The organism is Thermostichus sp. MS-CIW-41, from assembly GCF_054058915.1.
Window position 1 is genome coordinate 1 of record NZ_JBSSBO010000021.1, and the last position, 47,626, is coordinate 47,626.

50 protein-coding genes, 3 pseudogenes and 1 riboswitch are annotated in these 47,626 nt (G+C 58.2%); of the genes and pseudogenes, 27 read left to right on the forward strand and 26 right to left on the reverse strand.

The genetic code is table 11. The features are described from left to right. The 5 genes and pseudogenes from ACVWXE_RS07840 to ACVWXE_RS07860 form a co-directional block, all read left to right on the forward strand. Positions 1 to 339 (forward strand): zinc ribbon domain-containing protein (locus ACVWXE_RS07840; RefSeq protein ID WP_457490007.1); only part of this gene is annotated, 339 nt, incomplete at its 5' end. 167 nt (positions 340 to 506) lie between these two features. Next, positions 507 to 1,040 (forward strand): hypothetical protein, encoded by a 534-nt coding sequence (locus ACVWXE_RS07845; RefSeq protein ID WP_457490008.1) that lies wholly within the window; start codon positions 507 to 509, stop codon positions 1,038 to 1,040. A gap of 41 nt (positions 1,041 to 1,081) precedes the next feature. After that, complete coding sequence (locus ACVWXE_RS07850; RefSeq protein ID WP_457490009.1) at positions 1,082 to 1,906, forward strand: pseudouridine synthase; 825 nt, start codon at positions 1,082 to 1,084, stop codon at positions 1,904 to 1,906. Positions 1,907 to 1,974: 68 nt separating this feature from the next. Continuing rightward, a pseudogene (locus ACVWXE_RS07855) lies at positions 1,975 to 2,184 on the forward strand (helix-turn-helix domain-containing protein); the annotation flags it as partial. Then, positions 2,182 to 2,844, forward strand: coding sequence for a DUF4115 domain-containing protein (locus ACVWXE_RS07860; protein ID WP_457490025.1), 663 nt, complete (start codon positions 2,182 to 2,184; stop codon positions 2,842 to 2,844). The pseudogene ACVWXE_RS07855 and the gene ACVWXE_RS07860, both read left to right, overlap by 3 nt. Before the next feature lie 13 nt (positions 2,845 to 2,857). Here the strand turns inward: ACVWXE_RS07860 and ACVWXE_RS07865 are convergent, their stop codons facing one another. The 5 genes from ACVWXE_RS07865 to ACVWXE_RS07885 form a co-directional block, all read right to left on the reverse strand. Further along, positions 2,858 to 3,550 carry a phosphoribosylanthranilate isomerase gene (locus ACVWXE_RS07865; RefSeq protein ID WP_457444245.1) on the reverse strand — a complete coding sequence of 231 codons (693 nt, stop codon included), beginning with the start codon at positions 3,548 to 3,550 and terminating at the stop codon, positions 2,858 to 2,860. A 71-nt stretch (positions 3,551 to 3,621) separates the two neighbouring features. After that, positions 3,622 to 4,692: an LOG family protein gene (locus tag ACVWXE_RS07870; protein ID WP_457490010.1), complete on the reverse strand. Its 1,071-nt coding sequence runs from the start codon at positions 4,690 to 4,692 to the stop codon at positions 3,622 to 3,624. Positions 4,693 to 4,806: 114 nt separating this feature from the next. Then, positions 4,807 to 5,148, reverse strand: a complete 342-nt coding sequence (gene trxA / locus ACVWXE_RS07875) for a thioredoxin (protein WP_011431863.1) — start codon at positions 5,146 to 5,148, stop codon at positions 4,807 to 4,809. Positions 5,149 to 5,534: 386 nt separating this feature from the next. Continuing rightward, entirely contained in the window at positions 5,535 to 6,278 is a 744-nt protein-coding gene (locus ACVWXE_RS07880) for an NUDIX hydrolase (protein WP_414417307.1), read from the reverse strand. A gap of 428 nt (positions 6,279 to 6,706) precedes the next feature. After that, the gene (locus ACVWXE_RS07885) at positions 6,707 to 7,930 is read right to left on the reverse strand and encodes an ABC transporter ATP-binding protein (protein ID WP_457393250.1); all 1,224 of its coding nucleotides are present in this window, start codon (positions 7,928 to 7,930) and stop codon (positions 6,707 to 6,709) included. Positions 7,931 to 8,171: 241 nt separating this feature from the next. Between ACVWXE_RS07885 and ACVWXE_RS07890 the strand changes: the two genes are divergently transcribed. The 4 genes and pseudogenes from ACVWXE_RS07890 (at position 8,172) to apcD (ending at position 11,993) form a co-directional block, all read left to right on the forward strand. Continuing rightward, a complete protein-coding gene (locus ACVWXE_RS07890; protein ID WP_457490011.1) occupies positions 8,172 to 8,903 on the forward strand; it encodes an SDR family oxidoreductase in 732 nt (243 codons plus the stop codon). 251 nt (positions 8,904 to 9,154) lie between these two features. Beyond that, positions 9,155 to 9,724, forward strand: a pseudogene (gene folE, locus ACVWXE_RS07895) (GTP cyclohydrolase I FolE); the annotation flags it as partial. A 266-nt stretch (positions 9,725 to 9,990) separates the two neighbouring features. Next, on the forward strand, positions 9,991 to 11,316 hold the full coding sequence (locus ACVWXE_RS07900; RefSeq protein WP_457490026.1) for a type IV pilus twitching motility protein PilT: 1,326 nt from the start codon (positions 9,991 to 9,993) through the stop codon (positions 11,314 to 11,316). A gap of 191 nt (positions 11,317 to 11,507) precedes the next feature. Then, the gene (apcD, locus tag ACVWXE_RS07905; RefSeq protein ID WP_011431857.1) at positions 11,508 to 11,993 is read left to right on the forward strand and encodes an allophycocyanin subunit alpha-B; all 486 of its coding nucleotides are present in this window, start codon (positions 11,508 to 11,510) and stop codon (positions 11,991 to 11,993) included. Between the two features lie 4 nt (positions 11,994 to 11,997). Here the strand turns inward: apcD and ACVWXE_RS07910 are convergent, their stop codons facing one another. Beyond that, entirely contained in the window at positions 11,998 to 12,681 is a 684-nt protein-coding gene (locus ACVWXE_RS07910) for a HEAT repeat domain-containing protein (RefSeq protein ID WP_414329553.1), read from the reverse strand. A gap of 92 nt (positions 12,682 to 12,773) precedes the next feature. Between ACVWXE_RS07910 and rpsO the strand changes: the two genes are divergently transcribed. From rpsO to ACVWXE_RS07935, 5 genes are all read left to right on the forward strand, one after another. Next, positions 12,774 to 13,049: a 30S ribosomal protein S15 gene (gene rpsO / locus ACVWXE_RS07915; protein WP_011431855.1), complete on the forward strand. Its 276-nt coding sequence runs from the start codon at positions 12,774 to 12,776 to the stop codon at positions 13,047 to 13,049. 36 nt (positions 13,050 to 13,085) lie between these two features. Continuing rightward, positions 13,086 to 13,523 carry a photosystem II biosynthesis protein gene (locus ACVWXE_RS07920; protein WP_414427588.1) on the forward strand — a complete coding sequence of 146 codons (438 nt, stop codon included), beginning with the start codon at positions 13,086 to 13,088 and terminating at the stop codon, positions 13,521 to 13,523. Positions 13,524 to 13,619: 96 nt separating this feature from the next. Then, positions 13,620 to 14,813: a nickel pincer cofactor biosynthesis protein LarC gene (larC, locus tag ACVWXE_RS07925; protein ID WP_457490012.1), complete on the forward strand. Its 1,194-nt coding sequence runs from the start codon at positions 13,620 to 13,622 to the stop codon at positions 14,811 to 14,813. An 82-nt stretch (positions 14,814 to 14,895) separates the two neighbouring features. Continuing rightward, on the forward strand, positions 14,896 to 16,923 hold the full coding sequence (locus ACVWXE_RS07930; protein ID WP_457490013.1) for an ABC transporter ATP-binding protein/permease: 2,028 nt from the start codon (positions 14,896 to 14,898) through the stop codon (positions 16,921 to 16,923). A gap of 153 nt (positions 16,924 to 17,076) precedes the next feature. Continuing rightward, positions 17,077 to 18,858, forward strand: coding sequence for an NADPH-dependent assimilatory sulfite reductase hemoprotein subunit (locus ACVWXE_RS07935; protein WP_457490014.1), 1,782 nt, complete (start codon positions 17,077 to 17,079; stop codon positions 18,856 to 18,858). 9 nt (positions 18,859 to 18,867) lie between these two features. On the opposite strand, the gene ACVWXE_RS07940 is transcribed toward ACVWXE_RS07935, so the two are convergent. Beyond that, complete coding sequence (locus ACVWXE_RS07940) at positions 18,868 to 19,938, reverse strand: 2Fe-2S iron-sulfur cluster-binding protein (RefSeq protein WP_457490015.1); 1,071 nt, start codon at positions 19,936 to 19,938, stop codon at positions 18,868 to 18,870. A gap of 134 nt (positions 19,939 to 20,072) precedes the next feature. On the opposite strand from ACVWXE_RS07940, the gene ACVWXE_RS07945 reads away from it, so the two are divergent. Continuing rightward, positions 20,073 to 20,897 carry a tetratricopeptide repeat protein gene (locus ACVWXE_RS07945; protein WP_414416701.1) on the forward strand — a complete coding sequence of 275 codons (825 nt, stop codon included), beginning with the start codon at positions 20,073 to 20,075 and terminating at the stop codon, positions 20,895 to 20,897. Positions 20,898 to 20,976: 79 nt separating this feature from the next. Here the strand turns inward: ACVWXE_RS07945 and ACVWXE_RS07950 are convergent, their stop codons facing one another. After that, positions 20,977 to 21,324, reverse strand: a complete 348-nt coding sequence (locus ACVWXE_RS07950) for an STAS domain-containing protein (RefSeq protein ID WP_011431848.1) — start codon at positions 21,322 to 21,324, stop codon at positions 20,977 to 20,979. Between the two features lie 153 nt (positions 21,325 to 21,477). Here ACVWXE_RS07950 and ACVWXE_RS07955 point away from each other — a divergent pair, with 153 nt between their 5' ends. Continuing rightward, the gene (locus ACVWXE_RS07955) at positions 21,478 to 22,659 is read left to right on the forward strand and encodes a glycosyltransferase family 2 protein (RefSeq protein WP_457490016.1); all 1,182 of its coding nucleotides are present in this window, start codon (positions 21,478 to 21,480) and stop codon (positions 22,657 to 22,659) included. 8 nt (positions 22,660 to 22,667) lie between these two features. Here the strand turns inward: ACVWXE_RS07955 and ACVWXE_RS07960 are convergent, their stop codons facing one another. Then, entirely contained in the window at positions 22,668 to 23,462 is a 795-nt protein-coding gene (locus ACVWXE_RS07960; protein WP_457410629.1) for a Uma2 family endonuclease, read from the reverse strand. Positions 23,463 to 23,669: 207 nt separating this feature from the next. Here ACVWXE_RS07960 and ACVWXE_RS07965 point away from each other — a divergent pair, with 207 nt between their 5' ends. Next, positions 23,670 to 24,362 carry a response regulator transcription factor gene (locus ACVWXE_RS07965; protein ID WP_457490017.1) on the forward strand — a complete coding sequence of 231 codons (693 nt, stop codon included), beginning with the start codon at positions 23,670 to 23,672 and terminating at the stop codon, positions 24,360 to 24,362. Positions 24,363 to 24,425: 63 nt separating this feature from the next. On the opposite strand, the gene ACVWXE_RS07970 is transcribed toward ACVWXE_RS07965, so the two are convergent. After that, positions 24,426 to 24,575 carry a hypothetical protein gene (locus ACVWXE_RS07970; protein WP_187147255.1) on the reverse strand — a complete coding sequence of 50 codons (150 nt, stop codon included), beginning with the start codon at positions 24,573 to 24,575 and terminating at the stop codon, positions 24,426 to 24,428. A gap of 710 nt (positions 24,576 to 25,285) precedes the next feature. Between ACVWXE_RS07970 and ACVWXE_RS07975 the strand changes: the two genes are divergently transcribed. Together ACVWXE_RS07975 and ACVWXE_RS07980 are read left to right on the forward strand one after the other, a co-directional pair. Further along, positions 25,286 to 26,191, forward strand: a complete 906-nt coding sequence (locus ACVWXE_RS07975; RefSeq protein ID WP_457490018.1) for an E3 ubiquitin ligase family protein — start codon at positions 25,286 to 25,288, stop codon at positions 26,189 to 26,191. A 36-nt stretch (positions 26,192 to 26,227) separates the two neighbouring features. Continuing rightward, positions 26,228 to 26,411: pseudogene (locus tag ACVWXE_RS07980) on the forward strand (hypothetical protein); the annotation flags it as partial. A gap of 180 nt (positions 26,412 to 26,591) precedes the next feature. Here the strand turns inward: ACVWXE_RS07980 and ACVWXE_RS07985 are convergent. After that, positions 26,592 to 27,146: a DUF4079 domain-containing protein gene (locus ACVWXE_RS07985; protein WP_011431843.1), complete on the reverse strand. Its 555-nt coding sequence runs from the start codon at positions 27,144 to 27,146 to the stop codon at positions 26,592 to 26,594. Positions 27,147 to 27,385: 239 nt separating this feature from the next. Between ACVWXE_RS07985 and ACVWXE_RS07990 the strand changes: the two genes are divergently transcribed. Together ACVWXE_RS07990 and ACVWXE_RS07995 are read left to right on the forward strand one after the other, a co-directional pair. Then, positions 27,386 to 27,877: a phycobilisome linker polypeptide gene (locus tag ACVWXE_RS07990; protein ID WP_457490019.1), complete on the forward strand. Its 492-nt coding sequence runs from the start codon at positions 27,386 to 27,388 to the stop codon at positions 27,875 to 27,877. A gap of 266 nt (positions 27,878 to 28,143) precedes the next feature. Beyond that, positions 28,144 to 30,498: a polysaccharide deacetylase family protein gene (locus tag ACVWXE_RS07995; protein WP_457490020.1), complete on the forward strand. Its 2,355-nt coding sequence runs from the start codon at positions 28,144 to 28,146 to the stop codon at positions 30,496 to 30,498. 40 nt (positions 30,499 to 30,538) lie between these two features. On the opposite strand, the gene ACVWXE_RS08000 is transcribed toward ACVWXE_RS07995, so the two are convergent. The 10 genes from ACVWXE_RS08000 to ACVWXE_RS08045 are packed head-to-tail and all read right to left on the reverse strand — an operon-like array spanning position 30,539 to position 38,540. Continuing rightward, positions 30,539 to 31,678 carry an alpha-D-ribose 1-methylphosphonate 5-triphosphate diphosphatase gene (locus ACVWXE_RS08000; RefSeq protein WP_457490021.1) on the reverse strand — a complete coding sequence of 380 codons (1,140 nt, stop codon included), beginning with the start codon at positions 31,676 to 31,678 and terminating at the stop codon, positions 30,539 to 30,541. Beyond that, entirely contained in the window at positions 31,659 to 32,354 is a 696-nt protein-coding gene (locus ACVWXE_RS08005) for an ATP-binding cassette domain-containing protein (protein WP_011431839.1), read from the reverse strand. Before ACVWXE_RS08005 ends, ACVWXE_RS08000 begins: the two co-directional genes overlap by 20 nt. 10 nt (positions 32,355 to 32,364) lie before the next feature. Continuing rightward, entirely contained in the window at positions 32,365 to 33,132 is a 768-nt protein-coding gene (locus tag ACVWXE_RS08010) for an ATP-binding cassette domain-containing protein (protein WP_414342141.1), read from the reverse strand. Next, on the reverse strand, positions 33,125 to 33,991 hold the full coding sequence (locus ACVWXE_RS08015; protein ID WP_457490022.1) for an alpha-D-ribose 1-methylphosphonate 5-phosphate C-P-lyase PhnJ: 867 nt from the start codon (positions 33,989 to 33,991) through the stop codon (positions 33,125 to 33,127). The genes ACVWXE_RS08010 and ACVWXE_RS08015 overlap by 8 nt, the downstream gene beginning before the upstream one ends. Continuing rightward, positions 33,975 to 35,027, reverse strand: coding sequence for a carbon-phosphorus lyase complex subunit PhnI (locus ACVWXE_RS08020; protein ID WP_011431836.1), 1,053 nt, complete (start codon positions 35,025 to 35,027; stop codon positions 33,975 to 33,977). The genes ACVWXE_RS08015 and ACVWXE_RS08020 overlap by 17 nt, the downstream gene beginning before the upstream one ends. Next, positions 35,012 to 35,581, reverse strand: coding sequence for a phosphonate C-P lyase system protein PhnH (phnH, locus tag ACVWXE_RS08025; RefSeq protein WP_457490023.1), 570 nt, complete (start codon positions 35,579 to 35,581; stop codon positions 35,012 to 35,014). Before phnH ends, ACVWXE_RS08020 begins: the two co-directional genes overlap by 16 nt. 8 nt (positions 35,582 to 35,589) lie before the next feature. Then, positions 35,590 to 36,009: a phosphonate C-P lyase system protein PhnG gene (phnG, locus tag ACVWXE_RS08030; protein ID WP_011431834.1), complete on the reverse strand. Its 420-nt coding sequence runs from the start codon at positions 36,007 to 36,009 to the stop codon at positions 35,590 to 35,592. Between the two features lie 9 nt (positions 36,010 to 36,018). Then, positions 36,019 to 36,837, reverse strand: coding sequence for a phosphonate ABC transporter, permease protein PhnE (gene phnE, locus ACVWXE_RS08035; RefSeq protein ID WP_457490024.1), 819 nt, complete (start codon positions 36,835 to 36,837; stop codon positions 36,019 to 36,021). Then, positions 36,806 to 37,702, reverse strand: coding sequence for a phosphonate ABC transporter substrate-binding protein (gene phnD, locus ACVWXE_RS08040; protein WP_457440721.1), 897 nt, complete (start codon positions 37,700 to 37,702; stop codon positions 36,806 to 36,808). Before phnD ends, phnE begins: the two co-directional genes overlap by 32 nt. Before the next feature lie 46 nt (positions 37,703 to 37,748). Beyond that, complete coding sequence (locus ACVWXE_RS08045; RefSeq protein WP_011431831.1) at positions 37,749 to 38,540, reverse strand: phosphonate ABC transporter ATP-binding protein; 792 nt, start codon at positions 38,538 to 38,540, stop codon at positions 37,749 to 37,751. A 278-nt stretch (positions 38,541 to 38,818) separates the two neighbouring features. On the opposite strand from ACVWXE_RS08045, the gene hisIE reads away from it, so the two are divergent. From hisIE to ACVWXE_RS08075, 6 genes are all read left to right on the forward strand, one after another. Further along, positions 38,819 to 39,451: a bifunctional phosphoribosyl-AMP cyclohydrolase/phosphoribosyl-ATP diphosphatase HisIE gene (gene hisIE, locus ACVWXE_RS08050; RefSeq protein WP_457384686.1), complete on the forward strand. Its 633-nt coding sequence runs from the start codon at positions 38,819 to 38,821 to the stop codon at positions 39,449 to 39,451. After that, positions 39,411 to 40,085 (forward strand): DUF1997 domain-containing protein, encoded by a 675-nt coding sequence (locus ACVWXE_RS08055; protein WP_457384685.1) that lies wholly within the window; start codon positions 39,411 to 39,413, stop codon positions 40,083 to 40,085. The genes hisIE and ACVWXE_RS08055 overlap by 41 nt, the downstream gene beginning before the upstream one ends. A gap of 46 nt (positions 40,086 to 40,131) precedes the next feature. Continuing rightward, a riboswitch (Fluoride riboswitch) is annotated at positions 40,132 to 40,237 on the forward strand. A gap of 145 nt (positions 40,238 to 40,382) precedes the next feature. Further along, positions 40,383 to 42,032 carry a cation:proton antiporter domain-containing protein gene (locus ACVWXE_RS08060; protein ID WP_457384684.1) on the forward strand — a complete coding sequence of 550 codons (1,650 nt, stop codon included), beginning with the start codon at positions 40,383 to 40,385 and terminating at the stop codon, positions 42,030 to 42,032. Positions 42,033 to 42,084: 52 nt separating this feature from the next. Next, complete coding sequence (gene crcB / locus ACVWXE_RS08065) at positions 42,085 to 42,516, forward strand: fluoride efflux transporter CrcB (RefSeq protein WP_457384683.1); 432 nt, start codon at positions 42,085 to 42,087, stop codon at positions 42,514 to 42,516. Positions 42,517 to 42,825: 309 nt separating this feature from the next. After that, entirely contained in the window at positions 42,826 to 43,170 is a 345-nt protein-coding gene (locus ACVWXE_RS08070; RefSeq protein ID WP_011431825.1) for a DUF190 domain-containing protein, read from the forward strand. Positions 43,171 to 43,212: 42 nt separating this feature from the next. After that, positions 43,213 to 44,379: an MFS transporter gene (locus tag ACVWXE_RS08075; protein ID WP_457384682.1), complete on the forward strand. Its 1,167-nt coding sequence runs from the start codon at positions 43,213 to 43,215 to the stop codon at positions 44,377 to 44,379. Here ACVWXE_RS08075 and ACVWXE_RS08080 read toward each other — a convergent pair. From ACVWXE_RS08080 to ACVWXE_RS08100, 5 genes are all read right to left on the reverse strand, one after another. Then, complete coding sequence (locus ACVWXE_RS08080; protein ID WP_414398746.1) at positions 44,336 to 45,412, reverse strand: EAL domain-containing protein; 1,077 nt, start codon at positions 45,410 to 45,412, stop codon at positions 44,336 to 44,338. The two genes, ACVWXE_RS08075 and ACVWXE_RS08080, sit on opposite strands and share 44 nt — an antisense overlap. An 81-nt stretch (positions 45,413 to 45,493) precedes the next feature. Then, the gene (gene gloB / locus ACVWXE_RS08085) at positions 45,494 to 46,252 is read right to left on the reverse strand and encodes a hydroxyacylglutathione hydrolase (RefSeq protein WP_414351175.1); all 759 of its coding nucleotides are present in this window, start codon (positions 46,250 to 46,252) and stop codon (positions 45,494 to 45,496) included. A gap of 7 nt (positions 46,253 to 46,259) precedes the next feature. After that, entirely contained in the window at positions 46,260 to 46,523 is a 264-nt protein-coding gene (locus ACVWXE_RS08090) for a DUF3143 domain-containing protein (RefSeq protein ID WP_011431822.1), read from the reverse strand. A 127-nt stretch (positions 46,524 to 46,650) separates the two neighbouring features. Then, entirely contained in the window at positions 46,651 to 47,067 is a 417-nt protein-coding gene (locus tag ACVWXE_RS08095) for a J domain-containing protein (RefSeq protein ID WP_414342162.1), read from the reverse strand. A 111-nt stretch (positions 47,068 to 47,178) separates the two neighbouring features. Then, positions 47,179 to 47,358, reverse strand: coding sequence for a 50S ribosomal protein L32 (locus ACVWXE_RS08100; RefSeq protein ID WP_011431820.1), 180 nt, complete (start codon positions 47,356 to 47,358; stop codon positions 47,179 to 47,181). Positions 47,359 to 47,626 lie beyond the last annotated feature (268 nt).

Consider the following 47,626-nt stretch of genomic DNA (forward strand, 5'->3'; position numbering starts at 1 on the left):
AAGTTTGGTAGCAAGACGGCAAGGGCGATACTCACCTGGGCGCACTATCGGTTCAAGCAGTTCCTGAAGTTTCAAGCCAAAAAGAAAAACGTGGTCGTCGTGGAAGTATCGGAAGCGTACACCAGCAAAACCTGTGCCAAGTGCGGGCACATCCACACTAAGTTGGGTGGCGCAAAGGTGTTTAGATGCCCCAAGTGCAACCATAGGCTACCACGAGATTGGCAAGGCGCTCTGGGTGTTATGCTCAGAGCTTTGCGGGATACCGCCTTTCTGTTCGGAAATGGACAGAATGCTATCGCTTCACCGTTGAGCAGTAATGCTCAGCAGTGTTCAGCGTAAATGTATCAGCTATACAGCCCTTCCCCCGATCGTCTATCCGTACAGGACTCCATGTCTGCGGCACACTTGCGCAAACCAGAGCGCTCTGCTCCAAAGGGCAGCGGCGTTGTTGTGGTCAACCTGCGAAAGGGCTGTAAGGTTGCTGTCCATGCCTTTCCTGCCTTTTCATGGATGTTCAAAGCCCACTGCAACCGGATCCCTCTCTAGGGGGTGCTACTCCACTCCAAGCTCTGCAGGCCCTAAACCAGAGTGTTGCCGAAGCTTTGGTTTCCTGCTTGAAAGGGCAACCCCAACAGGCCACTCAGCACCTTTTGCTGGCTCTGCCGCAGCTCATGGCGGCTCTGGGGGCCTTGAGGCAAAAATCTTCCCTTCGCGTGAGCGGGCCGGAGGCCTTGGCCGAGCCTGCAGGTTGCCCTTCAGAAGCCAAGCCCAAGCGCATCATGCACATCGAAGGCAATCGCGTGGAAGTGTGGGTGGATAACCAAATTCGCAGCAGTTGGAGCATTTGGTCGGTGGGAGATCTCAAGGAAGTCTGTCGGCTGGCAGAAGAGTTCGACTGTGGCCTCAGCTATTCTCTAGGAGGAAACTCAGAGTCTCAGTCGCAGATGCTGCTGTTGCCCTCCAATTCTGCTGATTTGTCCGACCGGCTCTCCAACCCCGTTCACGTAAGCGGGCCGGAGGCCCCAGGCTCTGCCGCCTAGCACCCCCAGCTTCGGTTGCTGCTTTTGCTGTTCAAATCCCCATGGCAGAACCCCAACGGCTACAGAAGCTCTTGGCTCAGCAGGGATTGGCCTCGCGTCGCCAGGTGGAAGCCTGGATCCTGGCCGGGCGCGTTCGGGTCAATGGGAAGGTGGTCACTGAGCTGGGCTCCAAAGCCGACCCAGAGCGGGATCGCATCGAGGTGAATGGGCAAGTGATCCCTTTGGCCAAGGATCCGGCGCGCCATGTTTTGCTCCTGCACAAGCCGGTGGGGGTTTTGTCAACCTGTGCAGATCCTTGGGGACGCAAGACGGTGTTGGATCTGCTCCCCCCATCTTGGAAACGGCAAACCCGCCTCTACCCGGTGGGCCGGCTGGATGCGGACAGCAGTGGCGCTTTGCTGCTCACCAATGATGGCGACTTGACCTTGAAGCTGACCCATCCGCGCTATCATCTGCCCAAAACCTACCGGGTACAGGTACAAGGGCATCCGAGTCAGGCCACTCTGCAACATTGGCGAGACGGAGTAGACTTAGAGGGGTACACCACTCTGCCGGCGGAGGTGGAGTTTTGTCCTGCCCCGGATTTCCGGCAAAGGGAGCATCCCAATTGCTCCTGGCTGAGGGTGGTGTTGTTTGAGGGACGCAACCGGCAAATTCGGCGGGTGGCGGAGCGTCTTGGGCATCCGGTGCTCAGCTTACATCGGGAAGCCATTGGCCCACTGGGCTTGGGCAACCTGAAAGCAGGCCAGTTCCGCCAGTTGGATCCCCATGAGCTCCAAGCTTTGCTGGCCCCTCTCACCGGGCACAGCAGCTCATCCTCGCTTGGGAAGCGCCCTCTAAGGCCTCCGGCCCGCTCACGCGATTAGCTCGTCAGAGCCTCTAACTGAGTGCAAACTCTCACAGTAGCCTCCTTTCTTCCGCAGGTGGCCAAATGATGCAAGAGCCAGCACACTCTTTAGAAGCCCTGGGATCCCTGTTGCGGCAAACACGGGAGGCACGGGGACTGACGTTGACAGAAGTAGCTAACGATACCTTCATTCGCTGCCAATATCTGCAGGCGCTGGAGGAAGCTGACTTGAGCCGGTTACCGGAGCCGGTGTATGTGCAAGGGTTTCTCAAGCGCTATGCCGACTATTTGGGGTTGGATGGCGAAACCCTCTCTCGGCGTGCTTCTCCGCTTTTATCGGCCAAAACCCCCCGCGCGCCAGCTCCTCTTGCTGTTGTCGGCCAGCAACCTGCCTTTGCCCTGCGTCCTCTCCACCTTTGGGCCGCTTATGTGGTGCTGATTGTGCTGACGGTGGGGGGATTGTCGGCTCTTTTGGAAGGCACAGGCAATCCCTTTGGGCGTTGGCTGGTGAGCCTGTCAACGGTCAGTCGGGAGGGATCCGGCCAGCAACCGCCTGCTGCCAACTCCCCGGATCCCACTCTGTCGGCAGCTCAGCCCACGGCCCGCCAACTGTTTCCCACCCTCGACCAATGGACGCGCATTCAGGGCGTCTTCCCCGAGGTCTTGGAAGCTCACTCAGGGGGGGCGGGGCGCAAGCCGGTGCGTCTGGATATTCGCGTTGTGGAGCGCCCTTCCTGGTTGCGGGTCATCGCCGATGGGCAAACGGTCTTCGAGGCCACCTTACAGCCAGGGGCCGAGTTGAATTGGGAAGCAGAGCAATCGATTGTGTTGCGTACCGGCAATGCAGGCGGCGTGCTGGTGACCTTCAACGACCGGGAGCTTGGAGTGATGGGGCAGTTTGGGGAAGTGAAAGAGCTGATGTTCGAACCGGGGTCGGATATTCGGTCGCTGCAGTAGGGATCCAAAATTATCATCCCGTTGCGCTTGGCATTATCGGCGGCAGCGCAGGAGCAATCTCCCACCCCTGGGAGCGGAGCTGCTGCAGCAGGTGTCGGACTTTGTCTATGTCTTTATCGCCGGGGTGGCGTTCCACACCACTGGAGAGGTCGATGCCGCTTGGCTGAAGGTGGCTGAGTGCCTGCAGAACATTGTCCGGGTTCAGACCACCGGCCAGTAGCCAAGGCAAGGGCAGAGCCCGCTCACGCGAAAGGCGAGCAAGTTCTGGCCAATTCAGGGTTCGCCCCGTTCCCCCCGCCTGTTGGGGGTGATAGGCATCCAAAAGCAGCACCTCCACACAGTCTCGGTAGAGATGGGCTACTTCCAGATCCGCCGGCTGGCGAATGCGCAGGGCTTTGATGCGGCGGATCCCGGGAAGCCATTTCCCCAATTGCTGACAATCCTGCGGGGATTCTTGGCCATGCAACTGGACAGCCGTGAGGCCCACCGTTTCCACCCAGGCGGCGATGGCGCGGGGATCCTGATCCAGGAAGACCCCTACTTTTTCCACGTGGTCGGGCAGGGATCCCACCCAACGAGCCATTTCCGAGAGGGGCAAATAGCGGGGGGTATTGGGCACCGCGATGAACCCAAGGGCACTCACCCCCAGCGCGGCGATGGCCTCCGCCTGATCCTGACGGGTGATGCCGCAGATTTTGACAAACAACCGGCCCATTGGGAGCACCACCAAAACAATTGGCTGCTGGTTCTTGGATGGTTCTGAGAGCGCTGATACATCTACTTTTGTTCAGGGCGCATTTGCAGAGGATCCGGCTGTTCCGGGTGAAGCTTGTTGATCCGGCGCACCATTTGCCATAGCCGTCCAAAGTTGCGCTGGTTGAAGTGCATCACCAGCCGTGGCAGATGGGCAATATCTTCCTCGGCTTCCTCCGGCAAAGCCCCAGTTTGCTCGATCCGGCCCGAATCGAGAATATCGGCAAACTCTTCGTTTAAGATGTCTAGGGCTTCCGGTGAGAGTCTGGTGTTCAAGCGCAAAACCAGGAGCTCCCGCACGTAGCGATTGCTGTGAAAGACGCGATAAAAATCGACAATCTGCTGACAGGCATCTTCCACGTCGTCGGTTAGGGTGTAGAGGAAGAGATCTTCTGGGCTGATCAGGCCGCGACCGAGCAGGTGCTCCCGCACGTATTCGTCCCATTCTTTCCAGTAGCAGCCACCCGTTCTGTCCACCAGCACCAAGGGCATGAGCTTGGTTTTTCCGGTTTGCATCAGGGTTAGGCATTCAAAGGCTTCATCCTGAGTGCCGAAACCGCCGGGAAAAAGCACCAGCGCGTCGGTTTCTTTAACAAAAAAGAGCTTGCGGGAAAAGAAATACTTGAAGTTGATGACCCGATCGCTGGCAGCAATAACGGGATTGGCCATTTGCTCAAAGGGAAGCTGGATATTGAGCCCAAAAGAGTTTTCCAGCCCTGCCCCTCGGTTGCCGGCTTCCATAATGCCGCCGCCGCCCCCCGTCATCACCATGAATCCCCGTTGACTGATGCAGTAGGCGAACAACTGGGCCTGGCGATATTCGGGACTTTCTGGCCCTAGCCGTGCCGACCCGAAAACGGTGATCTTGCGTTGATGAGCGTAGTTTTGGAAGGCGGCAAACCCCTGCTCCAGATCCTCAAGAGTAGCCGCCAAGATCTTGGCATCTAAACGGCTCAGCTCCAGGGATCCCATGCGCTGCAGCGACTGCACAATACGCAGCCAGGCCGTCCGGTTGGGGTGATGCTCCAACTGCTTTAGGCGGGTCTCAGCGTTGGAAAAAACTTCTTGCAGAAGGGAAGAAACGGAATCGGTCAAGCTGGGATCCTAAAGTTCTCTGGAATTACTTTAATCAGTTCTCGGCACAAAATGGCAGCTGGGTTCTAATCCAGAACCCAAAAGTTACATTCTGAAACACCCAAGGCATAGCCCTCAGGCTTCGGCAGGTGTGTCGAAGTGCTTTTCCAGGATCGTGGTCAGAGTTGCCTTGGGTACGGCGCCGACCACCACATCCACCTTCTGGCCGCCCTTGAACAACATCAGGGTGGGAATGCTGCGAATACCGTACTGGCTGGCAGTTTGAGGGTTCTCGTCGGTGTTGATTTTTACAACCTTAACTTTGCCAACATACTGCTCAGCTATCTCCTGAACCACAGGAGCCACCATCCGACAGGGGCCACACCAAGGTGCCCAAAAATCAACCAGAACTGGAATATCGCTGCGCAGCACCTCTGCCTCAAAGGTGGCATCAGCGATATCTATTGCTGCAGACATGCCTGGATAACTCCTGAAACAATACCTATCATGGTTTCTAATCTTAGCACAGCTCTCTGGCTGCTGCTGACCGAAAACTCGGCGTCGCAGGCCCCGGCATTCATGCCTGGGGATAAGTCACCGTCTCATGACAGGACGGGAGACTCGCTCCACCCGCTTATGGAAGGGTGCAGCGTTAAAGGTGAAGTAGAAGTATCTGGGGTGTTTTGGCATCTCAGTAGTTGAGGAGATGGCGTCCCCCACGAGGATATAGGCCCTCGTGTAGCCCATTGCAACGAAGCGCGAGGAGCGTGGAGCGATGGAAAAAATCCCCCGGCTTTAGCCGTGGGGAGAACGTTAACGATCTGGCTGGACTGGCCGGATTAGCATTGGTGAGCTGGGATCCCTTAGACAAATACCATTGGCTTATGACGGATTTTCTCGAAAGCAGCCGCATCAAAACGGTAGAGGGTTGCCGGTCTGCCTGTGCCTTGGGAACTTTTCTGGCCGGTATCTTGCAAGATACCCAGTTTCAGTAGGCGGGCGCGAAAATTGGAGTAGTCGGAGAACCCCTCGCCCAAAACGGTGCCGTAGAGCTGATAGACCTCCCCTAGCGTGAAGGTGGCGGGCAAAATGTCAAAGGCAATCGGGCTGTACTCCAACTTGGCGCAGAGGCGACGGCGGGCATAGCGGCAAATCTCTTCGTGGTCAAAGGCTAGAGAGGGAATTTGGTCGGCGGGATACCAGGCAATGCCCTCCACTCCGTCTGCCAGCAATTCAGCATCCTGGAACCGCACCAGGGCAAAGTAGCTGACCGACAGGTAGCGCACTCCATAGCCATCCTCGGCCTCGCGGGGATCCCGCTCCGGCCCCCCAAAGGTGTAGAGCTGCTCCAGATAGAGGTTTTTAACACGAATTTTCTCGGCCAAGATGCGGTAGGCCGCTGCTTCTAGGGATTCTGAGCGCCGCACCAGTGTTCCTGGCAGGGCCCAGCAACCGCGGAAGGGATCCTCCCGCCGCCGCACCAGCAGCACCAGGAGGCGATTCTGCTCGGTGTCGATGGAGAAAATGACCGCATCCACGCCCACCCGGAACTCCGCCAAGGCGATCCGGTTCTCCGATGGGCCTGCCACGATGCGGGATCCCTGCATAGCTTGGCACTGAATCCTGATACATTCACGCTGAACTCTCCTGAACATGGTTCAGGAAAGAAGCGATCGCATCCTGCCTATCTCTGAGCAGGAAGGCGGTATCCCGCAAAGCCCTGAGGAATACCCCCCGAGCGCTTTCCCCTTCACTTCCCGGCAACCGTTGCGGTGGACTCAAGGATCAGGGGGAAACTTGGTCTACTATATCCCTCTCAATGACTTTTGCCAAACCGCCTAAAGCTCAGTAAATTCAGCAAAGTTCAGGGTTTTGGGGGTTAGAGGCATGCTCCACCAACAGCCTACCCAGTTTGTCCCTCCAGAGGGAGCTACCAGCCTGGACCACCGTCTTGCCAGTCTAAGCCCTATCTGGGGCGAAGGCTTTCGTGTCGCGGGGAAGATGGGTTGCTAAAGGTGTGCAAAAGAACCCCGACTCAGGCAACACTTTTACTTTTTGCGCGATTTGGCTCTTTTTCAGCCACGGAGGACCCCTCAGCGAGGGGGAACAGCCGACCTTGCCCAACAGCAATGTGAACCCGCGCGCCCACAGGCAGGGCTTCCCGGGCTAGGGCGTGCAATTCTTTGCCGGCTGCTGTGATCAGGGAATAGCGGTACTCTCGCCCCAAAAACTGTCGATCCCGAATGACAATGCCGCCCTGAGGATCAGGATGCAAATGCAACTCCTCCTGTCGAACCATCAACTCTGCGCAGCGCAAGCTGGGGTCGGGCTGATCCCTCAAAGCCTGGAATGGGATGTGCAGCAGCTCTTCAGCCTGCCAACCAAACTCCCGCCGCTCACAGCGCAGAAAGTTGGCCTGGGTAATAAACTCTGCCACGAAGCGAGTAGCCGGCTCCCGGTAAACCTCCTCCGGGGATCCCCATTGCTCAATACGGCCTTCCCGCATCACCGCCACCCAGTCGGAAAGGCAGAGAGCCTCCTCTTGGTCGTGGGTGACAAAAATGGCCGAGGTCTGGGTTTGCTTGAGGATTTTGCGGATTTCTTCCCGCAGGTAGTAGCGCACCTGAACATCCAAATTGCTCAGCGGCTCATCCAACAGGATCAAGCTAGGCCTGGGGGCCAAAGCCCGCGCCAAAGCCACCCGCTGCTGCTGCCCGCCCGAAAGCTCGTGGGGATAACGATGGGTGTAGTCTTCCAGGCCCACCAACCGCAACACCTCGTAAGCGCGTTCCCGCGCCTGTTGGGCAGCGCCTCGCAACTCAGCTCGCAACTCAGTTGAGGAGGAGCGATTGCCACCCCCTGCCGCCGACGCAAACGGGGTAGTGGGTCGGAGGCCAAACATCACATTGGCCAACACGTTCAAGTGGGGAAACAGGGCAAAATCCTGAAACACCAGCCCCACTCCCCGTCGCTCCGGTGGGATCCACTGCCCCTCCCCAGCCACAACCTGCCCCCCCAGCAGGATCCGCCCGCTATCCGGCTGCTCAAATCCGGCAATGGTGCGCAATAAGGTGGTTTTCCCACAACCTGATGGGCCCACAATGCTGAGGATGTCTCCTTGGGGCAGGCGAAACTCGACTTCCCGCAAAACCAACTGCCGCTGGCCGGGAAACCCCTTGCTGATGCCCTCAAGCTGAAGGATGTAGGAGGGATCCTCCCGCGCGGCAGTGGGGCTTGGAGAAAACAAAGACTCAGCCATGACGGTTGTTGTTGCAAAAGATTTTCACCATTTTTACCACACTACCATACTCCCAGACCCCACCTAGCCGGATCGAGGTTCAACAGCCAGCGGACGGATCTTGAGCAGGACAGGCTGAGGTCTCTGCGCCCTACCCTGATTCCAAGGGAAGCGATGGAAAATCAGTGTTACACTTAGTTAAGGAAGTTTCTCAGGTTGGGTGGCGCTTGCTTGTGTGGCGCACGCCAGAGGCTTGTTGTAAATGAGTTTTGAGACAAAGTTTCCCGAACGTGCTCTGATTACAGGGGCCAGTCGAGGGATCGGCAGAGCGGTAGCCCTAGCCCTAGCCCGACAAGGGATAGCGGTGGCTCTGGTGGCCCGCTCCCAACCTGATCTGCTAGCGGTGCAGGCCCAAATCCAAGACCAGGGGGGTAAGGCAGCGGTTTTTCCCATGGACTTGGCCGACTTAGCAGCTCTGCCCCAGCAGTTGCAGGCTCTCCTGGATCGATTTGGCGTCTGCGATGTCTTGGTCAATAATGCGGGCATGGCCCACGTTGGCCCTTTGGCCACCTTACCTTTGTCGGATTGGCAGCGAGTGATCGACTTGAACTTGACGGCAGCTTTTCTGTGTGCCCAAGCCGTACTTCCCGGAATGCGCCGGCAGCGCTTCGGCACGATTGTCAACGTCATCTCGATTGCGGGCAAGCGAGCTTTTCCCAACTGGGGAGCTTACTGTGCCAGCAAGTTCGGCCTAATGGGCTTTTCTCAAGCTTTGGCCGAAGAGGAACGACAGCATGGCATTCGGGTCACCAGCCTGTGCCCTGGTGCCGTGGACACGTCCCTCTGGGATACGGGCACGGTAGGGGTCAACTTCGACCGTTCCAAAATGCTCTCGCCGGAATGGGTAGCCGATTTGATCACCTATATTGTTCGGTTGCCCACAGGTGCGGTGGTGGAAGATCTCACCTTCATGCCTGCGGTGGGAGCCTTTTAGACCTGGCTGGTTTGGGGTTGCCCGTGACTTGGGAGGGTTTTGGCTATCGCAGCCTTTGACTGGATGCCACCTGAGCTGAGTTGCATGCACCGAGTTCTCTTAGCCTTTCGTTAACCAAGGAATATCCTGCTATGACCCTTGCGAAACCCGGATCTGGCTCGCAATCTCGAATGGATGACAAAGCCCATTTCAAGTCTCGGGTGATTCGAGATCGAGCCACTTTTGCGGAAGAAGAATTGGGTAGCTCGGATGTCTCAGATCCGGCTATGGTGGCGGCGGTGGAGACGCTGCTGCGGGGGATCGGGGAGGATCCCCAACGGGAGGGGCTGCGAAAAACCCCGGAACGAGTGGTTGCGGCTTTGAAGTTTTTGACCAGTGGGTATCGGCAGTCTTTGGAGGAGCTACTGAACAGTGCCATCTTTGATGAGGGCCATGACGAGATGGTGCTGTTGCGGGATGTGTCTCTGTTTAGCCTGTGCGAGCACCATCTGCTGCCCTTTATCGGCAAAGCCCATGTGGCCTACATCCCCAAGCAAAAGGTGGTGGGCCTAAGCAAAATTGCCCGTATCGTCGAGATGTACTCCCGCCGCCTGCAGGTTCAGGAACGCCTGACACGGCAAATTGCTGAGGCCTTGATGGAGGTGCTGGATCCCTACGGGGTGGGGGTGGTTATCGAGGCTACCCACATGTGCATGGTGATGCGGGGGGTACAAAAGGCCGGCTCCTGGACGGTCACCAGCTCGATGGTGGGGGTGTTTCAGGAGGATCCCCGTACCCGTGAGGAGTTTTTGAGTCTTATTCGCCATCCGTCCAATTTTTAGGGAGCTTCCCGGAGCTTTGTCGGTGAGTGGGTTAAGCCTCTGCTCAGGCTGGGAATACTAGCCTAAGATTGACTCAAACCCTGCCAGAAGCGAGGCTTGTCATGAGCGAGGTCAGCCCCGAAAACCAGTTTCCCACCGATTTGGACTCCAATTGGCAGCCCCCGGCTCCGCCGGTCATGCAGCGTCCGCCTCGTCCGGCTGCTCAAACGCCCCCGGTGGAGCCTCCAACGCAACTGGATCCGGTGCTGGGTTCAGCTTCCCAAGGGATGGGATCCCGGCCTGTCAACGCCAAAAACCCCCCCAACCCCATTCTGGGTCGGCCCCTTCCGCCTGGTGTGGCTGTCGCTCCCCCTCAGGTACCGGTGCCTGTGCCCGATCCTGTCGCTCCCCCTCGAATGCCCCCGCCCACCCCGGCTGCTGCTCGGCCTCCAGTGTCGCCACCTGTCCCCACTCCTGCTGCCCCACCTTTTGCGCCACCAGCTCGCCCAACGGCTGCCGGTCGGATCCCGGTGGCTCCAGCTGCTCCTGCGGGCCTGACCCTGCGCCAACTGGTGCAGGAAGCCTATGACAAAGGCTACTCAGATATTCATTTGGGGGTAGGAGAAGTGCCCCGCTTTCGGGATCGGGGGCAAATGCTTTTGACCAACTACCCGGTCACCACCACCGAGATGTTCTATGGCTGGCTGCGGGAAAGCCTGCCGGAGAGCCAAATTCGCCAGTTTGAAGAATGTTTGGAACTGGATACTGCTATCCAGTACGAGGGTTTGGTGCGGTGTCGGGTCAACTGCTTTGTTTCCCTGCTTGGCCCGGCTATGGTGATGCGTCTGATCCCGTTGAAAATTTTGACGCTGGAGCAGTTGCGGGCGCCGGAAGTCTTGAAGCGCATTGCCGAAGAGCACAAAGGCTTGGTTTTGGTGACCGGCCCCACCGGATCCGGTAAGTCCACAACCTTGGCAGCGATGGTGGACTACATCAACTCCAACTTTCCCAAACACATCATTTCCATTGAGGATCCCATCGAGTTCGTCCACCAGAGCAAGAAATCGATGGTGCGGCAGCGGGAGGTCGGGATCCACACCCTGGAATTTGCCAATGCCCTGAAAGCCTCTCTGCGGGAAGATCCGGACATCATCCTGATTGGGGAGATGCGGGATCGAGAGACGGTGGATATTGCCCTGAAGGCCGGCCAGACGGGCCACTTGGTCTTTGGAACCCTGCACACCAACAGCGCCGTCCGCACCATCGAGCGTCTGCTGGGGATTTACAAGCCGGAAGAACAGGAGCCGATGCGTCTGCAGCTGGCAGAAACCCTGGTGGCGATCATCGCTCAAACCCTGGTGCGCACCACCGATGGCAAGCGAGCTGCGGCCCACGAGATCATGCGCAACACCGATGCCATTCGGGACTACATCAAGCGGGGGGCGGTGGATGAAATTGAGGAGCTGATCGCCGACGGCTCCTATGAGGGCATGTGTACCATGAATCAATCCCTGTTTAGGCTTTACCAAGAGGGGCGGATTACCGAAGAGGTGTGTCTGGAGGCTGCCCCACGCCGCAATGAGATGGCCCAATGGCTGCGAGGCCGGATCTAGGGCCAGTCTCGAGATGGAGTCACGCCAAAGTGCTTGAGGGAAGGTTTGCCCTATCCTAAACTGGGAGCAGCCGGCGGCGCTGGCTTGCCGAGCTACCTGCTCATCTCTTGGGCCGACCTTGGGCTGGGGGGATGGGTTGCGAATTGATGAACCGAATTGAAAGCAAGTTAGAAAACAGGAGAATCCCTACCGTGAGCGTGATCAACCAGATCATCGAGACCGCGGATGACCAGCTGCGTTACCTCTCAGTTAGCGAACTGGAAGCCATCAGGAATTACATGACCACCGGCGAGAGGCGCTTGCAAATCGCTCAGGTGTTAGCAGAAAACAAAAAGCGCATCATTGACCAGGCCCAGAAGCAGCTATTCGCCAAGCGGCCCGAGTACGTGCAACCCGGTGGCAATGCCTACGGTGACAAGCGCTACAACCAATGTTTGCGAGATTACGACTGGTATCTGCGTCTGGTGACCTATGGCATTATTGCCGGCAGCAAAGAGCCGATTGAGTCTATCGGCCTGATAGGGGTGCGGGAAATGTACAATGCCCTCAATGTACCCATCGCCGGCATGATCGATGCGATTGTCTTTTTGAAGGAAGCTGCCCTCAGCTTGTTGGAGCCGGCGGCAGCCGCTGAAGCCGCCCCTTACTTTGACTACATCATCAATGCCATGAGCTAGGGATCTACAGGGATCCCAAGGCAGCCCGGGCATGTACGGCCACCTGTTCTTGGGAATCCTGGGCCAGCCGGGTCAGTCCGGCGCGAGCGGCTTCTGTTCCCAACTTGGCCAGGGCAATGCAGACGCGGTAGCGCAGTTGCCAGTCGTCGGAATCAATGAGGGGATCCAGGTAGGGGATGGCCCGCGGATCCCCCAGATCGCCCAAGGCAGCGGCAGCGGCTGTGGTGATCAGCTCGCTCTTGTCCTGCAAAGCTTCCACCAGAGTGTCGAAGGCGGCAGGGTTCCCCAGCTCTCCCAGGGCAGCGATGATGCTAAACCGTACCAGCCACTCCGTTTCTCGCCGATAAGCTTCCAGAAGATCGGCCAGGGCCTGTGGCTGCTTGAGATCCCCCAGGGCAGCGGCGGCAGCAGCCCGCACATCGAACTCCGGATCCTCTCGCAAAGAGCGCTGCAAAATGGGCAACAGTAGGTTCGGATCGACGCCAGACAGGGTGCCCATCTGGCTGATGGCAGCATAACGGACGCGGGCATTCTCGTCGTGAATCGCTCGCTGCAGCAATGTCAGGGCTTCTGGCCCAGGCAGTTCTCTGGCTTTGTTGACAGCGCGCAGCCGATTTCCCAAGTCTTGTGAGTTCAACAGCTCCAGCAAAGCGGGCAGTGCCGGAGGATCCCCAGAGGTTGTTGTCATATCCCATTCTCTCCATAACCCTCCTCGGCCATAGCGAGGGAGGAAAAGCCGATGTTATTATCTTGAAGCAGTGCATCCAGTCCCTTGATCTTATGGCCTTATTGCAACAAGAGAAGCAGCAGATCATTGAGAGCTATCGACTGCACGACACCGACACCGGTTCTGCCGAGGTGCAAGTGGCTCTGCTCACCAGCCGCATCAACCAGCTCTCTCAGCACCTTCAGAGAAACCCGAAGGATTTCAACTCCCGCCGCGGCCTGCTGATGATGATCGGTCGTCGCAAGCGTTTGCTCAACTACATCGCCAAGCATTCTCCTGACCGCTTCCGGGAGCTGGCCGAACGGCTGAACATCCGGGTGAAAAAGTAGGCAGCCCATCCAAAACGCTATCGGAGATCTGTCTTCGTGGGCAAATCCAGCCGCCAGTCCAAAACCTTTCGCCGTCGCTCTCCCTCCGCCTCTGTTGAGGTGGAGAAGAAGCCGGCCAAGAAGGAGCCTGTTGCCGTGATTCCCCCTGAGGTCAGCCGGCGGATGGTGCGGCGGATTCTGGTGTTTTCTGGGATCCCTTCGGGGCTAGGTCTGAGCAGCTTTTTTGTGAATTACTATCTCTTGACCAACCACGTGGTTCCTCTGCCCCCTTACTTCACCTTGGCGGAGTCGCTAACTTTGTTTGGCCTTGGTTTTTTGGGCATCAGCTACGGTGTGTTCTCAGCTTCCTGGGATCCCGAGCCGGGATCCCTGCTGGGAATTGGAGAATTCCGGCGCAATTTGGGCAACATCATCCAACAGTGGCGTGAATCTGCTGCCCGATCTTCTGAATCTTCCGACTCTGGAGAAGCTTGATTCTTCTCCCATCGCCTTTTCCAGGCCGGTTGCTGCCTACAATCAAGAGGGATCCAAGTCCATTCTGGCGGCAGCGGCTACCCCCAGTTCTCCAGCATGAAAATAGCCTACTTCGACTGTGCGGCGGGCATTGCCGGCGATATGTGTCTAGGAGCCCTGCTGGATTGCGGGGTGCCTTTGGAGTACCTCAACCGTCAGCTCCAGGCGTTGGGCATCGAGGGGGAATATAGCCTGCAGGTGAGCCGGGTGCAGCGGTGTGGGCAGCCTGCTCTGCAAGCTGTGGTGGAGGTGCTGGGATCCCAGAGTGGGGGATCCCTTGCTCGGCATTGGGCAGAGATTCAGGCTTTGATCGCGGGATCCCAGCTTTCCCCAGCCATTAAGGCCCGCAGCTTGGCGGTGTTTGAAAAGTTGGCGCAGGCGGAAGCAAAAGTCCATCAGATGCCTGTGGAAAAAGTGCACTTTCACGAAGTGGGGGCAGTGGATGCTTTGGTGGATATTGTCGGCACTTGCATTGGCCTGGATTGGCTGCAGGTGGAGCGGGTGTTGTCATCCCCCCATCCTGTTGGGGGCGGCTGGGTGAGCACAGAGCATGGCAAATTGGCCGTGCCGGTGCCGGCGGTGATCGAGTTGTGGGAAATGGGCCGCGTGCCGGTGTTCAGCAACGGGGTGGAAGCCGAGCTGGTGACCCCCACAGGAGCAGCCTTGGCTGTGGCGTTGGCGGAAGAGTTTGGCCCCTGTCCGCCGATGCGGGTGGAAAAAGTGGGGCGTGGGGCCGGTGCCCAAGAGCTGCCCATTCCCAACGTGTTTCGTCTCTGGATTGGGGAAGCCGATGGGGGAGAGCTAACGGAAACGGTATCGGTGTTGCAGACCCAAATCGACGATCTCAACCCCCAAGTGGTTGCCTACACCTGCGAGCAGTTGTTGGCCCTCGGGGCCTGGGACGTGTTTACCCAGCCGATCACCATGAAACAGGGGCGGCCGGGGATCCTGCTTACCGTCATCTGTCCGCCGGATCGGGTGCCGGAGTGTCAAGATCTCATCTTCCGGGAGACCACCACCCTGGGCATTCGCCACTTCCAACAGCAGCGCACCCTGCTGGAGCGGGTTATCGAGCGGGTGGAAACCCCTTACGGCTTGGTCGACATCAAAGTGGCCCGCCACCATGGCCGCATCGTCAACGCTCAGCCGGAGTTTCGCGATTGTGTGGCCCGCGCCCAGGAGTTTCACGTGCCGGTTCAGACGGTGTGGCTGGCGGCCCAATCGGCTTGGCAAAACCGGTTGCAAGGTTGAAGAGACACCGAACCTGTTCCACCCCCAATGAATCCGCTCCTGTTGAACACAGATTGGCAGCCGTGGCCTGCTAGCCTGAGAGATGTCGATCTTGCTCTCTCCGCCGACCACAACAATGGAATCCCAAGCCTCTCAATTTAACTTTGACCGCAAACTGTGGGATCGGTTTATCACGGTGGCCCAGCCCTACTTTTACCCCAGAGTACGCTATGGGGGCTGGATCTTTTTGGGCTTGCTGGCAGCGGCCATGGTGTTTGTGGTTGCCCTGATGTTCTTTGTGGAGATTGGGGTAACTTTGGTCGGTCAGGCCCTGTTCCCGGAGTTTTTTACCAATGTGGCAGCCGGATTGGTGGCCCAAACGGAGAGAAACTTGTCCTCGCCGGTGCTGTGGGTAGCCGCGATCAGCTTGGCTTTGAGCAGCCTTTGTTTTGGGGCAGTGTGGCGGCAGCTTCGCCAGCGCTGGTTGCAGTGGGCGCTGCTCACCTTTTTGCTGTTTCTGTCGCTGACGGTAAACCGGCTGAACGTGATGATTAGCTTTATCTTTCGGTTTATCGACACAGCTCTGCAGCAAAAAGAAGAGCCCACTTTCTGGCAATTTTTGATTATTTATGGAGTGCTGATTATCTCAGCTATTCCCATTTTGGTGATCTACCGCTACACTCGCCTCAAGCTAGGGCTGTTTTGGCGAGAATGGCTGACCGATCATTTTCTGGATCGCTACTTCAATCAGCGGGCTTACTACGAGCTGGATTCCAACGCCGCCAACACCGAAATCGACAACCCCGACCAGCGCATTTCCGAGGATGTTCGCTCCTTTACCGGCACCACCCTCTCCTTCCTGTTGGACATTCTCGACTCGATTCTCACCCTCTATGCTTTTACTGGCATTCTCTATGGCATTTCTCGTCCGTTGGCGTTGGGGCTGGTGGTCTATGCCACCATTGGTACCGCCGTTGCCATTTTGGCTGGTCGCAAGCTGATCAAAATTAACTTCGATCAACTGCGCTACGAAGCCGATTTTCGCTACAGCTTAGTGCACGTGCGGGATAATGCCGAGTCCATTGCCTTCTACCAGGGAGAGGATCAAGAACTCAGGCAAATTTTGCATCGCTTTGGTGCGGCCTTGCGCAATTTTAACTTGCTGATCATCTGGCAGGCCATCATCGATATTTTCCAATACGCCTACAACTATTTCACCCGCATTGTGCCCTATGTCATCGTCGCCCCCCTTTACTTCAGCGGCGTGCGAGATTTCGGCACCATTACCCAAGCCACCATTGCCTTCAGCCAGGTGTTGAGCGCCCTCTCCATTGTGGCCAACCAGATTCAAAGCATTTCCAGTTTTGCCGCTGGGATCAACCGCTTAGGCTCCTTTCACGAGTCTCTGGAAGATCCGGCGCTGCGCCACACCGGCGCTCAGGAAAGCAACATTCAAACTCGCATTGCCCAGCAATTGGCGCTAAACCACGTCACTTTGCTCACCCCCAATTCAGAACGAACCCTGGTGCGGGATCTCTCCTTCGCCTTGGAAGCCGGCCAGCGGCTTTTGATTGTCGGTGTTAGCGGCAGCGGCAAAAGTTCCCTGTTGCGGGCCATTGCCGGCCTATGGACCAACGGCCAGGGATCCATCGCCCGCCCAGATACTCAGGAGATGCTCTTTTTGCCCCAGAAACCCTATATGCTGCTGGGATCCCTGCGGGATCAACTGCTCTATCCCAAACGCCGCCGAGACCTCACCGATGAAGATCTCATCCGAGTCTTGGCCCAGGTGAACTTGGGGGACTTGCCGGAGCGGGTGGGCGGCTTTGATGTGGAGAAAGATTGGGCCAGCACCCTCTCCCTAGGGGAACAGCAGCGCCTTGCCTTCGCCCGCATTTTGATCACCCAGCCCCGCTACGCCATTTTGGACGAGGCCACCAGCGCCCTGGATGTGGCCAACGAAAAACTGCTCTACCTGCAACTGCAACACTTGAACACCACCTACATCAGCGTCGGCCATCGCCCCACCCTCCTGGCCTACCACGACTTGGTCTTGGAGCTGCAGGGGAATTGTGCCTGGCAACTGTGGTCGGTGCAGGAGTACGGTGCCCGCCTAGCCCTGGCCAGCTAGCAGCGCCGACATCTCCAGCTGACTCAAATGACAAGTTTTGCGGGTTTGGGACAAAACCCGGATAGGAGGCTGACTTTTCCAACTGGACGCTCTTCAAAGGAGGTGATAGCCTGTTATTCACAAGTATTCCGACCGGTTTACTGGAGATTATCAATGCCCCCCATGATCCCATCCGAGGCCAAGCGCTCCAAGGTGGAGCAGATCAAGGCAGACAGCCACTTTCTACGGGATCCCCTTCAGCAGGAGCTGGCCCAAGACACCACCCACTTCAGCGAAGCAGCGGTGCAGGTGCTGAAGTTTCACGGGGCTTACCAGCAGGACGACCGGGATCGGCGGCAGCAGCGAAAGCAGGAGGGGCTGGAGCGGGCCTATTCGATGATGTTGCGCACCCGCATCCCAGGGGGACACGTGCCCCCCCAGCTTTACTTGACCCTGGATCGGCTGGCCGATGAGTACGGCAATGGCACCCTGCGAGCCACAACGCGGCAAACCTTTCAGTTGCATGGGATCCTCAAGAAAAACCTCAAGGCCACCATAGCCAGCATTCTCAAGCAGATGGGATCCACCCTGGCCGCCTGCGGCGATGTCAACCGCAACGTGATGGCACCGGTGGCCCCCTACAAAAATCGCCCTGCCTATCGCTATGCCCAAGAGTATGCCCGCAAGCTGGCGGATCTGTTGGCTCCAAAAACCTCTGCCTACTACGAGATCTGGGTGGATGGCGAGCCCATTCCCATCCCGCCGGTGGATGAGGAAGTGGTGGAAGCCGAGAAGTTTGTCGGCAACGGGGTGCGCCTGGAGGGGCCAGAACCTCTGTATGGCCCCGTATATTTGCCCCGCAAGTTCAAGACAGCCATCACCGTAGCTGGGGAAAACACGGTAGATGTGTACTCCCAGGACCTGGGCTTGATTGTGCTCACCGACCGCAAGGGCAACTTGAAGGGCTTCAACATTGTGGTGGGTGGGGGCATGGGGCGTACCCACGGCAAGGAAGAAACCCAGCCCTTACTGGCCCAGAAGCTCTGCTTTGCCCCTCCGGAGGCGGTGTATCGGGTTTGCCAAGCGGTTTTGGCGGTACAGCGGGACTACGGCAACCGGCACGACCGCAAGCAGGCGCGGTTGAAATACTTGGTGAGAGACTGGGGGATCCGCAAGTTTCGCCGCGTTGTCGAGGAGTATGTGGGGGAAAAATTGCCCCGGTTTCGCCCCCTACCCAAGTTTGTTCCCAACAGCGACGACTACCTGGGCTGGCACGAGCAGGGGGATGGCCGTTGGTTTTTGGGCATTTCCATCGAAAATGGCCGTATCCAGGACACCCCAGAGCGGCAGCTCAAAACGGCGCTGCGCCGGATTGTGGAAGCCTTTTCTCTGCACGTGCGGCTGACCCCCACTCAGGATTTACTTTTCATCGACATTGCGGAGCAGCAGCGGGATGCCATCAACCAGATCCTCAAATCCCACGGGGTGCTTTCCAAGGAAGAGATCCCCCAACTGGTGCGGCTGTCGATGGCCTGTCCGGCGCTGCCCACTTGCGGCTTGGCCATTACTGAGTCGGAGCGAGCTTTGCCAGGGCTGGTGCGCCAGTTGGATCAGCTGTTGCAGGAGCTGGATCTGCAAGATTCGCCCTTCTTGGTACGCATGACCGGCTGCCCCAACGGCTGTGCCCGACCCTACCTGGCCGAGCTGGGATTGGTGGGATCCGCCCCCGATGGCTACTACCAGATTTGGCTGGGAGCCAGCCCCCGCGGGGATCGCCTGGCGCAAGTGTTTCAGGAGCGGGTGCACATCAGCCAGATCGTGCCGCTCATGAGAGTTCTCCTGCAGGCCTACAAGCAGGAGCGCCGTCCTGGCGAGAGCTTTGGAGATTACTGCCATCGGGTGGGGATCCCCTACCTGAGGGCCCAGGTGCAGCAAAGGGATGGCGTTTTTGCCTGAAGGGATCCCTCAAAAACGAGACCAAGCCTGTAGCCATTCCCGGAGCGCTTCCAGCCATCCAATCGGTTCGGGCTTGGCTGCTTCTGGAGCTTCCTCCTCGCCAGCCGGCAAGCTAACTTGGTCAGGGTGCACCCTGTAAACTCGGATGGGTTTGGCGTTGGGAAAAGGTTTCACCGAAAGAGGCTCCACCTGCAGGAGTTGCCCTTCCACGGCTCGATACACAGCTGCCGAGATGAGCAACCGGGAGCTCTGTTCCTCAGACTGTTCCCCCCCTTGCGAAACATCCTCAACCGACTCCAGCCAGGTGGCAAACTGAACCGACTTCCCGAAGGCGGACAACCGCTGCGGATCTTGGGGATCGAGGGGCAGCAAAAGGACTGGGCCGTAGTGGATCCCGATGGCAAGCTTGACCTGCGGGTAGGAGAGTTGCCGCAAACACCTGTTCAACTCCACCACCGACTGCCCAAGCGCCAACCCCGCCTGCAGCGCCTGCTGTATGGCCAGCTCGGGTTGTTTGAGACCAAACAAAGCCAGACTTCTCAGCCCGCTCTGGTTGGCCAGTACTCCCCCATATTGCTGCACCAAGGCCCCCATTTGGGCGAAGTAGCGACCCAAGGTGTAGACAACATCGTAGGGAAAGTTCTCCTCGTCGAAGTTGGCCGTCCCCCGCAGGGAAGCGCTGAGAATGGCGGCGGTGACTTGGCTGCCGACCGAGTGGGCCTGCAATTGATGTTGAGCTACTTCCACATCTGCTTTATCGATCACCAGCCGTTGCAGGGTGACATCTCCGGTGATGCGGGTTTGACAGGCCAGACGAATATGTACAGGAAGGTCTAGCCGTTGAGCTAACTTCTTCTCGGCAGGGGTCATGCTGCGGCAGTTTTGGCTGCCTTCCAAAATCAGAATGCGACAGGTGGAGCAGGCGGCATTGCCCCCACAGGCATGGACATGGCGCACCCCCGCCTTGAGCAGATTTTCCAGAACCGTGAGCAGGGGATTGGCTTCCAAGGTGAGGTTGTCGGGGTAACAGGTGATCCGCATGGTTAAGAGGGAGTGAGGGGTGGCAAAAAGATTCAGCACTACCTAAATTCAGTACGGCATTGCCCTCCCCTTGGATGCTGTTTTCAAAAGTTTTGGGTATTGGGTAACCTCACCCCGCAGCCTGCCCCGGCGCCGATGATAGAGTACAGAGGAGTCTTCTGCGCGAGCCCTTTATGCCTCAGTCCAAACCCCAAGAATCCCCAGCCCGCAAGCTCCTCAACATTTTGCTGCTGGTGGTGGGCACGGTAACTTTCTTGGGCTTCTCCTTTGGCCCGCTATTCCAGGCCCTCGGGCCTTCCGAATCTCCAGAGGCCAGCCTGGTAACCGAGCAACTGCGGGCCCAGGCAGACGGCTATCGCGTCGTGCTGGAGCGGGAGCCGGATAACCCCATTGCCCTGCGGGGGTTGATCGACACCCAACTGCAATTGAACGAGCCGCAAGGGGCCATTGAGCCGCTGAAGAAGCTGGTACAACTGGAGCCCGAAAATCGGCAACTGAGAGCCTTTTTGGCCGAAATCCAGCAGGATACGGGGGATTTTGAAGGGGCATTAGAACAGCTCCAGATCCTTTACGAGGGGGATCCCAAAGATGGCCAGGTGCTACAACAGTTGGTGGATGTGCAGCTAACCCTGGGCCGCACCTCTGAGGCCATTGCCCTACTGGAGAAGCATCTTGAAGAAGTGCCGGAAGATAATGATGTACGTTTGCGCTTGGCCTTTGTCTACGCCCGCAACAACCAGACTGAGAAAGCTGTAGTCCTCTACGACAAGTTGATTGCGGCGGATCCCAGTGATTTCACTCCCGTGCTCGGCAAAGCCATAGCCCTCAGCTCCGCCACCGATGAAAACCTACGGGCAAAAGCGCCTGAGCTGTTTGAGCAAGCAGCCCGGCTGGCCCCGCCCCAAGTTCGGGAGCAAATCCAGCAGCAAGCAGAGATTTATGCTCAGGTGAACCGGCCCCAGACGGTCGAGAGGCAAAACGATAACCCCACTCCCTGAGCGGGTTTTCAACCGTTAGGCTAATCCAGGTGTTGAGAAGCTGATCCCTGACGGTTCTCAGTTGACCCGATAGGGAGAGCTACGGAAAAGACTCAAGTGCCTTTTCTACAGAGGGGTAGATCTCGTAAATGGCATCCAAGCCGGTGATGGAGAAGAGCAGCTTGACTTGCTCCTGCAGGCTGCAGAACTTGAGTTGATAGCCTAAAGTGCGGCAATGGCGATGCGCCCAAACCAGAACCGACAACCCCATGCTGTCGATCAGGCTAACCTGACTAAGATCCAACAAGAAATGCCCCGGTTTCTCGGTGAGAATTTGGCTTAGCTCTTTCCGTACCTCGCGGGCAATCGCGGCGTTGAGCCTTTCACTGTGCAATTTCACAACCGTAACAGGGGATCCCTTGTGGCTGAGCCGGATGAAGACATCCATGAAAAGCCCGTCAGGTTTGAGGGGGGATGGGCACAGGCACGATGCAACCAGACTGATTTTGAATTGCTAAATCACCATGAGTATGAGTTTGTCCTCCCTGGGCTTCTCTTGCAAGCATTCTTGGACACTTTTCCCTTACAGGTTAGAACTGGCATGAACGGGATCCCTGCCTGGGCTGGAGATGCTGCCGCCCTGAGCCTATTGGTTATGCAAGTGCCGATGCTGGCGGTGCTGCTGGCGCGGCTGCTGCCCTCTTTGCGGCGCCCTTCCCCTCTGCCTCCCGGTCAGCCTGGGATCCCTTTGCAGCCGGGCTTGGTCAGCGTGTTGCTGCCTACTCTCAACGAAGCGGAACGCATCGATCCCTGCCTGGAAGGATTGCACCAACAGAGCTCCGTCCTGCGGGAGGTGCTGGTGGTGGACAGCCGCTCTCAAGATGGCACCCCCGAAAAAGTGCTGCAGATGGCCAAGCGGGATCCCCGCTTTCGCCTGCTGACCGACGATCCCCTCCCCGGCGGATGGGTGGGCCGCCCCTGGGCTTTGCACTACGGATTTCTCCAGTCGGATCCGGCCTCTGAGTGGATCCTGGGCATCGACGCCGATACCCGCCCCCAGCCAGGCTTGGTGGAGCGCCTGCTGGAAACTGCCCAGGCCCAAGGTCTGGATCTGATCACCCTGGCACCGCAGTTTATCTTGCAGCACTGGGGGGAAGGCTGGCTGCAACCGGCTCTTTTGGTAATCCTGATCTATCGCTATGGGGCAGCCGGAGACAGGGCTACCCTGCCAGAACGGACGATGGCCAATGGGCAATGTATGCTGGTGCGCCGGTCGGTGCTGGAAGCGATGAATGGCTACACAGTGGCGCGGGCCTCCTTCTGTGACGATGTCACCTTGGTGCGGCAGATTGCGGCAGCCGGCTTTAAAGTAGCTTTTTACGACGGTCGGCACCTGCTCAAGGTGCGCATGTACACTTCTTTTGGCGAAACTTGGCGAGAGTGGGGCCGATCCCTCGATTTGAAAGATGCCACCCCTGTGGCCCAGTTGTGGGGGGATATGGCGCTTCTCGTCCTGACCCAAGGGATCCCTGGGCCGGTGGTTGTAGGGCTGTTGGGCAAAGCCGGGATGGGGTTTCCCTTTTCCCTGACGGAGCAGGTGCTGCTGGGGCTTAACCTAGGCTTACTGATTCTGCGCTTAGGTGTACTACTGGGCATTCGCGGCTCCTATCAGGATCCCCCCTGGACGTTTTGGATCTCTCCGCTGGCGGATCCCTTGGCCGTTCTGCGGATAATCCTATCTGCCCTCAGCCGGCCCCGCTCTTGGCGCGGGCGCACCTACTAGGAGAGCCCTCAATCGGCTATTGCCTCGGGATCCACGCCCAACTCCCGCAATTTCGCGGCTAGGCGCTGCTGTTCCAGACGGGCCTGTTCGAGGGCTGCTTCTGCCGCCTCAGCCCGCTGCCGCTCCTGTTCGGCCCGCTGCCGCTCCTGCTCTACCTGTTCGATTCCCCATAGGAGCAAATTCCCATCGGCAGTCCACCACCGCAACCAGTTGGCTTTGGTCTCGGCTTTTTGTCCCCGCCACACCCCCAAAAACAAGCCAATCTCCGGGATCCAGTAGCGACGGTTTTCATCCGCCGATACAGGGGTATAGCGGCCATTCTCCAGGCGGTAGACATCCAGCTCACCGGTTTTGGGATGAAAGATTACATAGACAGGCACCTGCAAAATGCGCTCGTAGAAATACCATTTTCCATAGGGATAGTGGGGATTGATGGAGTACTCGCCGCCCTCGGTTTCGGAGATGAATTCCATCACAATCGCCGGGGGATCCCCTTCTAGGTGGGGGGTATAGCTGCGGCGGATCTCTCCTTCGGGAATCGGCTGTACTGCGGGCACATAAACCCAGTCGGGGGCTTTCACCACCACCTTGTCCCCGACAGTGCTGCAAAGGCCAAAGTTGGAGGCGATCAAAGCCTGGGCAGGGATCATCTGAGCGAGTTCCAATGCCTCACGCAGAGCAGCAGCCAAAAGGGGCTGTAAGGTGCTTTCCACAGGCTCATCCGGCAAGGGAAAGTCTTCCGGCAGTTTTTCCCATCGAATGGGAGGTAGGGGCGGGGTGAGCCGAACAGGAGAGAGGGTCATGGCTTAGGATACTCATGGTGATAAGGTACATGAATGCCTTTTGAATAACTCAAAGCACTTGCTGATATCAACCCCAGGCAATTCCACAAGGCTGTTGCAGGCTAGGACGGATTCAGTCATCTCGACTGCCAATCCATACGGTTGAGATATGCTTGGGGGCAATGAGCAAGTTTTTCGGCGTCTTCCTTGGATTCAGCAAGAGAGCGTATGCCAGAGCCTGAACCCTCTTCTGCCCACATTCTGGTGATCGAAAGCGAATCCAAGCTGGCCCGTTTCCTAGAGACCGAGCTGGCCGGTGAGGGATATCGAGTCAGCGTAGCCAGCGATGGCATGGCCGGGTTGAGGGCAGCCTGCGACCAAAACCCCGACTTGGTGCTGTTGGACTGGATGTTGCCCGGGATCTCAGGCCTGGACCTTTGTCGGCAGCTGCGCTCAACGGGCAACCGCGTGCCGGTGGTGTTGATGACCGCCAGAGATGAGGTGGCGGATCGGGCAGCAAGCTTGGACGCTGGGGCGGATGACTACGTGGTCAAGCCTTTCAGCATTCAGGATCTGCTGGCTCGGATACGGATCTATTTGCAGCAGCCAAAGCGATCCCGCGACGGCCAGTTGGTGTTCATGGACCTGACCCTGGATCCCGTAACGCGGGAGGTAACCCGGGGAGAGCGACAGGTGGAGCTGACGGCCAAAGAATACGACCTGTTGCGCTACTTGATGGAACACCCCCGTCAGGTGCTCACCCGCCAACAGATCTTAGAGCATGTGTGGGGCTGCGACTTCACGGGCGACTCCAATATCATCGAGGTCTATATTCGCTACTTGCGCCTCAAGATCGAAGGCCCAGGGGAGAAGCGCCTTATCCAGACGGTGCGCGGGGTAGGCTACGTGTTGCGCGATTGACATGCCCCCCGCCCCAAAGAGCAAGGATTCTGGTTCCTGGTTCTGCGACAGCACTTAGCTGTATCAGGTTTCCCCTCCACGACGGCGGTGCCTATCTCCCCAGTCGTTCCCCCAAGCGCTCCGCGCCGCTAGCGTGAAAGACTTGGCCAAGTGGTGATTTCTCACCAAGTTCTGCACCTGCAAGTCCTCATAAACCACAATGTCGTGAGACATTCCCACACACTGGGCTAGCTCAATAACCCGGTCTCTACGCTGGCGCCAGACTTTGATTTGGTTGAAGTGTACCTCGCCAAGCCGCTTCCTCTACTTGTGGTAGTTGCTGTATTGAGGTTTTACCCCCTTCCTATTCACGCCAGCGGGCCGTGGGCCTAACTTTCTGCTCAGTCTTCTTTGCTGTTGCTTCAATCTCCTTTCGGCACGACGCAAAAACTGGAGACACGGCACAGCTTGCCCACTGCTGTCGCCCACATCCAGCCCCACCACCTGGCCGGTGTACTCTGTCATCCAAGGCTTGGTACTGCGCTGGAGTGGCGTTGAGGAGTTTGGCTTCTCTGACCAGCGTGGGTGTATCTTATCGCAGGTCTAACAGGGCAAAAGCCGTCCTGGAAGGGCGGGGCTTCAGGCCTAGCTTCTTGGTAAAGTTTGGAACTGCCCGCATTCGGGATTGCCTTAAACTTCTCTTAAATCCTGTTTCACAGGTAACTGCTAGCATGAGGCCAACTTCACTCCCACCCCCGGAAAGGAAGGCCTTTATGAACTGGCTGATGCTGCTTGGTCTGCTTTGTCTTCCTGCCTCTCTGTTTTCGTTTGTTGAGTATTTGCGCTCCCAAAGGTTGGTTCAACAGCTCTCTGCAACTCGGTTGCTCAAGATAGCCGAGCTTCGCCATCTCGGTCAGACCAACCCCCAGGCAAAAGGAGCAAACTTGGCTCAAGTTTACGGCAGGGTTGTGTGCGATCGGCCTTTGGTATCGGAACTTTCGCGACAGCCTTGCGTCTACTACAAGTCTGAGATCTCTTGGGAGTATGACGAGATCGAATGCTATCGAAGGTATTTGAATAGCCGAGGCGATGTAGCGTATAGCGAACGGATCAGCGAAGGCGAATATCAGAACGCTCTACGCTTGGGATCCCGAGCAAAATCCTATCCGGGGGAGATGGTCGGGAAAAAGCCCGGCTTGGGCTACTCTGACTCCGGTTCTTTTCAGAAAAGGGTTGATCCCGACTACTCTAATTCTTTTCCACAAAAGCCCAACCCTGGCTACCCCGGTTCCGGTTCTTTCCAGAAAAAGCCTGGTTACCCCGACTACCCCCAGCAGCTTGGCTCTCCAGGCTATCCTCAAAAATCGCCGTTTTCCGAAGTAAGCTCTCCCCAAAAACACTACGCCAACGTGTATTACGATCCGAGCACAGGTCGGGAATATCTCCTTGAAAGAGAGACGAGAACGAGAGACGAAACCCTTCACTCGGTGGTTCGCCAGATCCCTTTTTTCATCGAAGACGAAACTGGAAGGGTGAGGGTGGATCCCACAGGTGCGGAGATAGAGGCTATGTCGGTTGTGGATGAGCATATTTTTCCAGGAAAAGGGCCCAGCCGGTTCAACTTCAATCTCAAGCGCTACCTTTCCGGAGTGAGAACAGAAAATCGCTCCACCCGAGCTTTTATCTATAAGGAATGGGTGATTCCGGTGGACGCGATGGCGTTTACCATGGGGCAGGTGCGTTTTGAGGCAGGGGATCCCGTGATCCGAAAACCCCTTTCTGGGGAAAGGTTTATGATTGCCCCCAAATCCCCTGAAGCCCTCTTGGAAGAGCATGACTCTAGTCAATAATAAGCTCAACTATACTGAAAATTAATGTATAATATGTTCAGTACGGATTACTACCAGTTGATCTTTCTGTTTACTTTCGAGTCTGCCAACATGGTAGCCAAAGCAAAGCAGAAAATTGGTAGTAAGACGACACGGAAACTGCGCTTTGGGTATTCTACTCAAAGCTTTGCGGGATACCGCCATTCTGGTTGGAAACAAACAGAATGCTATCGCTGCATAGTTGAACAGTGATGTTCAGCAGTGTTCAGCGTAAATGTATCAGGAGCGCTCCAATGCCAGCAGCTACCTGGTGGGATCCGTCGTCCTGCTGGGTATCGGCACTTTCACCGTGCTCCACCTGCTGCAATCCCTGCAGCCTTATCGCTAGTTCCTGCCCAGGCAGAGGGAAGCCTACTGCCACTCACAACGACAAACCCAGCTTGAGCCCAAGCAGGGCATGGGCAAACAGTACACATAGAATGAGGCTGCCCACATAGGCATGGGTGGTGCGCAAAGCAGCGCGGTTGCCCCCAAAGCCGCTGAGGGACAAAGCTCCATTCACCGCCAACAACAGCAACACCAGGGATCCCGTCCAAAAATGGGGGCTGCTCAACAGGGGCTTCCCTTGCATCACCAGAGAAAGAAGGCCGCCAGTGTAGCCCAAGGCAATGAAGGTGGCCATCCAGGGGGCCAATTTGCGGTGGTCAAGCAGAGGCTTCTGGGCCGCTTCCGGCAGGGATCCCTCTGGCGCTGTGGAGGCGGCTGCCAGACGCAAGGCCCGTCCTCGCCACCCAGTCAGGCCGACAAAGCTGCCCATCACCACCACCACGATCCCCATCATCAAGGGGTGACCCCATTGCACAATGGGTTGGGGCAAGTTAAGGCCGGCAAAAAACTGGGCTACGGGCTGCAAGGTGGCGGCTAACCCATCCGAAGCTGCCGACAGATCCGGCAAGGCCAAGCTCAACAGGTTCATGGCGCTCCCTCTACCTCCGCAATAAATCTACAGCTGCTTAACAAATCTACAACACCCCAATTCTAGAATGGGAGGACATCAGTGATCTCCCTCAATTCGTTGAAGGGAGGACGTCAGCTGACCCATGCCAGCGGGAAGCTTCTGGTGGGCACCTGGCAGCGGTAGAATGTCTGACGGTAAAGCTGTGGCTGTGAGCGGCTCTCTCGCCACTGAGTGCTGAGCAAAACGGAGTTGTTGAGATGGCCAAGTTGTTGTTGGGGGATCAAGCCTTTGAGGTCGAGCTGCTGACGGATGTGCCCACCAATTGGCCGGGAATTAAAGTCATGTCTAAGGGGGCCAAGCTGGACATTCCAGCGGGAACTGTGGTGAAGGTGGAGGCCGAGGATGACCACATAGCCGGCTCCTATAAGGTGGTCTATCGTTTGGCGCCTGCCTATCCCCGCAGCTGGCGGCTACTCCTGGAGCGGGAGAGCGTCGCCACGGCGCCTCAGGTGGCATTGGCTCCAGAACCAGAGGTTGCTCAGGCCAGCAGCTCAGAAGGAGGGCTGCCCAATAGCGATAAAATCTTCGCCATCAAGGTATCCGGCCTCGTGGGAGGAGGTGTGCGCAGAAGTGTTGTCGAGTACAAAGTGCCCTTCAGCCGCCTTTCCCAAGAAGTGAAACGGATCACCCAAATGGGAGGCAAGATCGTCAGCATTGCCGAGTCCAATCTGCTAAGCACCCTTGAGTAGCGGGCGGCTTCCTGGGAGGTTCTGGGTTCTTTCAGGCCACCCGTCCAGGCCGTTCTGGTTCAAACAATTTCAACGAGGGATCCCTGTAGAAAGCATGCGGCGATTTCTCCCCTATCCCCAACCTGAGGATGGGGTGGTAGGCTGGCGTTGGTTTTGCCGTTGCCTGGAAGGCTGCCTTTTCCTGCTGTCCTGGGGGTGGGCTTTGGGTAGGAAAAGGCGTTCCGGCGAGGGCTGAGCTTTTGCAATTGGGAGTGGGGAGTGAGGCCATGACATCTCGACGACAGCCGACGCGCTTGGGAGGGTCGATGCCCCAAGGCCATGCAGGCTTTGGGTCAGCAAGGGGATCCCAGCCGTACCCCTCGCCCACTCCACGACAGAGCTTTTCCTCTTCCTCTCGACGTCCGCTGGTCAAGTCTCGACCGAGGTTACTCCCCTTCTTAAGCTTGCTGGTGATCCTGCTGGGATTTGGGGCTGGGGCCCTGGTGGCCTGGGCAACTGCTCATCCCGACTGGGTCAGCCGCCTGCCGGGGCTCTCGCCACCTCTAGCGGAGATCCCTGCCCCCCGCGCCCACGCTAAAGCGGCTCAACAGCGCTTGCCCATCTCCTTAGAGACCCAACTGGAGCGGGATCCCTTTGCTTTGGATCCCTTGGCCAGCCTTTCTTATGTGCCCGCCATCATGTATCACGATGTGGTGGCTGGCCGCAAGCAGGTCTGGTTCGACACTACGGCGGCGGAGCTGCGGCAACACTTTGAGGCCATTAAGCAGGCGGGGTTGACCCCCATCCACATCGACCAACTGTACAAACACCTGCGGGACGGGGATCCCTTGCCCGAAAAAGCCATTTTGCTCACTTTTGACGACGCCTACCTGGGCCTGTACGAGAACGCCTACCCCCTTTTGAAGGAGTACAACTACCCCGCCACCTACTTTGTGCAAACCGGCTTTGTCGGCGTGCCCACCAGCAAGGATCACTTCACCTGGGATCAGATGCGGGAGATGGATGCCAGCGGGCTGATTGACTTTGCCGCCCATACCGTCAACCATCCTCCTGATCTGCGGGTGCTAGACGATGCCCGCCTACGGCGAGAGGTGTTTGACTGCAAGACCAAGCTGGAGCAGGAGCTGGGCCACCCCATCCACTACTTCGCCTATCCCGAAGGCAACCGGGACGAGCGGGTGAAGCAATACCTGGCCGATGCCGGTTACCGGATGTCTTTTACGATGGATCCCGGTTTTACAGGACAATCGCCCAACTTGCTGGAGGTGCGGCGCTTTAACCAGTTTCGCCTCACCGAGGCCATTCTTGGCGCCCGCACCTTTAGCCTCAGCCGCAGCCTCGACTACTGGCTGGATGTGACGCAGCCTCTGGCTCTGACCGACGAGATCATTGACGGGGTGCGGGTGCTCACCATCCGCGGCGGACGGGCAGCCACAGTGCACGCAGAACGGCGCTACGAAGTCAGGACGTTGGTCCAGCGCTACCAGGCCGATGCTGGCATTAACGGCAGCTTCTTCTCCATCCCCTGGATCAACTCCGCCAGCAACGTCATGGTGGGGCCGGCGATGGCTGCCAACCACAAGACCTTCATCCCCGGTCGTCCCGAAGATGACCAGGCAATCCGCGGCCGGCCGCTGGTGCTGCTGGGCAGGGATCGCCTCCGCTTTGTGCCCTTTGATCCCGACACCATGACCCACTTGGAGAACATCCGCCAGTTGATGCCGGATGTCACGGATCTGTTTGTGGCCGGTCTATGGCTGGTTAAGGATGGCCATGCCCTCTCTCCGGCGGAGATCAACTCGTTCCGCCTTGCCAGCGCTGCTGAGTTTCGCCCCAGAGCTTTCTTTGGGGTAGATGACCAGGAGCGGGTGGTGATCGGAGTTACCAAAACCCACGTCAACGCCGCCATCCTGGCCAGTCTGCTGCCCAAAACCGGGATCCGGGAAGCCGTGCTGCTGGACTCTGGCTTTAGCACCTCCCTGGTCTACCAAGGGGAGATCCTCGCCACCGGCCATGCCGGTCCCAACCAGCCCAGCCGTCCTGTGCCCCATGCCATCTTGCTCTACGACCTGACTCGCCTTTGGCGGGAGGATCCCCATCCCGAGGCCAAGGCTGGCTCTGAGGGAGATCGGCTGGAGGGGCTGGTGCAACTTTTGCCCGGCAGCGAGCAAGAGGCGGCCAAAGCCCAGCTAGAGAGCGTCTTGGCCAGCCAACGCACTTTGAGGCGGGGGGATCGGGGGGCGGCGGTGGTGGCGGTGCAACTGGGGTTGAGCCACCTGGCCACTCAGCAGGGACGGCTGGATCTACTCCCTTCGGGCCCTGATGGGGTGTATGGTCAAGAGCTGGCCCAGGCAATGGCGGAATTGGTGCTGGCTGCACCTGAGCGCAGTGAGATGGGATCCCCCCTTCCAGCCACCCCTACCCCCCTGGTGGCCGGAACGGCGACAGCCCGCCAAGGGGTGGACATCATCGATGCTCAACTGCTGCGGCGTCTGCTGGAGCGCGTTAACTTGGCCTCTCCCTCGGTACTGGTGGATACGCGCTTAGAACGGCCTGCCCTGTCCCTGGAGCGCAAGCCAACCCGGAAACTGCTGCCCAGGGTTGCCTTCGGGCAGGACTAAGTCTTGTCTTCGCCTTCCAACCTAGGCCTTGGCGGGAAGCCTAGAAGACCCCCCTCCAACAGAGGCTATCTCTGAGAAAGACGGGCCTGCCGGCAACGAATACACCCATAACCTGGAAGGGTTTCTCCCGCAGCACCACTAGATCGGCTCTTAGGCCTGGGCGAAGGGCTCCCCGATCCTGCAGACCAACCGCCTGGGCAGGGTTGTGAGTGACCAAAGCTATGGCTTGGGGCAGATCCAGCAGCTGCTTCTCCGCCAAGGCAAAGGCAGCCCCCAAGGCTGAAGCGGGGGAGTAGTCAGTGGCCAAGGCGCCTAGGGCTCCTACTTGTAGAGCCTCCGAAGCGGAGAGATTGCCGACATGGGAGGATCCCCTCAGGGCATTGGGAGCCCCCATGACCACCAGCAGGCCCAGTTTCCGCGCTTCCAAAGCTGCTGCTAGGGTAACCGGAAACTCGCTAATTTTCAGGCCCATCTTGGCCATTAACTGAACCTTGGCGGGGCAGTCGTCGTCGTGGGAAGCCAAAGGTACCCCCAAAGCTTGCGCTTGCTGAGCCAATTGGGCAAAGCTCTGCAAGGTCTCCTCCCCCGCCTTGGCCGCCAAACTAGCGGCAACCTCCTCGGAAGGCCGGGCCAGCTGGCGAGCCATGTAGCGGATGTAGTCCTCCGGCGTCCGGAATTGGCCTTGGCCGGGGGTGTGGTCCATGAAGGAAAGGAGATCCACCCAGCCTTGGCTGAGAGCTTGGCGAACAGCTGCTGCTCCCAAGGGGCGCGAGAGTTCATAGCGAGCGTGGATCCTCAAGTCCAGAGCCAGCTGGGAACGCAGCGCCACCAACTGCTCTGCCATAGCCAAGGCCGTTTCTGGGCTGCGCCAGCCAGGCAGGCCTTCCCAAAAGGACAGAGTTACAAAGGCAGTGGTAATCCCCGCCGCCAAAGCTCGGTTTTCCCAAATCCCCAAGGCCATGTCCACCGCCAGCTGTACCCCTGGGCGCGGCTCCAGTTCGGGCTCCAGGCTATCGGTATGGAGGTCGACTACGCCGGGCACCAGGGTAAGTCCTCGCAAAGGGATCCCTTCCCCCACTTGCCCCTGCCGAATCTCGGCAATCCGCTCCCCCTCCAGCCGCAGGGATCCCACCGGGAGGACACCATCGGGGAGAACTAGCTTAGGCCCTGCTAGCCACATTTGCCCTCACCTCCAGGGAATAGGTTTTGTCAACCAAACCCGACACATCGTCTAAGGAGTGAAAAACGCCAATGATAGCTGTTCCCTGCTGCTTCAAGGCTCGTAGGCGTTCTCGCAAGGCCAACTTGGCTGCAGTATCCAAGCTGGCGGTGGGCTCGTCCAGAAGCAGCAGCGGATAGGGGTGGATGAGAGAGCGAGCCAAGTTGACTTTCTGTTTCTCGCCCCCCGAGAAGCTGGTTGGAAAAGTCTCCAGCAACTCTGGCTTCAGACCCAGCTCCAGGAGCAGCTCTGCTGCTCGATGTCGCGCTTGGTTTTCCGCTACTCCCTGCCACAGCAAGGGCTCCGCAACCAGCTCCAAGGCCGTGGTGCGGGGCCTGGGATCCAGAAACTGGCTGACGTAGCCGATGCGCTCGCGGCGGATTGCTAACACCTCGCGATCCCCTAAGCGGGCCAGATCCACCGTTCCCAGAGGGGTCTGCAGGAGGGCTTGTCCTGCCGTAGGCCAATAGCTGCGGTAGAGGGTTCGCAGTAGAGAAGACTTGCCAGAGCCGTTGGGGCCCTCCAGCAGCAAAAACTCTCCGGCTTGCAGGGAAAAGCTCACCTGCTGGAAGGCCAGAACCTCTCGCCCCAGTCGGTGAAGAAAGAACCGCTTTTCTAAGTTAACGACCTGCAACACCTTGCCCTTCCTAAAGTCTTGCGGCAACCAGATCCTGGGTAAAGGGGTGGCGAGGATCCTCCAGCACTTGGTCGGCCAATCCCTCCTCCACTACCTCCCCCTGGTACAACACCACAATTCGATCCGCCACAGCCCTCACGACCGAGAGATCGTGGCTTACTAGGATGAGGCTCATCCCCAACTGCCGCTTGAGGCGGCGCAGAGTATCCAGAAAGGTGGCCTGCACCAGCAAATCCAAACCGGTGGTGGGCTCGTCCAAAAGAACAGCCAGAGGCTTTTGGACTAAAGCTTTGGCAATCTGTACCCGCTGGCGCTCTCCTCCCGAAAGAGAAGCTGGGGGATCCCCGGCTCGCTCTAAAGGAAAATCGGCTCGCTCCAAAGCCTCCTGCGCCTCCGCTTCCAGCACTCCAAACCGCCGTTCTTCTCTAAGGACAAGGGGCTCCGCAACATTAGTCAGGGCCGCAAAGCCCATGCGCAGGGCCTGGGCGGCATCCTGATAGACCATGGCCAGGTAGTGCCGCGCCGCAGGCTGCTCGTAGCGAGAGAGCAACAGCAGGTTACGTCCCTCCCAACCCGGCACGTTTAGCCGATACTCCCCCTGGGCTGTCTCCTGAAGGTAAAGGATCTTCAGAAGAGTAGTCTTGCCACTGCCGGAAGCTCCCACCACCCCCAGCACCTCTTGGGGATAGAGCTTGAGGCTGACGTTCTTAAGCGCCCAGCGATCCCCGTAGGCTTTGCAAACCTTGACCAGCTCCAGAAGGGGGGTCTCCTCAGCCATGCTCTTTCTCCACAAATAGAGGACCGCTCGTTTTCCCGGCCAGCAGCTTTTCCATATAGCCCTGGTCGGAGATTTCATAGGCCAAGCTGCCATCTTCTTGGGGAATGGCGTTGAGGAAGACGTGGCGGCAACCGCTGCGACGGCAGGATCCCAAAATGGGCTCCGGCTGGAAGGGCCGATCCACAAAGGCCAAGGGCTCCACCCGGGTGTAGGGAGGGACGGCATAGAGCCGCTTCTCCCGCCCGGCCCCAAAGAGGGTGATATGGGCTGCCAGATGCAGCTTGGGCAGATCCCAGCGGGGCAGAGGGCTGGGATCCATCCCATAGCGCCCATGGACCAGAACTGGGTAGGCCGCTCCCTTGCGGCTCCGGCCGTGGCGTAGGTGCTCCTCAAAAAGATCCACCCACAGCAGGCTATAGTCGCCCAGGGCATGTAGCTCCCGCGCCCTGGCGTCAGAGGGCTCCACATAGCGCAGAGGCTCAGGGATGGGAACTTGCAGGATTAGGATTTGACCTTCTTGGAGCCGCTCCTCGGGGATGCGGTGGCGGCTTTGGATGAGGGTGGCCTCCAGCGTGTCGGTGGTTGTTCGAGCGCCGCTGACCTGGGCAATGAAGCGGCGCAAGTTGGCGGCATTGACAGAGTCATCGGCCCCCTGGTCAATGACCTTCACCACGTCCTGCGGCCCCACCAGGCTGAGCGTAAGCTGCAATCCCCCTGTGCCCCAGCCGCGAGCCAGCGGCATTTCCCGGCTAGCAAAGGGAACTTGATGGCCCGGTATGGCCAGGGCCTTGAGAACCTTGCGCCGAATTTCTCGCTTGGCCTCCGGATCCAGGTAGGCATAGCTATGCTTGGGTTTCAAGGGAGGCCTCCTTTTGGAAGTGGCTCATCCAGTTGCTGAGAAAGGTTACGTAGTGGGGTAGCTTGTAGTGGAGGGCAAAGCCGGAGGCCTCCACGGGATCCGTATGCACCAGGACAAACTCCTCGCTGCGAGCCGGATGGCTGGGGCGATCCATTTCCAAATCCAGCATGGCGCCAGCGATGGCCCGCCCCTCGTTCCAACCCAGGCTAGCGGCAAAGCCCAAGCGGTATCCTTTTTCTCCGTGTCCCACCACCTCAGTAAAGACCAGGCGGATCCGCCCCAGGCGAAAGCTTCCCCCCCGCACAGGATGAAAGGCGCGTACCTCGAGATAGCCCACGCCCAACTCGGCAACCGTTGGGTGGGTGTGGACGTTGTAGGCGCGCATGGCGCTGTAGGCCAGAGCCAGAAGTCCCCCCGTATCTCCCCTGGCCAAAGCTTGCAGGCGGTGGGCCCGCGGCGCTGGAAACAGCAGTGGCTGCCGCGTCAAGTCGGGAATCTCTTCCCCTGGAGCAGGGCTACTGGCTTGCTGCTCTGCCGTGGGATCTTCTTCCAGCAGACCTTGCTCCCTCAGCCAGCTGCGCACAGAAGGATAGTGCTGGGCAGCAGCCACGGCCGCCGGCTCTAGCGGGGGGCTTTCAGAAAAGCCCAAAAGACGCAGGCTGTAGTCTAGGGTGGGCCCCAAGACCTGGCCGCCGGGAATGCTCTTGAAAGCCGAGGAAAGCCGACGCACCAGCAGGAGATCTTCCTTTTTCTGCAGCTGGGCTTTCCCTAGGCGAGGGAGAGTAGTCCGGTGTGCTCTCAGAAGCAGCAGGGCCTCGTAGAGGTCCCCCCCTGTCTGCACAAGGGCAGTGGCCGCCAGCTCCGGAGCCCACAGCCCCGCCTCTGCCATCACATGATCCAGGAGATAGGGCAGCCCAGCCAGCTGCTTTGTCCGGCCTCGCCTGCTTTTGGCTTCTGCCGCTGACAACAGCTCGCGAAAAAGGGCCTCGGCATTGAGAATGGCCTCTTGGCTGCCCCGCGCTACGACATAGCCCATCCACCCACCTCCACGCTTCGGGGTAAGCCTACCACTTGGGGGCCGTCAGTTAACAGGATGTCCACTCCCAGCGGGTAGGCCAGGATCTGGGAGCGCAGCTGCCAAAACAGAGAGGGCAAGCCTACAGCCAACTGGATCTCCCCAGCTATGCCGGGCCCTCTGAGCAACACAGGGGATCCCCGGCCCAAGGGGGCCCCCAGGATAAGGGTCGCTCCCGCTTCAGGCTCAAGGTGGGTGCCTCTTTTGAGAGCCAAAAGGCTGTCTGGGCCAGCGGGCAAACTCTCCAGCTGCTCGGCAAAGACAAAGTCAGCAGCCTCCAAAGCCACGGGCTGGGGATCCTGCCCACGCAAATCCAACAGCAGCCAGCTTGGCGCCCAAACCCCTACATTGCCGTCCACCAGCGTCAGCCCAATGAGGCGAAAGGCTTGGCGAAGGGAGCGAGCGGGAAAGCTCTCCAGACGGCCAGGGTAGCTCAACGCCCTAACCAACGCCCGGAAGACCTGCTGGCTTTGCTTTTCTGCCAGTCCCGGTGTGGGGCCGTAGGCTTTGGACATCCCCAGGCTCACAGAGTCTCCACCTCCAGGCGAGTTGCAGCTACCTTGCGCCAGAGGCGCTCGTCTTCTTCTTGAAGATCCTTCTGGGCCGCTAGCGCCAAAGCCTGGATCTTCTCCACAGCAATTCCCGCCTGCAGAGCGGCGTCTAGGTAGGCCAGGGCGCGCGCCAGACGCGGCTTTTCCCCCAGCACCATCCCGTATCCTTCTACTCCCTTTTTTGGAAAGCGCAGCCAGACCTCGTAGACCAGCACTTCTCCCACGTAGAAGGGCGTCCCCGTGCGGGAGTCCTCAAAGGGGAGCGCCAGCAGCCCTGCCCCTTCCCTGAGCTTTTGGCTGGATCCCAGAGCAGGCCTGACCTCCCGCGCCAAAGCCAGCACCTCCTTCTCGGGGGCCTCCTGCAACAGCTCTAGCATCTCTAGGGGCTGCATCCCAGCCTCCTAAATCAGGGTCTGGCGGATCCGCGCCGAAACTTTGTCAATTGTAAATACAGCCAGCAGAATCAGGAGAACAACCGTGGCCGCATCTTGAAAGCGAAAGGCTCGTATGGTCTGCATCAAATCAAACCCAATGCCCCCTGCCCCCACCAAGCCCAAGACCGTTGCCGAGCGCACGTTAACCTCAAAAAGGTAGAGAGTGCTGGAGTAAAAGGCAGGAGCCACTTGTGGCCAGAAGCCATAGGCAATAACCAGGAAAGGGTGGGAACCTGTAGCCTCTACCGCCTCCACCTGCTTCATATCTACTGTCTCGATGGCCTCTGAGAGGAGCTTGCCTGCCACACCCGCCGTGTGCAGGGTCAAAGCTAGGATCCCTGGCAAGGGTCCTAGGCCAATTGCGGCCACAAAAACCAATGCCAAGACCAGTTCATTGAGCCCCCTGAGGACATCCATGAGCCCGCGCACAAGCAGGTAAACCGCAGGGGAACGCATGACATTTCTGGATCCCAGGAAGGCCAAGGGAACCGTGAGAAAAGTGGCCAGGAAGGTGCCCCAGAGGGCCATCATCAGGGTTTGCAACAGGGAGTAAAGGAAGTTGGGCAAGAAGTAAAAGCTGGGAGGAAAGAAGCGAGCCAAGAAGGCCGCACTCCTCCCCAAGCCAGCTAACAACTTTCCTGGCGAGATCTCGGCAGGCTCCGCCGTCAGCAAGAGAGCGAGAAAAACCCCCCCATACAGCACAACCGTGCTCAGCTCCCTGCGCTTAAGCTCTGCTGGCAGGGGGGGAAGTCTCCTAGAGTTGGCACTCAGGTTTCTTAAGAGCATCGTTGACCTTGCGGAAGGGATCGTAATCTGCGTCGCTAGCCGGCTCAAAGCCCTTCAGCCCACGAGCCTCCAGCCATTTCTGACCCTCCGGCGTGTTTTCGTACTCCAGATAGACCGTGCGCAAGGCCTCCTTGAGATCCTCTGGCAGATCTTTACGGTAGGCCCAGGGAGAGGAAGGAATGGGATCCGATCTCCAGATGACCTCAAAGTCCTCTATGCCTTTGATCTGCCCCTTGTTGGTGGCAAGGCTGATCCCGGTATCCCAGGTTACACCAACGGGAATGGTTCCCTGAGCTATCCCCAAGATGACCGACTCGTGGTTGCCAGCAAAAACCACCCGCTTGAAATACTCCTTGGGCTTGATTTTGGCCTCAAGACAGAAGTGGGCCATGGGCACCTTGAAGCCAGAGGTGCTCTCTGGGTCGACGAAAGCAAAATCTTTGCCCTTGGCGTCTTCTAGAGTTTTGATGCCACTGCCTTTCTTGGAAAGTATCAAGGAGTGATAAACGGTACCCGAGCGCAGCGAGTCCTCTTTCACGAACGCTTCAATGGGAGCGTTGGCCTTTTCAATGGCATCTACGTAGGAGCCAGGGCCGTAGAAAGCTACGTGAGTTTGGCCTTGTGCCTGGGAGACCATCACCGCCGTGTAGTCACTGCCCACAAACAGGCGGACGGGGATCCCCAGTTTTTGTTTGAGATAATCCAAAAAGGGAGCATAGCGAGCTTCGTAATCGGCAGCACTCTCCACCGGTACTTCAGCAATCACCAGCTCCTTGGGCCAGTTTTGCTTCTGAGCCAGCCCTGGAACCCAGCTGGAAATTCCCATGAGGAAGGCAGCAAGGAACAGAATTTTTCTTCTCCGCATAAGGTTTTCTCCTTTGCAGTTAACTTGCGGTTGAAGGTGGATCTTGTTAGACCATCAAGGTTGAGGAAAACCATTCGCTTGCCTCGTGGGTTTCCTTCTCCCCAAAGTAGAGCTCCTTTTCCTTTTCAGAGGTAAAATCGGAAAGCGGCCCATTGAAGAAAACCTGGCCCTCCTTGAAAGCAACGACTCGATCGGCGTAATGGCGCACCATTTCTAGGTGGTGCAGGGTAACCAGCAACGGAATCCCCTGGCGGCGCACCGCTCCCAGCAGCAGCTCCATAATTACCTTTGCATTTTTAGGATCCAAAGCCGAAATGGGCTCGTCGGCCAGAATCAGGGCCGGCTCCTGGATCAAGGCGCGAGCAATACCCACTCGCTGCTGCTGCCCCCCTGAGAGAGCGTCGGCCCTTTGCCAGGCATGCTCTAGCAACCCTACCTCTTCCAGCAGCTTTTCCGCCTTGGCCAAATCCTGAACAGAAAAGTGCTTGAAAAGACCCCGAATGGGACTCATGTGAGGCAGACGCCCAACAAGAACGTTTTCCAGAACCGTCAGGCGCCCGATGAGTTGAAAGGTCTGGTAGACCATGGCCGTGCGCCTGCGCAGCTGTTGCAGGGCATCCCTTTGGCCTTCATGGAGAGGAAGAGAATCAACCCAAACTTTTCCGCCGCTGAGCTTGACCATCCCTTTCAAAAGCCTAAGAAAGGTCGACTTTCCTGCTCCCGAAGGTCCGATCAAGGCCACAACCTGCGCTCCATCGCCAAATAGGTCAAGGTAAACCTCCCTTAGGGCAACCTTGTTTTTGAAGGCAACCCAAAGGTTCTCGACTTGGATGCGCATAAGCTACCTCACGGCGGGAAAACCGGTAACAAACTTAGCAGATTGGCCTGATACTGAGGTTAAAACCAAGTTAAGCTTTGCTGGCCTGGGCAGCAGGACTTCTCAATGGCTTCTCGAAACTGGCTTTGGCCTGGAGGGCGCTCTTGGAGGTACCCCTGGGAGAGCTTGCTCTGCTATCCTGCTAATAATCTCGATTGATTTTCTGCCAAACCCTTATGGCTGCTGCTGTGATCTCGGGCCTCTCTTGGCAGTCCCCCAGAGCCCTTTCACCGGAGGAGATGGCTTGGTTAGGCAGCCTCACCTACAATGAGCAGGGCCTGATCCCGGCCATCGTGCAGGACTACCTGGACGGAACAGTGCTGATGATGGCCTGGATGAACCGGGAATCGCTGCAAAAAACCCTGGAAACAGGCCGCACCTGGTTCTGGAGCCGCTCGCGGCAGGCGTTGTGGCCCAAGGGGGAAACTTCTGGCCATGTGCAGTGGGTCAAGCAAATCCGCTACGACTGCGACGGCGACGCGCTGGTGATCTTGGTGGAGCAGGTGGGAGATGCAGCTTGCCACACGGGGGCGCGCAGTTGCTTCTTCCGCCCACTGCCAGGGGATCAAAGGGATCCCATCCCGGCAGCAGATACTCTGTCTCAGGTGTTTGCCGTGGTCAAGGCCCGCCAGGCGGATCCCCGTCCCGATTCCTACACCAGCAGCTTGCTAGCCAAGGGGGAAAATGCCATTTTGAAGAAACTTGGCGAGGAGACGGCTGAGGTGGTGATGGCGGCTAAGGATCAAGACCGCGTGGCTTTGGCCCGTGAGGTGGCCGATCTCTGGTACCACTGCCTCGTGGCTCTTGCTCATTATCAGGTGGATATTAAGGATGTCTATCGCCAGCTCCAAGCCCGCCGTTCCGCCAAGTGAAAGGGCCGTGTCCTCCGAAGGCGGCGCCCCTGATCTTCTGGATCCCTCTCTGGACAAAGCCCACCTGGATTTGCGAGCCACGCGGTGTGGACAAGTGGATCTGGAGACGGATCGGGAGACCTTGGCCCGTTACCTAAGAGGCCACGCCCAGTGGATCCAGCGGTGCTTTAGGCCGTTGCAGGTGGAAGCTTTGTCCGCCGAGACCTACCGGCTGCAGTTTTTTCGCATGGGCGGCCTTGGGTTTGAGCTGGAGCCCAGTTTTGGGGTGAGGATCTGGCCGGATGAAGATTACCGGTTTCGCCTGACCTCGATTGAGTTGCCCGGCGATGAGGGAATGCCTTACCGGGTCAGCTGCCAAGCCGATTTCCGGCTGGAGGAGCTACAGGGATCCCTGAAAGACCTGCCCACAACTCGTGTTCACTGGTCTCTTCATCTGGAGATTGGGCTGGCTTTGCCCAGGTTTTTGCAGGTTCTGCCCCGCAAGTTGGTTTATCGGGTGGCCCATCAAGTGGTGCAGCAGGTAACCCGGGGTATGAGTGACCGCCTCACCCACAATGTGTGCAGCGATTTCTATCGCTCTATTGGGTGTCCCGATCACCCCTATCGCTTAATTGCAGTGGAAGACAAAGCGTGATATCTTAGGCGCCAAGTAAGTTGCCGGTCAGCTTTCGAGTAGTGCTCCGGCAACCGGCGATGGAGTTCGCCGCAACCGCCTCACTTGGAATTTTTCTATAGAGGAAGAGGGTTCTAACCTCAAAAGCTGAGGCTGATGACTCCTACACTTCTGGGCAAGTCCAGGGGGTAGGGGTCTTTGGCTTTGTTTGAGGCCCCACCCTGCGGACGCGATGGTGCTCCCGCTCCTGACGCGGATGGCTTTTTCTCCCTGGGCTGCCCTTCAACACCCTGACGACAAGGAGATGAGGATCTGGTGATGCTGGGCAGTTGGCTGTGGATCTTGGTGATGGGCTTTTTTGTCGGCCAAATCGTGGGTCGGCTGGGGATGCCCCCCCTGCTGGGGATGATCCTCGTGGGGATCTTGCTGGGAGATGTCCTATCCCCGGAGGTGCTGGCAGCGGTGGGGGATCTGCGGGTGGTGGCGGTGATGATCATTTTGATGAAGGCGGGCCTGGGGCTGGATCGGGAGAAGCTGGCCCAGCAGGGATCCGTGGCGTTGCGGCTGGGTTTTTTGCCGGCAGCCTGCGAGGCGGTGGCGGTGGCCCTGTTGAGCACCTGGATCCTGGGGTTGGACTGGCCTACCGGTTTGCTGTTGGGCTGCGTGATTGGGGCGGAGTCGCCAGCCGTGATCGTGCCGGGGATGTTGCGCCTCAAGAGTTTGGGCTGGGGAGTAACCAAAGGGATCCCGGATGCTATCTTGACCGGCAGCGCCCTTTCCGATGTGCTGCTGCTCTTAGGGTTTAGCCTGTTGCTCAGCTTTTTGGGCCAGGGCTCTGCAGAGAGCGTTCGCCTGCTGGGGCTGGAGCTATCGCCGCTGCAGTGGCTGCCGTTCCAAGTGGGGATGGAGATCCTGCTGGGCATAGCCATAGGCTACCTGGGGGCGCGGGTTCTGGTGTCGCTGCTAACCCAACAAAACTGGACTCGCAACAGCGTGCAGGAAGTGCTGCTGGCTGCCTGCATGGCCTTGGGCTTGGTGCTGGCGCCGCAGGTGTGGCCCTATTTTTCCGGCTATCTGGCGGTGATGGCCATGGGGTTTTTTCTGATTGAGCTGGATGCCCCTTTGGCGCGGCGGCTGCGGGGTGGGTTCGATGCCCTCTGGACGGTGGCGGAGATCGTGTTGTTTGTGCTACTGGGAGCGTCGCTGGATCTGGGGGTGCTGGGATCCGTGTTTTGGCCGGGCTTGCTGCTCTTGACCTTGAGTCTGCTGCTGGGGCGGGGCCTGGGTTGGTGGCTTTCCACTCTGGGAAGCAATTGGAACGGGCGGGAGCGGCTGTTTTTGCTACCGGGCAACATGGCCAAGGCGACGGTGCAGGCGGCTATTGGTGGGATCCCTTTGGCCCAAGGGATCCCCGGTGGGGAGATCATTTTGGCTTTGGCGGCTCTGTCGATTTTGGTCACGGCCCCCCTGGGTGCTTGGCTGACCCAGGTGTGTGCTCCCCGGCTTTTGGAAAAAGGAGAGGTGGATCCCACCAAGGTAGGCAGCCAGGGCAAGGTGAGCTTTTTGGCAGCGGTGGACACCTCCCCTTTGGCCGAAGCCGTGCTGCGCAAGGTGGCCGATTTGGCGCGGCGGGTGGATGGGGAAGTGATTGTGTTGCATGTTACCGATGAGCCGCAGGGGAAAGGGGTAGAACTGTTGCGGCAACTCACCCAGCGTCTTTTGGCGGACATTCGCCACCAGTTTTGCTTGGCCTCGGGGCCCTTGGCAGAGACCATCGTAACCCTAGCTCAGGAGCGGCAGGTTACCGACATCGTCATGGGCAAGCGGGGCCACCGCGGCTGGGAGCAGGTTTTGGTGGGATCCACTTCCCAAGCGGTGTTGGAAACCAGCCCGATTCCGGTAATTTTGGTAGAGGAAGAGGACTTCAAGAGAAGCAGGATCCCTATCTCTGAGGGCAGAAAAAGCTAAGGATCCCACCTTTTCCGTAGGAAGTTCTGGGAACACAGTTCAAGGAGAATAGATGCGCTTGCAATCGGTGTGGGCTTACCTAAACCATGGCTTGGTCTCTCCCAGTTTGAGAGTTCCCTTTGCGGTTGCGTTGGGGGCTATTGGCGGATCCCTGAGTCGCTACTATCTATCCCTCTGGTTTGCGGAGCGATTTGGCCCTAGCTTTCCCTACGGAACCCTGATCATCAACTTATCGGGTTGTGTGGTCATGGGTTGGTTCATGACCGTGGCTATGGAACGCCCTGAGATCTCACCGGAAATTCGCCTGCTGTTCGGGGTGGGATTCCTGGGTTCCTACACCACCTTTTCTACCTATGAACTGGATACCTTTAGCCTCTGGCAGCAACATCGCTTTGCTGCTGGGCTTGTCTATTGGCTCGGTTCTTGCCTATTTGGAGCCTTGGCTATGGAGATTGGGATCCTGTTGGCACGATTGTGGCGATAACGTTTAACGTAACCCCTATCAATCAGCAATCTATCCATCCAAAAGCCAGGTGCAGCAACTGGTCATTTTGGGCAATAACTTTTTTCTTAAAAGCACCGGGATCCCCACTAGTCAACCCCCTGGAGTTTCTTATCTTAAGGAGCACTCTTCACCAAAGCAATATACAGTTTTTCCAGCGTTACTCACTACAGCCAATGCCAGCCAATCTCTTGCCTGACAAGGATCCCACTTCACTGTAGACTTTATGTGAAGCGGAAAAATCTGTAACCATGACAATCGCAACAGCCCAAAGACAAAAGGGATACAAGTATGCTAGATGATGAACCAGAAGTTTATAAATTGGATATTTACATCGGCGAGTCAGACCGTTGGCAAGGGAAGCCTCTCTACCTGGCTCTGCTGGAGCTAGGTCGTCAGCGTGGGCTAGCTGGTGGTACTGTGGTGCGAGCTATTGCTGGCTTTGGTCGAAACAGTCATATTCGCAGCAGTAACCTTCTAGAGCTTTCCACAGATCTGCCCATTTTGGTAACTTTCATCGACACGCCGGAAAAAATCAAAGCCTTTCTACCGGAAGTAAAAACTCTGATGCATGACGGTCTAGTTACTTGCCATAGGGTACAAGTATTCCATCATGTTCCTCATCAACAACAATAGTCCAGATCTGAAAATAGATTCCCCATTGCCAAGGAGCTGGTTATGCCCGATTCCCCTTCTGCCCTGCGCTTTATTGTTTTGCTGGGGATCGTCAGCCTCTGCGCCGATGCCACCTACGAAGGGGCACGCAGCATTTCTGGAGCTTTTTTGGGATCCCTGGGGGCCAGCGGCACGGTGGTGGGCTTGGTGGCGGGCGGGGGTGAATTGTTGGCCTATGGATTGCGTCTGGGGATTGGGGTTTTGAGCGATCGCACTGGGCGCTACTGGCAGCTCACCACCCTGGGTTATGGCATCAATACACTGGTGATCCCCGCTCTGGCTTGGGTGGGCAGTTGGCCTTTGGCGGCCTTGCTGTTGTTGACGGAACGAACTGGCAAAGGGATCCGCACCCCGCCGCGGGACGTGTTGCTTTCTCATGCAGCCCTGCAGGTGGGACGGGGCTTGGGGTTTGGCCTGCATGAGACCCTAGATCAAATTGGGGCAGTGGCAGGGCCGCTGCTGGTGGCAGCCATGCTAGGAGCGGGATATGGCTTCCGGGGCGCGTTTTTGGCCTTGGGGATCCCGGCAGCGGTGGGGCTGGCGGCTTTGGGGCTAGCGCAATGGCTGTATCCCAGTCCGCGCGACTTTGAGCCGGAGCCGGAGATGACTCCAGCAAAAGGCTTGCCCAAAGTTTTCTGGCTGTATCTTTTGGCAGCAGCCTGTGTGGCTATGGGGTTTGCGGATTTTCCCCTCATTGCCCTGCATCTGCAACAACAGTCAGGGAGCGATGGGGCAGGGATCCCTTTGCTGTATGCCCTGGCTATGGGGGTGGATGCCCTAGCAGCCCTGGGCTGTGGCTGGCTGTTTGACCGCGTGGGGCTGTGGAGCTTGCTGGGAGCGGTGGCGGTATCGGCTGGATTTGCGCCTCTAGCCTTTTCCGGCACCTATGCTCTGACGGTGCTGGGCATGGTGCTCTGGGGCATTGGCTTGGGCGCTCAGGAATCGGTCATGAAGGCGGCAGTAGCCAGCATGGTGACCCCCCAGACGAGGGGCTTTGCCTTCGGCCTGTTTACCAGCGTCTACGGCCTGGCCTGGTTTTTGGGCAGCGCCCTGATGGGGGTGCTTTATGATTTCTCCCTTCCAGGTCTGGTAGCCTTCTCAGTGGCTGCTCAAGCTGTGGGAGCGGCTATCCTGCTGGCTGTAGCGGGACAGGCTGGGGCTGGGCAATGAAAAAGCCCTGCACCAGATCCACGCCGTGTTCGCAAACCCACTGTAGCTCCCCCGCAGTCTCGATCCCTTCCGCTAGCGTGGTGATCCCCAGGTCTTGGGCCAGCTCCAGCAGCTTTTGGGCAATCACCGCCTTGTAGGGATCCCGGTCCACCCCGCGAATGAGCTCTCCATCCAACTTGATCATGTCTGGCCGCAGCTGGTGCAGCAGGTTCAGGGATCCATAGCCAGCCCCCAAATCATCCAAAGCCACCCGAAAGCCTGCCTGCTGATAGAAGTGCAAAATCCGCTGCAAATGGTTCAAATCGGGGCTGCGGTCAGACTCATTGACCTCAAACACCACCCGCTGGGGCGGGATCCCGGCGCGGCTAATAGCCCAGACAGTATGGCGCAGGCAAAAAGCCGGGTCGTAGATGGCAGTGGGGCTGAAGTTGATAAAGAGATCCCCCTGCAAGTGGTGCTGCATGGCCGCGGCAATGGCCGTGCGGCGGGCGGCCAAGTCCAGCTGGTAGAGCAAATGGGCTTCCCGAGCCATAGCAAAGAGCAAACCCGCGTTGATCAACCGCCCTTCCTTGTCCAGTCCTCGCACCAGCGCCTCATGGCCCACCACAAAAGCGGGATCCCGCGCCTGGACAATGGGCTGAAAGTAGGTGGTGAGCCGGCTTTCTGCCAACACTTCCAGCAACAGCTCGGCCTGAGTGCGGTGGAACAACTCCTGCAACAACTCCACCCGGGCGCAATCCTGCCAACAGGGATCCCTATCTCCGGCCAAAAACAGAGCGCGGCTGGCCCGCATCTCCTGCTGCGAAAGAACCTCGGCCATTCCTTCTAGGGTTTTCTTGAGGGCCCCCTGGGCAATGGAAACCGCCAGGCCAAGGTTTTCCAAAAGTTGAACCGAAAGGGGGGCTGGGATCCCCTCCTTAGCCTCCAGAAGCCGCACCACCTTGCGCTGGGTGTGAGGGGTGGGCAGCCAGAGAAACAGACGCCCTGCCTCCTGCCAAAAGGTAGGCAGAGCCGGACACTCAGGACAAGACATAGGATTTTGGGGAATAGCTAGGCAGTCCCACCGACAGTATGCCCTCGCTCTCCCAGGAGAAAGCAAACTTTACAAACAGCGCTAGAACTGATCCTTCATACCTCGCAGCCGGGCAAAAACCCGCACCGGATCCTGAGCTCCGGTGGCTGCCTGCAAAGCCGGCTGATCCCAACGCAAGAAGGGATTGGTGCGGCGTTCCTCGCCAATGGTGCTGGGGACAGTCGGGGATCCCGTCTGGCGCAGGGCAGCCACCTGCTGATAACGCGCCTGCAGGTCGGGGTTGTCTCCATCCACTGTCAGGGCAAACCTGAGATTGTTCAAGGTGTATTCGTGGGCACACCACACCCGTGTGGCTTCCGGCAACTGCCGCAGTTGATCCAGGGATCCCACCATCTGCTCCGGCGTGCCTTCAAACAGCCGCCCGCATCCCCCGGCAAACAGGGTATCGCCACAGAAGAGATCCCCACTCTCGGAAAAGTAGTAGGCAATATGGCCGCGGGTATGGCCGGGCACAAACAGCACCTTTGCTAGCCGACCCGCAAACTCCACTGTTTCCCCTGCCTTGAGCTCCACCGTCTGGCCAGGGATCCGCCCCCGATCCACCTGGCTGCCATAGACTCTGGCACGGGGATAGCGCTCCAAAAGCTGTCGGTTGCCCCCCACGTGGTCGTGATGGTGGTGCGTGTTGAAAATGGCCACCAGCTCCGCCCCCAGCTCGGCCAGCTTTTCCAACACGGGCTCAGCCACTGCCGGATCCACCACGGCTGCTGTTGCAGTGTCGGGATTGTGGAGCAGGTAGATGTAGTTATCGCGCAGGGCAGGCAACTGGAGAACGCGCATGGCTCGGCTAACTCTCAAAAATGGCCTGTTCTACGTCTTGCCGGCTGAGGGAATAGGGAAAAGATAAAGTTTTCGTGTTGCCGTCTGGGTAGGTGTATCGCACCCAAATGCTGGTTTCTTCCAGGCGCAAAATGGCTTTCCAGCCAGGCCGTTCGCAAAACCACTGCTCCACATCCTGCGGATCGCGGGTGCAGCCCTGATCCTCCAGCCAGCGTTCGATGGTGTGGAGCGGGTGATTGTACAGGGGCGTGGTTGCAGGAGGCAAAGGCATGGCGAGATTCAAGAAAAGCAATCAAACCCTAGAGTCAACGGGCTATGTTCATTCAAGCACTCCTGATCCAGAATCCGAAAACTCGATCCCAATGTCCTACCGAAGAGGGCAGGAAATGCTCGCAGAATCAGCTTGCCCCACTCTCTCGCAGCCAAGCGAGGACACCTGCCAACACCAAACACACAACCAGGGTGGATCCCATCAGCAGCAGGGCACACAGCTCGCCAGCCGAAAGTGGGCGGGTTTCCATACGCAGCTCTAGAGAATCGGCACCAAGGGATCCCGGCATGCCCAGAGATCCCGTGTTGGCGGTCACCGCCCGTAAGCTGGCATCGTAGATGGCCCGTTTCGCCGGGTTGCTGAGGACAAGGTAGGCCTCCTGCAACTCTTGAAAGCAGCGAATGGCCACTTCCGGAGCCAGGGGAGAAGTATCGGGATGGTAGCGCTTGCTCAATTGCCGGTAGGCCCGCCGGATGGCCTCAGGAGATGCCCCTGGAGACAGACCCAGCCGTTGGTAGTAGGTGAGGGAAGTCAAGGAGCGCATGCAACCTATGGAGGAGCAAGACTACAGGGGCAGCAAAACCGCTTTCAGGGGAGCACAGCTCTAGTCCAGTGTAATCACTCGCGCAGACACCGGGATCCCTGCAGCAAGCCTCTATTCTTCCTCATCCTCTTCAGACTTAGCTTTGGGATAGTAGAAACCGGTGTTGCGACCGCTGAGAATGGCGCGCCCAATGGTCATGGCTCGCTGGGCCTGGAGCTTAGCTTTGCCCAGCCAGACGGCGTAGCGCCTGCGACTGCGGGCTTTAGAAGTTTTCTTCTTAGGAACAGGCATGGCTTCGCACAAAAACACAGCCTTACTAGGCTAGCATTGAGGCTGCGCTGCCGATCCCAGCTTTATTCAGGCAAGTAGCCTATCAGTGGTTGACCAAAAGGCGCGGCAAGCCCCGTCCTTCAGGGCGGGGAAGGATAGCGCCGACCGTAGCCGACGCCCTTTAAAAACGCAGTTATGAGAATAACGCCGATCGCGGCAGCGGGCCGGAGGCCTTTCGCGGCAGCGGGCCGGAGGCCTTTCGCGGCAGCGGGCCGGAGGCCTTTCGCGG

Excerpts from the sequence above, each read along its gene's own strand:
- ACVWXE_RS07845 (WP_457490008.1), top strand. The coding sequence starts at position 507 with ATGGATGTTCAAAGCCCACTGCAACCGGATCCCTCTCTAGGGGGTGCT.
- ACVWXE_RS07850 (WP_457490009.1), top strand. The coding sequence starts at position 1,082 with ATGGCAGAACCCCAACGGCTACAGAAGCTCTTGGCTCAGCAGGGATTG.
- trxA (WP_011431863.1), bottom strand. The coding sequence starts at position 5,148 with ATGTCTGCAGCAATAGATATCGCTGATGCCACCTTTGAGGCAGAGGTG.
- ACVWXE_RS07880 (WP_414417307.1), bottom strand. The coding sequence starts at position 6,278 with ATGCAGGGATCCCGCATCGTGGCAGGCCCATCGGAGAACCGGATCGCC.
- ACVWXE_RS07885 (WP_457393250.1), bottom strand. The coding sequence starts at position 7,930 with ATGGCTGAGTCTTTGTTTTCTCCAAGCCCCACTGCCGCGCGGGAGGAT.
- ACVWXE_RS07890 (WP_457490011.1), top strand. The coding sequence starts at position 8,172 with ATGAGTTTTGAGACAAAGTTTCCCGAACGTGCTCTGATTACAGGGGCC.
- ACVWXE_RS07900 (WP_457490026.1), top strand. The coding sequence starts at position 9,991 with ATGGGATCCCGGCCTGTCAACGCCAAAAACCCCCCCAACCCCATTCTG.
- ACVWXE_RS07910 (WP_414329553.1), bottom strand. The coding sequence starts at position 12,681 with ATGACAACAACCTCTGGGGATCCTCCGGCACTGCCCGCTTTGCTGGAG.
- rpsO (WP_011431855.1), top strand. The coding sequence starts at position 12,774 with ATGGCCTTATTGCAACAAGAGAAGCAGCAGATCATTGAGAGCTATCGA.
- larC (WP_457490012.1), top strand. The coding sequence starts at position 13,620 with ATGAAAATAGCCTACTTCGACTGTGCGGCGGGCATTGCCGGCGATATG.
- ACVWXE_RS07930 (WP_457490013.1), top strand. The coding sequence starts at position 14,896 with ATGTCGATCTTGCTCTCTCCGCCGACCACAACAATGGAATCCCAAGCC.
- ACVWXE_RS07935 (WP_457490014.1), top strand. The coding sequence starts at position 17,077 with ATGCCCCCCATGATCCCATCCGAGGCCAAGCGCTCCAAGGTGGAGCAG.
- ACVWXE_RS07945 (WP_414416701.1), top strand. The coding sequence starts at position 20,073 with ATGCCTCAGTCCAAACCCCAAGAATCCCCAGCCCGCAAGCTCCTCAAC.
- ACVWXE_RS07950 (WP_011431848.1), bottom strand. The coding sequence starts at position 21,324 with ATGGATGTCTTCATCCGGCTCAGCCACAAGGGATCCCCTGTTACGGTT.
- ACVWXE_RS07955 (WP_457490016.1), top strand. The coding sequence starts at position 21,478 with ATGAACGGGATCCCTGCCTGGGCTGGAGATGCTGCCGCCCTGAGCCTA.
- ACVWXE_RS07960 (WP_457410629.1), bottom strand. The coding sequence starts at position 23,462 with ATGACCCTCTCTCCTGTTCGGCTCACCCCGCCCCTACCTCCCATTCGA.
- ACVWXE_RS07965 (WP_457490017.1), top strand. The coding sequence starts at position 23,670 with ATGCCAGAGCCTGAACCCTCTTCTGCCCACATTCTGGTGATCGAAAGC.
- ACVWXE_RS07970 (WP_187147255.1), bottom strand. The coding sequence starts at position 24,575 with ATGTCTCACGACATTGTGGTTTATGAGGACTTGCAGGTGCAGAACTTG.
- ACVWXE_RS07985 (WP_011431843.1), bottom strand. The coding sequence starts at position 27,146 with ATGAACCTGTTGAGCTTGGCCTTGCCGGATCTGTCGGCAGCTTCGGAT.
- ACVWXE_RS07990 (WP_457490019.1), top strand. The coding sequence starts at position 27,386 with ATGGCCAAGTTGTTGTTGGGGGATCAAGCCTTTGAGGTCGAGCTGCTG.
- ACVWXE_RS07995 (WP_457490020.1), top strand. The coding sequence starts at position 28,144 with ATGACATCTCGACGACAGCCGACGCGCTTGGGAGGGTCGATGCCCCAA.
- ACVWXE_RS08000 (WP_457490021.1), bottom strand. The coding sequence starts at position 31,678 with ATGTGGCTAGCAGGGCCTAAGCTAGTTCTCCCCGATGGTGTCCTCCCG.
- ACVWXE_RS08010 (WP_414342141.1), bottom strand. The coding sequence starts at position 33,132 with ATGGCTGAGGAGACCCCCCTTCTGGAGCTGGTCAAGGTTTGCAAAGCC.
- ACVWXE_RS08020 (WP_011431836.1), bottom strand. The coding sequence starts at position 35,027 with ATGGGCTATGTCGTAGCGCGGGGCAGCCAAGAGGCCATTCTCAATGCC.
- phnH (WP_457490023.1), bottom strand. The coding sequence starts at position 35,581 with ATGTCCAAAGCCTACGGCCCCACACCGGGACTGGCAGAAAAGCAAAGC.
- phnG (WP_011431834.1), bottom strand. The coding sequence starts at position 36,009 with ATGCAGCCCCTAGAGATGCTAGAGCTGTTGCAGGAGGCCCCCGAGAAG.
- phnE (WP_457490024.1), bottom strand. The coding sequence starts at position 36,837 with ATGCTCTTAAGAAACCTGAGTGCCAACTCTAGGAGACTTCCCCCCCTG.
- phnD (WP_457440721.1), bottom strand. The coding sequence starts at position 37,702 with ATGCGGAGAAGAAAAATTCTGTTCCTTGCTGCCTTCCTCATGGGAATT.
- ACVWXE_RS08045 (WP_011431831.1), bottom strand. The coding sequence starts at position 38,540 with ATGCGCATCCAAGTCGAGAACCTTTGGGTTGCCTTCAAAAACAAGGTT.
- hisIE (WP_457384686.1), top strand. The coding sequence starts at position 38,819 with ATGGCTTGGTTAGGCAGCCTCACCTACAATGAGCAGGGCCTGATCCCG.
- ACVWXE_RS08055 (WP_457384685.1), top strand. The coding sequence starts at position 39,411 with ATGTCTATCGCCAGCTCCAAGCCCGCCGTTCCGCCAAGTGAAAGGGCC.
- ACVWXE_RS08060 (WP_457384684.1), top strand. The coding sequence starts at position 40,383 with ATGCTGGGCAGTTGGCTGTGGATCTTGGTGATGGGCTTTTTTGTCGGC.
- crcB (WP_457384683.1), top strand. The coding sequence starts at position 42,085 with ATGCGCTTGCAATCGGTGTGGGCTTACCTAAACCATGGCTTGGTCTCT.
- ACVWXE_RS08070 (WP_011431825.1), top strand. The coding sequence starts at position 42,826 with ATGCTAGATGATGAACCAGAAGTTTATAAATTGGATATTTACATCGGC.
- ACVWXE_RS08075 (WP_457384682.1), top strand. The coding sequence starts at position 43,213 with ATGCCCGATTCCCCTTCTGCCCTGCGCTTTATTGTTTTGCTGGGGATC.
- ACVWXE_RS08080 (WP_414398746.1), bottom strand. The coding sequence starts at position 45,412 with ATGTCTTGTCCTGAGTGTCCGGCTCTGCCTACCTTTTGGCAGGAGGCA.
- gloB (WP_414351175.1), bottom strand. The coding sequence starts at position 46,252 with ATGCGCGTTCTCCAGTTGCCTGCCCTGCGCGATAACTACATCTACCTG.
- ACVWXE_RS08090 (WP_011431822.1), bottom strand. The coding sequence starts at position 46,523 with ATGCCTTTGCCTCCTGCAACCACGCCCCTGTACAATCACCCGCTCCAC.
- ACVWXE_RS08095 (WP_414342162.1), bottom strand. The coding sequence starts at position 47,067 with ATGCGCTCCTTGACTTCCCTCACCTACTACCAACGGCTGGGTCTGTCT.
- ACVWXE_RS08100 (WP_011431820.1), bottom strand. The coding sequence starts at position 47,358 with ATGCCTGTTCCTAAGAAGAAAACTTCTAAAGCCCGCAGTCGCAGGCGC.